Source organism: Falsibacillus pallidus (assembly GCF_003350505.1).
Classification (GTDB): Bacteria; Bacillota; Bacilli; order Bacillales; family DSM-25281; genus Falsibacillus; species Falsibacillus pallidus.
The window spans coordinates 1-55010 of record NZ_QQAY01000016.1 but is presented as its reverse complement, the minus strand read 5'-3'; the positions used below and the strand labels follow the sequence as shown (position 1 = coordinate 55010).

Sequence of the window (55010 nt, the reverse complement as noted above, 5' to 3'; positions counted from 1 at the left end):
TCGATGAAATCATTGTTTTCCACTCACTTGAAAAAGATCATCTGAAGCAAATCGTCACATTGATGGGTGACCAGCTGACAAACAGGCTGAAAGAGCAGGAAATAAATCTTGAACTTACAGATGCAGCCAAGCTGAAGATTGCTGACGAAGGATTTGATCCTGAGTACGGAGCACGTCCGCTACGCAGGGCCATTCAGAAGCATATCGAAGACAGACTTTCAGAAGAACTTTTGAAGGGTACTGTATTGACTGGCCAGCATGTGACCATCGATGTGAAAGATGGGGAATTTGTGGTCAAAACCAATGAGGCAACTGGAACATTATCATAAATAAAATGGGAGGTACACGAAATGCGTGTACCTCTTTGTACATATGGTTTATTTTTGTAGTATTTTCCAACTTTCATGCTTATAGGAAATATACCTACATACATATGTAGAGAGGAGTACAGGATGGCGAAGAAAAAGACGAAATTCATATGCCAATCATGCGGATATGAATCAGCCAAATGGATGGGGCGCTGCCCTGGGTGCGGAGAATGGAACCAGATGGTCGAAGAAGTAGAAGTGGTTTCAAAGGCTAAAGGAGTTTTTCAGCACTCTGCACCGGGAAAAGCAGCTAAAGCTTCACCGATTACATCGATTGAATCTGTGCAGGAACCGAGAATAACAACAGATATGAAAGAATTGAACCGGGTCCTCGGAGGCGGAGTCGTCCCCGGCTCGCTTGTTTTGATCGGCGGAGATCCCGGTATCGGCAAATCTACGCTTCTCCTTCAAGTTTCGGCGCAGCTTGCCAGGCTTGATCACCAAGTCCTTTATATTTCCGGTGAAGAATCTGTGAAACAGACAAAACTGAGGGCAGACCGGCTTGATGTCCTTTCACCGAATTTATTTGTTTATTCTGAGACGAATCTTGAATCCGTCCATCAATCGATAGAAGATGTGAAACCTGACTTTGTGATTGTGGACTCCATCCAGACCGTTTATCATCCAGAAGTGACATCGGCGCCGGGAAGTGTCTCCCAGGTGAGGGAGTGTACGGCTGAATTGATGAGAATTGCGAAAACTAAGGGTATTGCCATATTTATTGTCGGGCATGTTACAAAGGAAGGTTCGATTGCAGGTCCGCGGCTTCTTGAACATATGGTGGATACCGTCCTGTATTTTGAAGGGGAGCGCCATCATACATACAGGATTTTGAGGGCGGTTAAAAACCGCTTCGGCTCCACAAATGAGATGGGCATATTCGAGATGAAGGAAGCGGGTCTTGAAGAAGTGGAAAACCCTTCGGAAATCTTTTTGGAAGAACGTTCAAAAGGAGCTTCCGGATCAACTGTAGTAGCTTCCATGGAAGGGACCAGACCAGTTCTTGTGGAAATTCAGGCGTTGATCTCACCGATGAGTTTCGGGAATCCAAGGAGGATGGCTACAGGCATCGACCATAACCGGGTGTCTCTGTTGATGGCGGTGCTGGAGAAAAGGGTAGGCATGCTGCTTCAGAACCAGGATGCCTACTTAAAAGTAGCAGGCGGGGTGAAGATCGATGAACCTGCCATTGACTTAGCGATTGCTGTCAGCATTGCTTCAAGTTTCCGTGATCAGCCTACCCGCCCAACGGATTGTTTTATAGGAGAGATCGGGCTTACTGGGGAAGTAAGGCGTGTATCCCGTATTGAACAGAGGGTCCAGGAAGCAGCTAAGCTTGGGTTCGAACGCGTCATCCTTCCAACGAATAATATCGGAGGCTGGACCTTCCCGCCGAACATCAATGTGGTGGGTGTCTCTTCTGTAAGCGAAGCATTGCAATTTGCATTAGGAGGCTAACCTGTATGGATGATAAGAAGCAAGCGGATAAATCCATGTCTGACATCTTGCAATTCGTGGCGCCGGGTACTCCCATCCGGGAAGGCATTGAGAACGTGCTCCGTGCCAATACGGGTGGATTGATCGTGATGGGATACAATGAAAAAGTCCGTGCCATAGTGGATGGCGGTTTTCATATCAATTGCCCATTTTCTCCAAGCTATTTATATGAATTGGCTAAAATGGACGGTGCGATCATCCTCAATGAAATAGGGAGTAAAATTTTGATTGCCAATGCACAGCTGGCTCCTGATGCGGCCATCTCATCTACAGAAACAGGGATGAGGCACCGGACAGCAGAACGGGTTGCTAAGCAGACGAAAGCTCTCGTCCTGGCTATTTCCCAGCGCCGTAATGTCATTACACTGTATCAAGGGAATTTCCGCTATGCTTTAAAAGACATCGCAGTGATCTTAACGAAAGCGAACCAAGCCATCCAAACCCTCGAGAAATACAAAGTGGTATTGGATCAAAGCATTGCAAGCTTATCTGTCTTGGAATTCGAGGAATTGGGTACCTACAGCGACCTTCTTCAAGTTCTTCACCGGTTTGAGATGGTTCTAAGGATCAAGAATGAACTCCTCTCCTATTTAAACGAATTGGGGACAGAGGGGAGGCTCATCCGGCTGCAGATGAACGAACTGCTGGCAGACATCGAGGAAGAAGCGATGATGATCATCCGCGACTATGCAGCGGATCGTTCCATTAAGCCGTTTGAAATTTTATTTCGATTTCAGGAATTGGTCAGCACGGATGTTTTGGATGATGGAATGCTCTTGAAGCTTCTTGGCTATAACGGCTTTGTGCCGATGGAGGAAGGAATCTGTCCCCGTGGGTACCGGGTGCTGAGCAAAATCCCCCGCCTGCCAGTGGTAATCATGGAAAATTTGATCACGGAATTCGAAAAACTCCCCAACATTTTGAAGGCCAGCGTGGAAGCTCTGGATGATGTGGAAGGCATCGGAGAAGTGAGGGCGCGAAAGATCAAAGAGGGTCTGAAACTCATTAAAGACCAGACATTCGCAGACCGCCAATTATAAAATATTTTAGGGAGTCAATTGTGTCTAAATTGACACAGGAAGAAAATTGACACCCTTATACGTGCGGTGCTACTCTAAGACCAAGAAGTACTGACAAATCATTACAGTTATAACGAAATTATTATATTAATAAAACAAAACGGTGTCTTTTTTGTAACATAGTCAAAATTAAATACTTTCCTACGTTTCAAATTTAGGATTTTGTTTATAATGAGTAAAAGGAGGTGAAGGAATGTTAAAGCGTATAGTGCAAGCGTGTTTTATCATTTTAGGTGGAACGCTTGGGATTTTTCTCATTCCTGATTTATTAGAGTTTACTAACTTTTCTACACTGACTTTGATTAATAATCCATATGTAACTGCCATTTTAGGAGCCATTATATTTTATATTGTTGCTTTTTGGGCTGTGGATTACGTTGTTGATTTTGTGAAATGGTTTGAAGATTCTTTGGTCAAAGCGCCTGTAACAGATATATTATTCGGAAGCCTTGGATTGATTTTTGGATTGATTGTCGCATTTTTAGCAGGACTTCCGCTGAACACCATCCAGATTCCTATCGTCAATACAGTGGCACCGATCCTTTTGACGCTGCTTATTGGATACTTGGGATTTCAGGTGGGCTTCAAAAAGCGTGATGAACTAATTAATTTATTCTCTATTTCGAATCGATCAAATAAACGCAAACATCCAGAAGATGAATTGGAAAAGCCGGTAAAGACTTTGAAAATCTTGGATACCAGCGTGATTATAGATGGCCGCATTGCGGATATCTGTCAAACGGGATTTATCGAGGGAATCATTGTCATTCCTCAGTTCGTCCTTGAAGAGCTTCAGCATATCGCTGACTCTTCCGACGCATTGAAACGGAACCGCGGGCGCAGGGGTCTGGATATCCTGAACCGCATCCAGAAAGAGCTGGAGATTGAAGTCCAGATATACGAAGGGGACTTTGAAGAAATCCAGGAAGTGGACAGCAAGCTGGTAAAATTGGCAAAGCTCACGAACGGCATTGTCGTAACCAATGATTTTAACTTGAATAAAGTCTGCGAGTTTCAAAATGTACAAGTATTTAATATCAACGATCTGGCTAACGCCGTTAAGCCGGTTGTCCTTCCAGGGGAAGAGCTAAAGGTTCAGGTCATTAAAGACGGTAAAGAACAGAACCAAGGAATTGCGTACCTTGACGACGGGACCATGATTGTCGTTGAAGAAGGACGGAACTATATCGGCAAGTATATCGATGTACTGGTGACGAGTGTGCTCCAGACATCCGCAGGGCGCATGATCTTTGCTAAGCCCAAGCTATTAGAAAAAGCGCTATAATCAGAATGGAGTAGACAAGATGATGAATTATCAGGTGGTCATACCTGCTGCAGGGCAGGGAAAGAGAATGGGAGCAGGAAAGAATAAACTGCTTATCCCGTTGGATGGACTTCCGGTTATTTCTCATACTCTACAGGTTTTTCTTAGTGATCCAAACTGCTCGAGGATCATATTGGCCATCAATCCGGATGAAGAGAAGTTTTTCTCCTCCATGGTGAAGGATCTGCAAGCAGAAAAGCGGATAACTTTTGCAGCCGGAGGCACCGAGCGCCAATATTCCATTCATAACGCACTGAGAACAGCAGATCCAGAAGGCATCGTCCTGGTACATGACGGGGCGAGGCCGTTCATCCGCCGTGAGGTCATAGACCGCCTGGTTGTTCAAGCCGAGAAGATGGGAGCGGCAATCACGGCTGTTCCTGTGAAGGACACAATCAAAAAAGCGGTGAATATGGAAGTGTCAGAAACAATTGAACGATCAAGCTTGTGGTCTGTACAGACGCCACAAGCTTTTCGTATTTCTTTGTTGATGGAAGCCTATGAAACAGCTGAATCGGAAGGGTTCCTTGGAACAGATGATGCTTCTCTAGTGGAGAGGATCGGAGCACCTGTAAGTATTGTAGAAGGCCATTACGACAATATAAAATTGACGACGCCGGAGGATCTTTACTTTGCAGAAGCGATTTTAAAGAACAAAGGCTGATTGGGGGAAATAATATGTTTCGAATTGGACAAGGTTTTGATGTACATCAATTGACGGAAGGTCGTCCGCTGATTATTGGAGGAATTGAGATCCCTTATGAAAAAGGGCTGCTCGGGCATTCGGATGCAGATGTTCTGCTTCATACAGTGGCGGATGCGTGCCTGGGGGCAATCGGGGAAGGCGATATCGGCCGTCATTTTCCTGATACAGATCCTGAATTCAAGGATGCTGACTCTGCTAAACTTCTTTCACACGTTTGGGGAATTGTGAAAGAGAAGGGGTACAGCCTAGGCAATATCGACTGTACCATCATCGCACAGATGCCTAAAATGGCGCCTTATATCCCTGCGATGCGCGAGAGAATCGCGGAACTTCTTGAAGGAACTGTCGATCAGGTGAATGTGAAAGCGACCACAACAGAAAAGCTTGGCTTCCCTGGCCGCGGCGAAGGAATTGCTGCACAGGCAGCCGTTCTTTTGCAAAAAGGGTGAAGTTGGAGAAATACTTTATTACGAAACTTTAAAATGGTAAAATATTAGAATCAATTCCTGCCATATCGGCATTGACCATTTATTGAGGAGGCATTTTTATGTCAAATGAAATTCGCGTCCGGTATGCTCCGAGCCCCACTGGACATTTACATATCGGAAATGCGCGGACAGCGCTTTTTAATTATTTATTTGCTCGTCACCACAAAGGGAAATTCATCATCCGCATCGAGGATACAGATCAAAAGAGAAATATCGAGGGCGGAGAAGAGAGCCAGCTGAAATATTTGAAATGGCTGGGGATGAATTGGGATGAAAGCATTGATATGGGCGGTGCGTTCGGCCCTTACCGCCAATCAGAGAGAAACCATATTTATGAAGGATATTACAATGAGCTGTTGGAAAAAGGCTTGGCATACAAATGCTATTGTACGGAAGAAGAACTTGAAGCAGAACGCGAAGCACAGACTGCACGCAGTGAAATGCCGCGCTATTCCGGGAAATGCCGCCACCTGACAGAAGAAGACAGGAAGAAATTTGAGGAAGAAGGCCGCAAGCCAAGCATCCGCTTCAAAGTCCCTGCAGGCAAGGTTTATTCCTTCGATGACATGGTGAAGCATGAAGTATCTTTTGAATCCGACGGCATCGGGGATTTTGTCATCGTAAAAAAAGACGGCATTCCTACTTACAATTTTGCCGTGGCAGTAGATGACTATTTGATGAAAATTTCCCATGTTCTTCGCGGGGATGATCACATTTCCAATACTCCTAAGCAATTGATGATTTTTGAAGCATTAGGGTGGGAGCCGCCTACTTTCGGACACATGACATTGATTGTCAATGAAAGCCGTAAGAAATTGAGCAAACGCGATGAAAGCATCATCCAGTTCATCGAACAGTATGAAGCATTGGGCTATCTTCCTGAGGCGCTTTTCAACTTCATCGCTTTATTGGGATGGTCTCCAAAAGGGGAAGATGAGCTGTTCACGAAGGAAGAGTTTATCGACATTTTTGATGCAGACCGCCTTTCAAAGTCCCCTGCATTATTCGATACGCAAAAATTGACTTGGGTCAATAACCAGTATATGAAGAAGCTTGACTTGGAGAAAGTGGTTGAATTGTCCCTGCCTCACCTTGTGAAAGCAGGCAGAGTCAGTGAAAACTTGACGGACGATGAGTTAAAATGGGTCAAAGATGTAATTGCACTATATCAGGAACAAATGAGCTTCGGCGCAGAAATCGTCGAGTTGTCCACTCTATTCTTCGAAGATGAGCTGGAGTATGAAGCAGAAGCGAAAGAAGTTCTTGCTGATGAAGACGTCCCAGCGGTTCTTTCCGCGTTCCTTGAAGAAATCGATAAGCTTGAAGTATTTGATGCTGCTGGCATTAAAGCTTCTATCAAAGCTGTGCAAAAATCAACGGGCCAAAAGGGCAAGAAATTGTTTATGCCGATCCGTGCAGCGGCAACCGGCCAAACACATGGTCCTGAACTTCCGAATACAATTGAGCTTTTAGGGAAAGATAAAATAAAACAGCGCTTGCTGAGCATTATCGGTTAACATTTTTGCCTTTGTGTAATATAGTAAGGTTATATATGTGAAAGTGATGATGAGGAGAAGTAAAAAAGTGAAGCTTTTTAGAGAGAACCATCACCGGCTGAAAGTGGTTCAGGCCAATCATTTTTTGAAATGCACCTCAGAACCTTGATTCGAACGATTTGCATTCAGTAGAATCGAGCGGGAACCTGCCGTTACAAGGATAAGTTGGGATGCGTGCATTTATTGCAGCATTCAAACAGAGTGGAACCGCGCATAAGCGTCTCTGTCTTTTTGGCAGAGGCGCTTTTTTATTTTCACAGAAGAGAAGAAAAGGGGTGAGGGAGAATGTTTCGTTTGTTTAAGGAAGATATAGAGGCTGTATTTGAACAGGATCCGGCCGCAAGAAGCTACTTGGAAGTGGTATTGACGTATGCCGGCCTTCATGCCATATGGTCTCATCGTATTGCCCACGGACTTTTTAAACGTAGATTTTATTTTTTAGCCAGATTGATATCACAGATCAGCCGTTTTTTCACAGGGATTGAAATCCACCCAGGAGCCAAGATCGGAAGGCGGTTTTTCATCGACCACGGAATGGGAGTGGTCATCGGAGAAACGTGTGAAATCGGCGACAACGTCACCGTCTATCAGGGAGTGACATTAGGAGGAACCGGAAAGGAAAAAGGCAAGCGCCATCCGACCCTCCAGGATAACGTACTGGTAGCTACCGGGGCGAAAGTTTTAGGGTCCATCACAATTGGAGAGAATTCCAAGATAGGGGCAGGATCGGTTGTATTGAAGAATGTTCCGAAGAATTCAACTGTCGTTGGTATACCGGGAAGAGTCGTGATCCAGGATGGGGTCAAGATACCAAAAGATTTGAATCACAGCGACCTGCCAGATCCAGTGGATGACCGATGTCATGCCATGGAGATGAAACTGCAGCAGCTGAAGGATGAATTGAACGAATTGAAGAAGGGGGTCCACCAGTAATATGACTATTCAAATTTATAATACATTGTCCAGGAAAAAAGAGGATTTCATTCCGTTAGAAGAAGGAAAGGTCAAGATGTATGTCTGCGGACCGACCGTTTACAACTATATTCATATCGGGAACGCCCGCCCTGCGATCGTTTACGATACAGTCAGAAAATATTTGGAGTATAGAGGCTATGACGTAGATTTTGTCTCTAACTTTACAGATGTCGACGATAAATTGATCAAGGCAGCCAATGAACTTGGGGAAGACGTCCCAACCATTGCTGAACGTTTTATCGACGCTTACTTTGAGGATGTTTCCGCCCTTGGGTGCACAAAGGCGAACGTCCATCCACGTGTAACAGAGAATATCGATCTAATCATCGAATTTATCGAAACGCTCATTGAAAAAGGGTATGCTTATGAATCTGAAGGCGATGTCTATTACCGCACACGCAAGTTTGATGAGTACGGAAAGCTTTCCCATCAATCTATTGATGACTTAAAGCTCGGTTCGCGGATCGAAGTAGGGGAAAAGAAGGAAGATGCCCTTGATTTTGCCCTTTGGAAAGCAGCAAAAGATGGCGAGATTTCATGGGATAGCCCTTGGGGGCAAGGACGTCCCGGCTGGCATATCGAATGCTCTGCCATGGCCCGTAAATATTTGGGCGACACCATCGACATCCATGCAGGCGGTCAGGATTTGACTTTCCCTCATCACGAAAATGAAATTGCCCAGTCAGAAGCACTTACCGGCAAGACTTTTGCCCGCTACTGGATGCATAATGGCTATATTAATATCGATAACGAGAAAATGTCTAAATCTCTCGGGAATTTCGTCTTGGTGCATGATATCATTAAACATCACGATCCGGAAGTGCTTAGATTCTTCATGCTCTCCGTGCATTACCGCCATCCGATCAATTACAGCGAAGAGCTTTTGGATAATGCGAAATCAGCACTGGACCGCTTGAAGACTTCTTATCAAAATTTGAAGCACCGCAAAGGATCAAGCACCAATTTGGATGAAAATCAGCAAGAATGGCTTGAAAGAATCGAATCTGCACGCAGTCAGTTCGAAAAGGAAATGGATGATGATTTCAATACGGCAAATGGGATTTCTGTATTGTTCGAGCTGTCCAAACAAGCCAACTATTACTTGATGGAAAACAGTACATCTGAAGCGGTAATCGACCGATTCCTTTCTGTATTTGAATCCTTGGGTTCTGTGCTTGGATTGAAAATGGAGCAGCAGGAAGAGCTTCTTGATGAAGAAATCGACGCATTGATCCAAAAAAGGATCCAAGCGCGAAAAGACCGCGATTTCCAGCTGGCCGATCAAATCCGCGATCAGTTGAAGGATCTGAATATCATTCTTGAGGATACGCCTCAAGGTCCAAGATGGAGAAGAGGCTGATATGGATAATATGCAAGGGAATGAGAAAAGCAGTATAGTGCCCAAGCAGTTGAACAGCCTTGCCCTTGCCTATATGGGAGATGCCGTATATGAGGTATATATACGGCGCCATCTCCTTGAAAAAGGACAAGTGAAGCCGAACCAGCTCCATAAAGAAGCGACAAAATTCGTTTCAGCAAAGGCGCAGGCAAAGTTCCTCCACGATTTCTTCCAATCAGATTTTTTTACTGAAGAAGAACAAGCTGTCATTCGACGGGGAAGGAACGCGAAGTCGGGCAGCATCCCTAAAAATACGGATGTTCAGACATACCGATACAGCACGGCATTTGAAAGTCTGATCGGATACTTATACTTAACGGGGGACACAGAACGGATGGAAGAAATCATCCACATGATCCTTGCCGGAGAAACGGAAAAATTGAAAGGAGGACAAGCATGAGCCAGGAGTATATCATCGGGAAAAATCCCGTAATCGAGGCGCTTAAGTCAGAACGGGATATCAATAAGATATGGATTGCAGAAGGATCTCAAAAAGGACAGATGCAGCAGATCATCGGCATGGCCAAAGAAATGAAAGTATTTGTCCAATTTGTACCAAAGAAAAAAATCGATCAAATGGTCGAGGGGAATCACCAAGGGGTGGTTGCTCAAGTTGCGGCCTATGCCTATGCAGAGGTGGATGATTTATTTGCATTGGCAGAGAAGAGGGGAGAAGCTCCATTCTTCATGATATTGGACGAATTGGAGGATCCCCATAATCTTGGTTCGATCATGAGGACGGCAGATGCAGTGGGAGCCCACGGTATCATCATCCCAAAAAGAAGAGCGGTTGGATTGACTGCTTCGGTTGCCAAAGCATCGACTGGGGCCATTGAATATATTCCGGTTGCAAGGGTGACGAATATTGCGAGGACAATAGAAGAATTAAAGGAACGCGGCGTGTGGATCTTCGGGACGGATGCCAAGGGCAGCGGGGATTACCGCAGCATGGATGGAGCGATTCCTCTTGCATTAGTAATTGGCAGTGAAGGAAAAGGAATGGGAAGGCTCATCAAGGAAAAGTGCGATTTTCTGATTCATTTGCCGATGGCAGGAAAAGTCACTTCCCTCAATGCCTCTGTTGCCGCCAGTCTATTAATGTATGAGGTTTACCGCAAGAGAAATCCATTGGGAGAATAGCCGATGGATATTCTCCTTGTCGATGGCTATAACATCATTGGAGCCTGGCCGGAACTAAGGGAGCTGAAAAAGAAGGACTTATCTGCTGCGAGGGATCGGCTGATTGAACGGTTAGCAGATTATCAGGGATATACAGGGTATAAGGTGATCGTCATATTCGATGCTTACTATGTCAAAGGGATCGAAAGGAAGTATCGGAATTTCCGCGTCGATGTCCTTTTTACGCGGGAAAACGAGACAGCCGATGAACGGATTGAAAAATTGGCGATCGAAATGAACAACATCAAAACCCAGATCCATGTGGCTACATCGGATTATACAGAACAGTGGGCGATTTTCGGACAGGGAGCCCTGAGGAAGTCGGCGCGGGAATTGTTGAACGAAATAAATGCAATCGACCGGAAGATTGAGAAAAAACTGGAAAAAGACCAGCAGGTACGGCCTTCATCCAAGATTCCACTCTCTAAAGAAGTTGCAGAAATTTTCGAAAAATGGCGCCGGGGAGAAGGATGAGCGGTTGACGCCTTGAAAAACCGTGCTGTATAATATTTCTATCTATTGTTTTTGCGCGGTCAAGGGGGGACTTGTGTTGAGCTCAAACAAAGGAATAGGAATTATAGAAGATTACGAGCAGCTTGAAGATGAACACCTAGTAGATTTGGTCCACCAAGGCGAAAGCGAAGCCTTGGATTTCCTTATTCAAAAATATCGGAATTTTGTGAGAGCGAAAGCCAGGTCATATTTCTTGATAGGAGCGGATAAAGAAGACATCGTGCAAGAAGGCATGATCGGCTTGTATAAAGCGATCCGCGACTATAAAGAGGACAAGCTTACCTCTTTTAAAGCCTTTGCAGAATTATGCATCACAAGGCAGATCATCACAGCTATCAAGACAGCCACCAGGCAAAAGCATATCCCGCTGAATTCCTACGTTTCCCTCGATAAGCCCATCTATGATGAAGAGTCTGACAGGACCCTTATGGATGTCATTTCGGGGACGAAGGTCATGAATCCTGAAGAATTAATCATTAACCGCGAAGAATTCGACAATATCGAGGATAAAATGACTGAACTGCTCAGCGACCTTGAAAGAAAGGTCCTAGCCCTTTATCTGGACGGGCAGTCCTATCAGGAAATTTCAGAAGAACTCAATCGCCATGTGAAATCTATTGATAATGCCCTTCAAAGGGTGAAAAGAAAATTAGAACGGTATTTAGAAGTAAGGGAATTCAGTCTGTAAAAAAATGGGGTTCGTATTGACACACTCTCTATTGCATGTTATTGTTTTATGGATGAAAAGATGCAGTGAATTAGGTGGTAATTATGAGTAAAAAGGTCGTATTGGCATGTTCTGTTTGCAGTTCCCGCAACTATTCTACTAATCATAAAGCGCCAAGCGGAGATAGGTTGGAATTGAGGAAGTTTTGCAAAACCTGCAATGACCACACCATCCATAAGGAAACAAAGTAGGTCCCTTTGAGATAAATCGCCGATTTTACGAGTTGGAGGTCACACAAATGTCTAGCATAACGCAATTCTTCCGCAATGTTACATCCGAAATGAGAAAGGTCAGCTGGCCAAAAAGAAAAGAACTAACAGGCTATACGGTCACAGTGTTTGCAACTGTCATTTTTCTTACTTTATTCTTTGCTGTTGTAGATTTAGGAATTTCTAAGCTTGTCCGACTCATTTTAGAATAGTATCATAGTAGAGAAGAAATTTTTAAGGTTACTTTGAATAACTTCTATTCCCTCATGGTATAATGGGGGTAGATAAGAATTTTTCTTTCAAAAACCCGTCCTGCGGGTTTTTTAATTTTGGTTTAAAAACAGCAGCGGAATCCGCTGACTATATTTTTTTTAGGGAGGGAAGGACGCATAGTCCTGCAGAATGGAAAAGAATTGGTATGTTGTCCATACGTATTCAGGATACGAAAATAAAGTTAAAGCAAACCTGGAGAAGCGTGTCGAAACAATGGGGATGCAAGATAAGATTTTTCGTGTGATCGTACCTGAAGAGGAAGAAACTGATATCAAGAACGGAAAGAAAAAAGTGGTAAAAAGGAAAGTATTCCCTGGCTACGTGCTTGTAGAAATCATCATGACGGATGATTCATGGTATGTTGTACGGAACACGCCTGGTGTTACAGGATTCGTTGGTTCTTCCGGTTCCGGATCGAAGCCGACTCCGCTTCTTCCTGAGGAAGTTGTGACAATCCTTAAACATATGGGAATGGAAGAAAAGCGAGTGGATGTCTCCTACACATTGGGCGAGACTGTATCTGTCAAAGAAGGTCCATTTGCGAACTTCACAGGTACTGTCGAAGAGATCGACCGCGACAAAGGAAAAGTCAAAGTCATGGTCAATATGTTTGGCCGGGAAACGCCGGTTGAGCTTGATTTTATACAAGTTGATAAATTATAATGGAAAACAACTTGAAATATTTCTGGATAAATGATAATATTTCAAAGGTCAGTATGTCTCAATCTGAGAGACTGAACATATGTTGAAGTACTTTATAATCATAAAGACATCTATATGAGTGGGAGGGCCAGAGCCCTATTACCACATCACGGACTTAAGGAGGTGTGTCTCGTGGCTAAAAAAGTAATTAAACTTGTTAAATTGCAAATTCCTGCTGGTAAAGCGAACCCTGCACCACCTGTTGGACCTGCATTGGGTCAAGCTGGTGTTAACATCATGGGATTCTGTAAAGAATTCAACGCTCGTACAGCAGATCAAGCTGGCTTAATCATTCCAGTTGAAATCACGGTATTTGAAGACCGTTCATTTACATTCATTACGAAGACTCCGCCTGCAGCTGTTCTTTTAAAGAAAGCGGCTGGCATCGAGTCAGGTTCTGGAGAACCTAACCGTAAAAAGGTTGCAACAGTCAAACGTGACAAGGTACGTGAGATTGCTGAAACAAAAATGCCTGACCTGAATGCTGCAAGTGTTGAATCAGCAATGCGCATGGTCGAAGGTACTGCACGCAGCATGGGTATCGTCATCGAAGACTAATCCATGTAAATGAATTGTTTCAGTTGGACAAGGTTGCGAGGTTGAAAGCTCTTCACCCGCAACCTTTATTCGTGGGAGGTCATTCCGCTAAAACCACAATCAAGGAGGAAGTTTATCATGGCGAAAAAAGGTAAAAAATATCTTGAAGCTGTAAAATTAGTAGACCGTACAAAAGCTTATTCTGTTGAAGAAGCTATCGAGTTGGCTAAAAAAGCTAACTTCACTAAATTCGATGCATCTGTAGAAGTTGCATTCCGTCTTGGCGTAGATCCTAAGAAAGCTGACCAACAAATCCGTGGTGCAGTCGTTCTTCCGAACGGTACTGGTAAAACACAACGCGTATTGGTATTTGCTAAAGGTGAAAAAGCGAAAGAAGCAGAAGCTGCTGGAGCTGACTACGTAGGCGATGCTGATTACATCACTAAGATCCAACAAGGTTGGTTCGAGTTCGACGTAATCGTTGCAACTCCTGACATGATGGGTGAAGTTGGTAAAATCGGTCGCGTATTGGGACCAAAAGGTTTAATGCCAAACCCTAAAACTGGCACAGTTACTTTCGATGTAGAAAAAGCTGTCAACGAAATCAAAGCTGGTAAAGTAGAATACCGTGTTGATAAATCCGGTAACGTTCATGTTCCAATCGGTAAAGTGTCTTTCGAAGACAACAAGCTGGTTGAAAACTTTACAACAATCTTCGATACTATGCTTAAAGCTAAGCCATCTGCGGCTAAAGGTACTTACATGAAGAATCTTACTGTAACTACTACAATGGGCCCTGGTGTAAAAGTTGATCCTTCTTCTTTCGCAGCGAAGTAAAAAAAGAGTTGACTTTACAAAATGCATCTAGTAAAATGTGTTTTGTTGTATAAATAGAAAACATTTATACCGTAGACAGCAGGAGCTCTTAAAAGCTTAATTTCCTGCCGAGGTAATCGCGATATATATAACGTTTAGCGTTCGCTATTCGATATTGCGCCTCCATGTCTACTTTCAGATGTGGAGGCTTTATTATTGTCGGTATGAATGTTCATCTAGTAAGTAGAAGCAGATGCGGCATTTGCTGCAGCTGCTGACAAATCTACAGGAGGTGTAAGGATGAGCAGCGTTTTAGAACAAAAGAAACAACTAGTAAACGAAATCTCTGAGAAATTCAAATCCAGTGTGTCTACTATCGTAGTTGACTACCGTGGATTGAGCGTTGCAGAGGTGACAGAACTTCGTAAGCAGCTTCGTGAAGCTGGAATCGAGTTCAAAGTGTACAAAAACACGATGACTCGCCGTGCGGCTGATGCAGCAGAACTTAGTGGGTTGAATGACGCTCTTACAGGTCCTAACGCAATCGCGTTCAGTACTGAAGATGTCGTAGCTCCTGCGAAAGTTCTTAACGACTTTGCTAAAAAGCATGAAGCTTTGGAAATCAAAGCTGGTGTCATCGAAGGAAACATTGCAACTGTTGAAGAAATCAAAGCACTTGCAGAACTACCATCTCGCGAAGGCTTGCTTTCTATGTTGCTTAGCGTACTTCAAGCACCTATGCGCAACTTTGCCCTTGCTGCTAAAGCAGTGGCAGAACAAAAAGAAGAACAAGGCGCTTAATACAGCGTTCGCCTGATTACAGGCAAAAAAACAATACTATTAATGTAAAAATTAAGGAGGAAATATATCATGACTAAAGAACAAATCATCGAAGCGATCAAAGAAATGACAGTTCTTGATCTTAACGATCTTGTAAAAGCAATTGAAGAAGAATTTGGTGTAACTGCTGCTGCTCCTGTAGCAATGATGGGTGGAGCTGCTGGTGGAGACGCTGCAGCTGAAAAAACTGAATTTGATGTTGTACTAACTGAAGCTGGTGCACAAAAAATCAAAGTTATCAAAGTTGTTCGCGAAATCACAGGCCTTGGTCTTAAAGAAGCGAAAGAACTTGTTGATAACACTCCTAAAGCTCTTAAAGAAGGCATCGCTAAAGAAGAAGCTGAAGAACTTAAAGGCAAGCTTGAAGAAGTTGGAGCCGTTGTTGAAGTTAAGTAATCTTCTTGTAAATGAAAAGCTCGCTTGCTAAGCGGGCTTTTTTCTTCTTTAAAATAAATCCTCAACTTTTCTCTGCTGACAGTCTCCTTTAGGAGGTGATTTGAATGTCAAATCATTATTATTCCCGAACACCTGAAGTAAAAAGTGAACCTCAGTATTGGGAGTTTCGGTTGAAAAATCACACGTTCCGCTTTAAGACCGATACCGGAGTCTTTTCGAAAAGCGAAGTGGACTTTGGTTCAAGGCTTTTGATAGAAACGTTTGAAACTCCGGACACGAAAGGTCCTATCCTTGATGTCGGCTGCGGTTATGGTCCCATCGGGCTGAGTATTGCAAAAAGCGAGCCGGAGCGGACAGTTCATATGATAGATGTTAACCAGCGTGCACTCTCTCTTGCAGAGGAAAATGCGAAAGCGAATCACGTTGAGAATGTTCGGATCTATGAAAGTGATCGTCTGATAGGCGTGAAGGAATCAGGGTTCGCTGCAGTCATCACCAATCCCCCTATCCGTGCCGGAAAAACAGTGGTGCACGATATTTTTGAGCAGAGCCATAAGGTTTTAGCTGACAATGGAGAGCTTTGGGTGGTCATCCAAAAAAAGCAGGGGGCGCCAAGTGCAAAGGCGAAATTAGAAGGATTATTTACCGAAGTAGATATTGTAGAAAAAAGCAAGGGTTATTTTATCATTAGAGCAAAAAAATATTGACTGCTAATTTAGGCTATGTTAGCATTATAAAATGCCAATATATTATTTTCCGGAATTCTATCTATTTCATACATAGATTGTATAAAATTTGGATAGATTGGAAAGTATTATAAAATAATAGCTCGTCATGTGAAAATGTGGTTTTTAATAAAAAACCCTTTTTCTTTTTGTCTGTTGAGGAAGGGCTTTTCCTTGTCAATAGGCATTATAGACGCAATCAAAACGCTTGATTTGAGGGGTGAATCAGTTGACAGGTCAACTTGTTCAGTATGGACGACACCGCCAACGCAGAAGTTTTGCGCGTATCAGTGAGGTTTTGGAGCTTCCAAACCTTATTGAAATCCAAACATCTTCCTATCAATGGTTTCTAGATGAGGGATTGAAAGAAATGTTCCACGACATTTCTCCTATCGAAGATTTCACAGGGAACCTATCCTTGGAATTCATCGACTATTCCCTTGGAGAGCCAAAGTATTCAGTTGAAGAATCAAAGGAAAGAGATGTTACATTCTCCGCGCCTCTTCGAGTGAAGGTACGTTTGGTTAACAAAGAAACAGGTGAAGTAAAAGATCAAGATGTATTTATGGGTGACTTCCCGCTGATGACTGAAACAGGTACTTTTGTCATCAATGGGGCAGAACGCGTAATTGTATCACAGCTCGTTCGTTCTCCGAGTGTGTATTACAGCGGTAAATTGGATAAGAACGGTAAAAAAGGATTCACTGCGACTGTTATTCCGAACCGCGGTGCTTGGCTTGAGTACGAAACAGATGCGAAGGATGTCGTATACGTACGCATCGACCGCACGCGCAAATTGCCGGTAACGGTTCTATTGCGTGCACTTGGATTCGGCTCCGACCAGGAAATCATCGATTTAGTTGGTGATAATGAATATATTCGCAACACGCTGGAAAAAGACAATACGGAAAGCACTGAAAAAGCGCTTCTCGAAATCTATGAGCGTTTGCGCCCGGGCGAACCGCCTACAGTTGAAAATGCGAAGAGCCTATTGGTTTCCCGCTTTTTCGATCCGAAACGCTATGATCTAGCGAATGTTGGTCGCTATAAAATCAATAAAAAGCTTCATATCAAAAATCGTCTGTTCAATCAGAAGCTTGCTGAAACATTGGCAGATCCTGAAACAGGCGAGATCATTGCAGAAAAAGGAACTCTTCTTGACCGCCGTACCCTGGATAAAATCCTTCCTCAGCTTGAAAGCGGAGTTGGATTTAAGACTTTCCGCCAAAACGGTGGAGTGGTAGAAGAGGATATTGTCCTGCAATCTATTAAAATTTTCGCACCGAATGAGGAAGGCGAAAAGGACATCAACGTCATTGCCAACGCTTTTGTAGAAGAAGCAATCAAAAACATCACTCCTGCAGATATCATTTCTTCTATCAGCTACTTCTTCAACTTGCTTCATGAAGTAGGGGATACAGATGATATCGACCATCTAGGAAACAGACGTCTTCGTTCTGTCGGTGAGTTGCTTCAGAATCAATTCCGTATCGGTTTATCCCGTATGGAGCGTGTGGTACGCGAAAGAATGTCCATTCAAGATACCAACACAATCACGCCTCAGCAGCTGATCAACATCAGACCTGTGATTGCGTCAATTAAAGAATTCTTCGGAAGTTCCCAGTTGTCGCAGTTCATGGATCAAACCAACCCTCTTGCTGAATTGACGCATAAACGTCGTCTATCTGCATTGGGACCAGGCGGTTTGACTCGTGAGCGTGCTGGATTCGAAGTGCGTGACGTCCATTACTCCCATTATGGCCGCATGTGTCCGATTGAAACTCCAGAGGGTCCGAACATCGGATTGATCAACTCGCTTTCATCATTTGCGAAAGTCAACCGCTTCGGATTTATCGAAACGCCATATCGCCGCGTCGATCCTGAAACAGGGGACGTGACTAACCATATTGATTACTTGACTGCAGATGAGGAAGATAACTATGTTGTGGCACAGGCGAATGCTCGCTTGGGCGACAACGGGCAATTCCTTGATGAAGAAGTAATCGCTCGTTTCAGAGGGGAAAACACAGTTATCAAGAGAGAGCGCATCGACTACATGGATGTATCTCCTAAGCAGGTAGTATCTGCTGCGACTGCATGTATCCCGTTCTTAGAAAATGATGACTCCAACCGTGCATTGATGGGAGCGAACATGCAGCGCCAAGCTGTACCTCTCATGCAGCCTGAATCACCAATCGTCGGTACAGGTATGGAATATGTATCTGCAAAAGACTCCGGTGCAGCAGTAATCTGCAAACACGAAGGAATCGTTGAACATGTTGAATCCCGTGAAGTTTGGGTTCGCCGCATCAAAGAAGTAGATGGCCAGGAAGTAAAAGGCGATCTTGATAAATACCGTATGCAAAAATTCATCCGTTCCAATCAGGGTACTTGCTACAACCAGCGTCCAATCGTTGCTGTAGGAAACCGTGTGACAAAAGGTGAAATCCTTGCTGACGGTCCATCCATGGAAAAAGGTGAATTGGCTCTAGGCCGCAACGTTATGGTCGGATTCATGACTTGGGATGGATACAACTATGAAGATGCCATCATCATGAGCGAACGTCTTGTGAAAGATGATGTCTACACATCCATCCACATTGAAGAATACGAGTCAGAATCACGCGATACCAAACTTGGACCTGAAGAAATCACTCGCGATATTCCTAACGTCGGGGAAGACGCATTGCGCAACCTTGACGAACGCGGAATCATCCGGGTCGGTGCAGAAGTAAAAGACGGAGACCTGCTTGTTGGAAAAGTAACACCTAAGGGCGTAACTGAATTGACAGCAGAAGAACGTTTATTGCATGCGATCTTTGGTGAGAAAGCACGTGAAGTACGCGATACTTCTTTACGTGTACCTCACGGTGGTGAAGGAATCATCCTTGACGTAAAAGTATTCAACCGTGAAGACGGAGATGAGCTTCCTCCAGGTGTTAACCAGCTGGTTCGTGTCTATATCGTTCAGAAGCGTAAGATTTCTGAAGGAGATAAGATGGCCGGACGACATGGTAACAAAGGGGTTATCTCAAGAATCCTTCCGGAAGAAGATATGCCGTACTTGCCGGACGGCACACCGATCGATATCATGCTTAACCCATTAGGGGTTCCATCACGTATGAATATCGGACAGGTGCTTGAGCTTCACCTTGGAATGGCTGCCAGAACGTTGGGAATTCATGTCGCATCTCCAGTATTTGATGGTGCGCGTGAGGAAGATGTCTGGTCTACCATTGAAGAAGCTGGCATGGCACGTGATGCAAAAACCATCCTTTACGATGGAAGAACAGGCGAGCCGTTCGATAACCGTGTATCTGTCGGTATCATGTATATGATCAAACTGGCTCACATGGTCGACGATAAGCTTCATGCACGTTCTACTGGACCATACTCTCTAGTTACGCAGCAGCCGTTGGGCGGTAAAGCTCAATTCGGTGGTCAGCGTTTCGGTGAGATGGAGGTTTGGGCGCTTGAAGCATATGGGGCAGCTTATACGCTTCAAGAAATTCTTACAGTTAAATCCGATGACGTTGTAGGCCGTGTGAAAACATACGAAGCCATCGTCAAAGGAGAAAACGTTCCGGAACCTGGTGTTCCAGAATCATTTAAAGTATTGATCAAAGAACTTCAAAGTTTGGGTATGGATGTTAAGATCCTTTCCGGCGATGAAGAAGAAATAGAAATGCGCGATATGGAAGATGAAGAAGAACAGCAGCAAGCTGATACTCTTAACATCGCGCCTGATTCTAAAAAAGAAGAATCAGAAATTGTTGGCAGTAAGGAATAATCTCTTGTGAAGCAATAAGGGTAGAACCTGTAGATTAAAAGGGAGGTAGGCCCCTTGCTAGACGTTAATAATTTTGAGTATATGAAAATCGGTTTAGCTTCACCTGATAAAATCAGATCATGGTCATTCGGGGAAGTCAAAAAACCAGAAACTATCAACTATCGTACTTTAAAACCTGAAAAAGACGGTTTGTTCTGTGAGCGCATTTTCGGTCCGACAAAGGACTGGGAATGCCATTGCGGAAAGTACAAACGCGTACGCTATAAAGGCGTCGTTTGTGATCGATGCGGGGTAGAAGTAACAAGGGCAAAAGTTCGCCGTGAGCGCATGGGCCACATCGAACTTGCTGCACCTGTTTCCCACATCTGGTACTTCAAAGGAATCCCTAGCCGCATGGGCCTTGTTCTTGACATGTCCCCGCGTGCTTTGGAGGAAGTCATTTACTTCGCTTCTTATGTTGTAACAGAGCCGGCTGATACAGCCTTAGAAAAGAAACAGCTTCTTTCCGAAAAGGAATATCGAGCATACCGTGAAAAGTACGGAAACAAATTCCAAGCTGCAATGGGTGCAGAAGCGATCAAAAAACTTCTTCAAGACATCGATTTGGACAAAGAAGTCGATTATCTTAAAGAAGATCTTAAAACTGCACAAGGCCAACGCCGTACACGTGCAATCAAACGCCTTGAAGTACTTGAAGCATTCCGCAACTCTGGAAATGATCCTGATTGGATGATTCTTGATGTACTTCCTGTCATCCCTCCTGAACTTCGTCCGATGGTTCAGTTGGATGGAGGACGTTTTGCGACATCTGATTTGAATGATCTTTACCGCCGTGTCATCAACCGCAACAACCGTCTTAAGCGTCTATTGGACCTTGGTGCTCCAAGCATCATCGTTCAAAACGAGAAGCGTATGCTTCAAGAGGCTGTAGATGCGTTGATCGATAACGGACGCCGCGGCCGTCCAGTTACAGGACCGGGCAACCGTCCATTAAAATCCCTTTCCCATATGCTGAAAGGGAAGCAAGGGCGCTTCCGCCAAAACTTGCTTGGTAAACGTGTTGACTACTCCGGACGTTCTGTAATCGTCGTTGGTCCTAACTTAAAAATGTACCAATGCGGACTTCCGAAAGAAATGGCTCTTGAATTGTTTAAGCCATTCGTCATGAAAGAGCTTGTCGAAAAAGGCTTGGCGCATAATATCAAGAGTGCAAAAAGAAAAATCGAACGTGTTCAGCCTGAAGTATGGGATGTCCTTGAATCGGTCATTAAAGAACATCCAGTTCTCTTAAACCGTGCTCCTACTCTTCACAGACTTGGAATCCAGGCGTTCGAACCAACATTGGTTGAAGGACGCGCAATCCGTCTTCACCCGCTCGTATGTACTGCATATAACGCGGACTTTGATGGTGACCAAATGGCCGTCCATGTACCTTTATCATCTGAAGCTCAAGCAGAAGCAAGACTGTTGATGCTTGCAGCTCAAAATATCTTGAATCCAAAAGATGGCAAGCCGGTTGTTACTCCTTCCCAGGATATGGTATTAGGAAACTATTACTTGACGATGGAAAGAGAAGGTGGTGTCGGTGAAGGCAGTATCTTCAAGGATACGAACGAAGCCTTGATCGCTTATCAAAACGGATATGTGCATCTGCACACAAGAATTGCCGTTCATGCCAGTTCAATAGTGAACCAAACATTCACTGAAGAACAAAGGAAAATGCTTTTGATTACGACAGTCGGAAAACTCGTATTCAACGAGATCCTGCCTGATTCGTTCCCTTACATCAACGAACCTACACAAACGAACCTGGAAGTTCGCACTCCAGAGAAGTATTTTGTAGATCCGACAACCAACGTTAAGGAACATATCCAAAAGCAGCCTGGTATTGATCCATTCAAGAAGAAAATCCTTGGAAACATCATCGCGGAAGTATTCAAGCGATTCAAAATCACTGAAACGTCTAAAATGCTTGACCGCATGAAAAACCTCGGATTCAAATATTCTACAAAAGCCGGCATCACTGTCGGTGTAGCGGATATCGTCGTATTGGCTGAAAAAGAAGAAATTCTGAAGGAAGCTCAAACGAAGGTAGACAACGTATTGAAGCAGTTCCGCCGTGGTCTTATCACGGAAGAAGAACGCTATGACCGCGTCATCTCCATCTGGAGTGGTGCGAAAGATACAATCCAAGGCAAGCTGATGGCATCCCTTGACAAACGCAACCCAATCTTCATGATGAGTGACTCTGGTGCCCGTGGTAACGCATCTAACTTTACACAGTTAGCTGGTATGCGCGGATTGATGGCCAACCCGGCCGGACGCATCATCGAGTTGCCGATCAAATCTTCATTCCGTGAAGGTCTGACGGTACTCGAATACTTCATCTCGACGCATGGTGCGCGTAAAGGTCTTGCGGATACAGCCTTGAAAACAGCTGACTCAGGATATCTTACACGCCGTCTTGTTGATGTTGCACAGGATGTTATCGTCCGTGAAGATGACTGCGGAACAGACCGTGGTCTTCATATCAGCTCCATCAAAGAAGGCACAGAAATCATCGAGCCGTTGGAAGAGCGCTTGATTGGCCGTTATGCAAGAAAAGCCATCAAGAACCCTGAAACAGGCGAAGTGATGGTGGATGAAAACGAATTGATCGATGAGGATCTGTCAAAAGCTATCGTCAGCGCAGGCGTGGAATCTGTTTCCATCCGTTCTGCATTCACTTGCAACACACGCCATGGCGTATGTAAGAAGTGCTACGGCCGCAACTTGGCAACTGGCCAGCAGGTTGAAGTGGGAGAAGCAGTCGGTATTATCGCTGCCCAATCAATCGGTGAACCAGGTACACAGCTTACAATGCGTACGTTCCATACAGGTGGGGTTGCAGGGGACGATATCACACAAGGTCTTCCTCGTATCCAAGAGTTGTTTGAGGCTCGTAACCCTAAAGGGCAAGCAATCATTTCCGAAATTACTGGTGTTGTCACTGCCATCAATGAAGGCCGCGACCGCCAGCAGGAAATCGTCGTCCAAGGTGAAGTCGAAACACGCTCTTACAACGCACCATATACAGCACGCTTGAAAGTGGCTGTAAATGATAAAGTTGGCCGCGGCCAAGTAATGACAGAAGGATCCATCGATCCGAAAGAATTGCTTAAGGTCCGTGATGTCAATGCGGTGCAGGAATACCTGCTTCGCGAAGTTCAAAAAGTTTACCGTATGCAGGGTGTTGAAATCGGTGATAAGCACGTTGAAGTAATGGTTCGCCAAATGCTTCGCAAAGTACGTGTCATTGATGCCGGCGACACAGAAGTTCTTCCAGGATCTCTTCTTGATATCCATCAATTTACGGATGCCAACGAAAAAGCAATCCTTGGAGGCGGAGTGCCTGCAACAGGACGTCCAGTCTTGCTCGGTATTACAAAAGCATCACTTGAAACGGATTCCTTCTTGTCTGCAGCATCCTTCCAGGAAACAACTCGTGTCCTTACAGATGCAGCAATCAAAGGAAAACGCGACGAGCTTCTCGGCTTGAAAGAAAATGTCATCATCGGTAAATTGGTGCCGGCAGGAACAGGCATGCAGCGCTATCGCAGGGCTGAAGCTGAACTGATCGGTTCTGAAGAGCCAGTGACAGTAGAATAATAAAAATAAGCCGGCGCAAAAGGAGAGCATTTCATTCTTTTGCGTCCGGCTCCATTTTTGAAAATTATCATGAATATCCTGTTGACATTAAAATAGGTAGATGATAATATATTCAAGGTTGCTCTTATTCTTTATCCAGCTGCTTTGGAGGATATGCAAATGTCTTATGAAAAAGTATCGCAGGCTAAAAGTTTTATAGCAGGAACTAAACAGACAGTTAAAGCTCTAAAAGATAGAAATGTCAAAGAAGTCATCATTGCCGATGATGCCGATCCAATGTTGACGGCGAAGGTAATTGAAACGGCTGAGAACATGAATGTCACAATTACTCATGTAGATTCTATGCGAAAGCTCGGAAGAACATGCGGTATTGATGTCGGAGCAGCAGCTGTCGCACTATTTTATTAACATGTTTTTGCAGCATTGGTGAACTGCAAAGACTTTGTTTTTGCTTAAAAATGAACCACCTGGATGTGTGGGCTTAAACAAACTTGAAGGGAGGAAATACACATGCCAACTATTAACCAATTAGTGCGTAAACCACGTCAATCAAAATCGACTAAATCTAAATCTCCAGCACTTAACAAAGGTTATAACAGCTTCAAAAAAGCTAACACAAACGTATCATCTCCACAAAAACGCGGAGTATGTACTCGTGTTGGTACAATGACACCGAAGAAACCGAACTCCGCATTGCGTAAATATGCTCGTGTTCGTTTGACTAACGGTATCGAGGTAACTGCTTATATTCCTGGTATTGGTCATAACTTGCAAGAGCACAGCGTCGTACTTATCCGCGGCGGACGTGTAAAAGATTTACCAGGGGTACGTTATCACATCGTTCGTGGTGCTTTGGATACTGCAGGTGTTGACAGCCGCAGACAAGGCCGTTCTAAATACGGTACTAAGCGCCCTAAACCAGCTAAAAAATAATTCAATTAAGAAAGTAAGCTTTTGCTGAAAGGAGGAAATACACATGCCACGTAAAGGTCCTGTTTCTAAAAGAGATGTATTGCCAGATCCGCTTTACAATTCTAAACTAGTGACTCGCTTAATCAATAAAATGATGGTTGATGGCAAGAAAGGTACTTCTCAAAAAATTCTTTATTCATCTTTTGATATCATCAAAGATCGCACAGGTAAAGATGCAATGGAAGTATTCGATCAAGCTTTGAAAAACATCATGCCAGTATTGGAAGTAAGAGCTCGTCGTGTTGGTGGTGCAAACTACCAAGTACCAGTTGAGGTTCGCCCTGAACGCCGTACGACTCTTGGTCTTCGCTGGTTAGTAAACTACGCTCGTCTTCGCGGTGAAAAAACCATGGAAGAGCGTTTAGCTAACGAAATCCTTGATGCAGCCAACAACACTGGTGCAGCAGTCAAGAAACGTGAAGATACACACAAAATGGCGGAAGCAAACAAAGCGTTTGCTCACTACCGCTGGTAATTTGATCTTTAAACCTAAAAAATTATTCATATAGGAAGGAGAAATAACAGCATGGCAAGAGAGTTCTCCTTAGATAACACTCGTAATATCGGTATCATGGCTCACATCGATGCTGGTAAAACAACAACTACTGAACGTGTTCTTTACTACACTGGACGTATCCATAAGATTGGTGAAACACACGAAGGTGCTTCCCAAATGGACTGGATGGAACAGGAGCAAGAGCGCGGTATCACGATCACTTCCGCTGCAACTACTGCATCTTGGAAAGGTCACCGCGTAAACATCATCGATACTCCGGGACACGTAGACTTCACAGTAGAAGTTGAACGTTCTCTTCGTGTACTTGACGGTGCAGTTGCTGTTCTTGATGCTCAATCTGGTGTTGAGCCTCAAACAGAAACTGTTTGGCGCCAAGCTACAACTTACGGAGTACCGCGTGTCGTTTTCGTCAACAAAATGGACAAAATCGGTGCAGACTTCTTGTACTCTGTAAAAACTCTTCATGACCGTCTTCAAGCGAATGCTCATCCAATTCAGATCCCTATCGGAGCTGAAGATGAGTTTGAAGCGATCATCGACTTAGTCGAAATGAGAGCAGTATTCTATGGCAACGACCTGGGTACTGAAATCGAGGTTCGCGACATTCCTGAGTCTCACCAAGAGCTTGCAGAAGAATGGCGTGAAAAATTAATCGAAGCAGTTGCAGAACTTGATGAAGAATTAATGGAAAAATACCTTGGTGGAGAAGAAATCTCTACTGATGAATTGAAAGCAGCTATCCGTAAAGGTACTGTTAACGTTGAATTCTATCCTGTAATCTGTGGATCTGCCTTTAAAAACAAAGGTGTTCAGCTTATGTTGGATACAGTAATCGACTATCTACCATCTCCATTGGATGTTCCTGCAATCAAAGGAACTGTTCCTGATTCAGATGAAGAGATTACTCGCCCATCAAGCGACGAAGAGCCATTCTCTGCTCTAGCGTTTAAAGTAATGACTGACCCTTATGTCGGTAAATTGACATTCTTCCGTGTGTATTCCGGTACATTAAGCTCCGGTTCATACGTACAAAACTCTACAAAGGGCAAACGTGAACGCGTAGGTCGTATCCTGCAAATGCACGCTAACTCCCGTGAAGAGATCTCTCAAGTGTATGCAGGTGATATCGCAGCTGCTGTAGGTCTTAAAGACACTACTACAGGCGACACTCTATGTGATGAAAAGAGTCTAGTAATTCTTGAGTCTATGGAATTCCCTGAGCCGGTTATCTCTGTTGCAATTGAACCTAAATCTAAAGCTGACCAAGATAAAATGACTACAGCTTTACAAAAGCTTCAAGAAGAGGATCCTACGTTCCGTGCGCACACTGACCAGGAAACTGGACAAGTTATCATTGCTGGTATGGGTGAACTTCACCTTGATATCATCGTTGACCGTATGAAGCGTGAATTCAAAGTTGAAGCAAATGTTGGTGCACCTCAAGTTTCTTACCGTGAAACTTTCCGTGCTTCTGCTCAAGTCGAAGGTAAATTCGTTCGACAATCCGGTGGACGCGGACAATACGGTCACGTTTGGATCGAATTCTCTCCTAACGAAGAAGGAAAAGGATTCGAATTCGAAAACGGAATCGTCGGTGGTGTAGTACCTCGTGAATACGTACCTGCTATCCAATCCGGATTAGAAGATGCGCTTGACAACGGTGTACTTGCGGGCTATCCGCTAATCGACATCAAAGCTCGTTTGTTTGACGGTTCTTACCATGATGTTGACTCCTCTGAGATGGCATACAAAATTGCGGCATCTATGGCGCTTAAAAATGCTGTTTCAAAATGTAACCCAGTAATTCTTGAGCCTATCATGAAGGTTGAGATTGTTATCCCTGAAGAATATTTAGGAGATATCATGGGTGACGTTACTTCTCGTCGTGGACGAGTTGAAGGAATGGAAGCTCGTGGTAATGCGCAAGTTGTTAAATCATTCGTTCCACTTTCTGAAATGTTTGGTTACGCAACTTCCCTTCGTTCTAATACGCAAGGACGTGGAGTATTCTCCATGCACTTCGATCATTACGAAGAAGTACCAAAATCAATCAGCGAACAAATCATCAAAAAAAATAAAGGCGAGTAATTGATTTCTCACCTTTAATGAAGTATAACTACTAGTGTAGAACGTGGTAATAAGAAGATGGTACACCATCTTCTTTGAATCATAATAAAACAACAAATAATTTCTTTTAAAATTAAAGGAGGATTTCCAAATGGGTAAAGAGAAATTCGATCGTTCCAAAACACATGCGAACATTGGTACAATTGGTCACGTTGACCATGGTAAAACTACTTTGACAGCAGCTATCACTACTGTTCTTGCAAAGCGCAGCGGTAAAGGTGCAGCTATGGCATACGACATGATCGATGCTGCTCCAGAAGAGCGCGAGCGTGGAATCACAATCTCAACAGCACACGTTGAGTACGAAACTGATACTCGCCACTATGCACACGTTGACTGCCCAGGACATGCTGACTACGTTAAAAACATGATCACTGGTGCTGCACAAATGGACGGCGGAATCCTAGTTGTTTCTGCTGCTGACGGCCCAATGCCACAAACTCGTGAGCACATCTTGCTATCTCGCCAAGTTGGTGTTCCTTACCTAGTTGTATTCATGAACAAATGTGACATGGTAGACGACGAAGAATTGCTTGAATTAGTTGAAATGGAAGTTCGTGACCTTCTTTCTGAGTACGATTTCCCAGGCGACGACATTCCAGTAATCAAAGGTTCTGCTCTTAAAGCTCTTGAAGGAGAAGCTGAGTGGGAAGAAAAAATCGTTGAACTTATGAACGCAGTTGATGAGTATATCCCAACTCCAGAACGTGACACTGAAAAGCCATTCATGATGCCAGTTGAGGATGTATTCTCTATCACTGGTCGTGGAACAGTTGCTACAGGACGTGTTGAGCGTGGACAAGTTAAAGTTGGTGACACTATCGACATCATCGGTTTAACTGAAGAGCCAAAATCAACTACTGTAACAGGTGTTGAAATGTTCCGTAAGCTTCTTGACTATGCAGAAGCTGGAGACAACATCGGTGCACTTCTTCGTGGGGTTGCTCGTGACGATGTACAACGTGGACAAGTACTTGCTAAACCAGGTACAATCACTCCACACACTAAATTCAAATCAGAAGTTTACGTTCTTTCTAAAGAAGAAGGTGGACGTCATACTCCATTCTTCTCAAACTACCGCCCTCAGTTCTACTTCCGTACAACTGACGTAACTGGCATCATTCAACTTCCAGAAGGCGTTGAAATGGTAATGCCTGGCGATAACATTGAAATGACTGTTGAACTTATCGCTCCAATCGCGATTGAAGAAGGTACTAAATTCTCAATCCGTGAAGGCGGACGTACTGTAGGCGCTGGTGTAGTAGCAACTATCACTGAGTAATCCTGCTTAGTTCGATATCAAAAAGCAGATGGCTGATCACCATCTGCTTTTTTTTATTGCCAAAAAAGCAAGGAATCCTATCTATTGTTCTATTCCGTTTTGTTTGAAGGATAGAACGAAACCTTAGGGAAGCAAGCTGGATTAATTATTCCTTCTATTATATATAGAAGAAAATGTGAATCCCAATGAGTGGTTGAAAACTTTATTCAAACTATGTATAATAGTAAAAGTGTGTGAGGCACAAAGAATTTCAATCTTTGTATTGCATATTCTCTGGGCTTTTAGTATAATAGACAATGTTGGTCTTTGACTGCGATGAAGTGGAAGGTTGCTGACACACCCGGCCGCTTTGCCATGGCGGATGTGTGGGAAATTTCCATGGAGAATGTCTATAGTTAAATAGGCGAAAAGGAGGGAAAATGATGGCAAAACAAAAAATTCGAATTCGATTAAAAGCATATGATCACAGAATTCTTGATCAATCTGCTGAGAAAATCGTTGAAACAGCTAAACGTTCAGGTGCTGCGGTATCAGGTCCGATTCCATTGCCGACTGAGAAATCTGTTTACACGATACTTCGTGCGGTGCATAAGTACAAAGATTCTCGTGAGCAATTTGAAATGCGTACACATAAACGCTTAATCGATATCGTAAACCCAACACCACAAACAGTTGATTCATTAATGCGTTTGGATTTACCATCTGGTGTTGACATCGAAATTAAACTTTAATAAATAAACAATCATTTAACAGGAGGTGTGACTCATGACCAAAGGAATCTTAGGAAGAAAAATCGGTATGACTCAAGTTTTCGCTGAAAACGGTGAGCTTATCCCTGTAACTGTTATCGAAGCAGCTAACAACGTTGTTCTTCAAAAGAAATCAGTTGAAGGCGATGGCTACGAAGCTATCCAAGTAGGTTTTGAAGATAAGCGCGCTAAGCTTTCTAACAAACCGGAAAAAGGACATGCTGATAAAGCGAATACTGCTCCTAAGCGCTTCGTTCGCGAATTCCGCGCAGCAAACTTAGATGAGTATGAAGTTGGTCAAGCAGTCAAAGTAGATATTTTCGCAGAAGGCGATGTAATTGATGTAACAGGTATCTCGAAAGGTAAAGGTTTCCAAGGCTCTATCAAGCGCCATAACCAATCTCGTGGACCAATGTCCCACGGATCTCGTTACCACCGTCGTCCTGGTTCAATGGGTCCTGTAGCGCCTAACCGCGTTTTCAAGAACAAATTGCTACCTGGCCGCATGGGCGGAGAACAAGTTACTATCCAAAACCTAGTTGTTGTCAAAGTTGACGCTGAGCGTAACTTGCTATTGGTAAAAGGCAACGTACCAGGTCCTAAAAAAGCTTTGCTTAAAGTCAAAACTGCAGTAAAGTCTAAATAATCGACATCGCAGGAAAGGAGGAAATAGGAATGCCGAAAGTAGCACTCTTTAACCAATCGGGTTCTAAAGTCGGTGATATCGACTTAAAAGATTCTGTATTTGGTATTGAACCTAACAAACACGTGTTGTTTGAAGCAGTAATCATGCAAAGAGCTTCCTTGCGTCAAGGAACTCATAAAGTAAAAGGCCGTTCTGAAGTTGCAGGCGGTGGACGCAAACCATGGCGCCAAAAAGGTACTGGCCGTGCGCGTCAAGGATCTATCCGTTCTCCACAATGGCGCGGTGGTGGTACTGTATTTGGACCAGTTCCACGCAGCTACAGCTACAAACTTCCTAAAAAAGTTCGTCGCTTAGCGATCAAATCTGCGTTATCTTCTAAAGTAATGGAAGAAAACATCGTTGTACTAGAAGCGTTAGCTTTCAATGCACCTAAAACAAAAGAATTTGCAGCTGTTCTTAAAAGCCTATCTGTGAACACTAAAGCATTGGTAATCACTGATGGTCTTGATGAGAATGTTGCTCTATCTGCTCGCAACCTTCAAGGTATCACAGTAGTAGAAGCAAACAGCGTAAATGTTTTAGACGTGCTTGCTCATGACAAAGTTATCATGACGAAAGCTGCGGTTGAAAAAGTAGAGGAGGTGCTTGGATAATGGATGTACGTGATATCATTAAGCGCCCCGTTATCACTGAGCGTTCTACTGACTTAATGGCAGAGAAAAAGTACACGTTTGAAGTAAACGTGAAAGCTAATAAAACTCAAGTTAAAGATGCAGTAGAAGAAATCTTTGACGTTAAAGTAGAAAAAGTCAACATCATGAACTATAAAGGCAAGTTCAAACGCATGGGTCGTCATGCTGGCTATACTAACAAACGTCGTAAAGCTATTGTTAAATTAACTGCAGACAGCAAAGAAATCGAATTCTTTGAAGTCTAAGTAACTTAATCAGAAGAGGAGGGAAACGAAATGGCGATCAAAAAATACAAACCTACCTCCAACGGTCGTCGCGGCATGACAGTTTCTGATTTTGCTGAAATCACTACTGATAAACCAGAAAAATCATTGCTAGCGCCTTTGAAAAGAAAAGGTGGCCGCAACAACCAAGGTAAGTTAACCGTTCGTCATCAAGGTGGCGGCCATAAGCGTCAATATCGTATCATCGATTTCAAACGTGTAAAAGATGGTATACCAGGACGCGTTGCCACTATTGAGTATGATCCAAACCGTTCAGCAAACATTGCATTAATCAACTATGCTGATGGTCAAAAAGCTTATATCCTAGCACCTAAAAACCTTACAGTTGGTACAGAAATTATGTCTGGACCTGAAGCAGATATCAAAGTGGGTAATGCACTTCCACTTATCAACATTCCTGTTGGTACAGTAATCCACAATATCGAGCTTAAACCTGGTAAAGGTGGACAATTAGTACGTTCTGCAGGTACTTCTGCACAAGTTCTTGGTAAAGAGGGCAAATACGTACTAGTTCGTTTAAACTCTGGTGAAGTTCGCATGATCTTATCTGCTTGCCGCGCAACAGTTGGTCAAGTTGGTAACGAACAGCACGAACTTATCAACATCGGTAAAGCAGGTCGTTCACGCTGGTTAGGCAAGCGCCCAACAGTTCGTGGATCTGTAATGAACCCTAACGACCATCCACACGGTGGTGGTGAAGGACGCTCCCCTATCGGACGTAAATCACCAATGTCACCTTGGGGCAAACCGACTCTTGGATTCAAGACTCGTAAGAAAAAAGCTAAATCTAATAAATTTATCGTTCGTAACCGCAAAAAATAACGCGATTGAGCTACGGTTCGTCGAGAGAACCGTAGGACAATCACGAAGGGAGGTTCAACCATGGGTCGCAGCTTAAAAAAAGGACCTTTTGTTGATGAACATTTGATTAGCAAGATCGATAAGCTTAACGAAACTGAGGGAAAACAAGTTGTTAAAACTTGGTCCCGCCGTTCAACGATCTTCCCAGCATTCATTGGTCATACTGTAGCTGTATACGATGGTCGTAAACACGTGCCAGTATACATCACTGAAGATATGGTAGGTCATAAACTTGGCGAATTCGCGCCGACACGTACTTATAAAGGTCACGGTAGTGACGATAAGAAAACAAGACGTTAATGAGAGGAGGGCATCCTGATGCAAGCTAAAGCTGTTGCTAGAACAGTTCGTATTGCTCCTCGTAAAGTTCGCTTAGTTGTTGATTTAATTCGAGGAAAGCAAATCGGCGAAGCAGTTGCAATTTTACGTCATACACCAAAAGCTGCTTCTCCAGTAGTTGAGAAAGTTTTGAAATCTGCGGTAGCAAATGCAGAGCATAACTATGAGCTAGACGTAAACAACTTGGTTATCACTGAGGCGTTCGTTGACGAAGGCCCAACATTGAAACGTTTCCGCCCACGTGCGATGGGTCGTGCAAGCGCAATTAACAAACGCACAAGCCACATCACAATCGTGGTATCTGAAAAGAAGGAGGGATAAGTAATGGGTCAAAAAGTACATCCAGTCGGATTGCGTATCGGAATCATTCGTGATTGGGAATCCAAATGGTACGCTGGCAAAGATTATGCAGACCTTTTACACGAAGACCTTAGAGTTCGTGAATACATCGCGAAACGCTTATCAGACGCTTCTGTTTCTAAGGTAGAAATCGAGCGTGCTGCTAACCGCATCAATATTACAATCCACACTGCTAAACCAGGTATGGTTATTGGTAAAGGTGGTACAGAAGTCGAAGCACTTCGTAAAGCTCTTAATGAGTTGACAAGTAAACGAGTTCACATCAATATCGTTGAGATCAAGAGAGCAGATCTTGATGCAAAATTGGTTGCTGAAAACATTGCTCGACAACTAGAAAACCGTGTTTCATTCCGCCGTGCTCAAAAGCAAGTTATCCAACGTGCTATGAGAGCTGGAGCAAAAGGAATTAAAACAATGGTATCTGGACGTCTTGGCGGTGCTGATATCGCCCGTGCTGAACATTACAGTGAAGGAACTGTTCCACTTCATACTCTTCGTGCTGACATCGACTATGCTCATGCAGAAGCGGACACAACTTACGGAAAGCTTGGAGTAAAAGTTTGGATCTACCGCGGAGAAGTCCTTCCTGCTAAGAAGAAAACTGAGGAAGGAGGAAAATAATCATGTTAATGCCTAAACGCGTTAAATATCGTCGTGAACATCGTGGAAAAATGCGCGGTCGCACTAAAGGTGGCGCAGAAGTAGCTTTCGGTGAATTCGGTTTGCAAGCTCTTGAAGCTTCTTGGATCACTAACCGCCAAATCGAAGCAGCTCGTATTGCGATGACTCGTTACATGAAACGTGGCGGTAAAGTTTGGATTAAAATCTTCCCTCACAAGCCATATACAGCAAAACCTCTAGAAGTCCGCATGGGTTCCGGTAAGGGGGCACCAGAAGGATGGGTAGCTGTTGTAAAACCAGGCAAGATCATGTTCGAAATTGCCGGCGTTTCTGAAGAAGTAGCTCGCGAAGCACTTCGTCTTGCATCACACAAGCTTCCAATTAAATGTAAGTTTGTAAAACGAGAAGAAATTGGTGGTGAATCAAATGAAAGCTAATGAAATCCGTGACCTTACCACTGCCGAAATAGAACAAAAAGTAAAATCTTTAAAAGAAGAGCTTTTCAACCTTCGCTTTCAATTAGCGACAGGACAACTTGAAAACACTGCTCGTATTCGCGAAGTTCGCAAAGCGATTGCTCGTATGAAAACCGTTATCCGCCAAAGGGAGATCGGTGTTAACAATCGATAATTGAGAGGAGGTTTGCAGAATGAGTGAACGCAACCAACGCAAAGTTTATACTGGACGTGTTGTTTCTGACAAAATGGATAAAACAATCACTGTAACAGTAGAAACTTATAAAAAACATTCACTTTACGGCAAACGCGTAAAATACTCTAAAAAGTTCAAAGCTCATGATGAGCAAAACGAAGCTAAGACTGGTGACGTAGTGCGTATTATGGAAACTCGTCCATTATCCGCAACAAAACGTTTCCGTCTAGTAGAAGTAGTAGAAAAAGCAGTTATTATCTAATTTATTAGTTCGGATTGATGTTTATTCCGAAGGGAGGTAACATAGATGATTCAACAAGAATCACGCTTAAAAGTTGCTGACAACTCTGGCGCACGTGAAGTTTTAACAATTAAAGTTCTTGGTGGTTCTGGCCGCAAGACAGCTAACATTGGTGATGTTATCGTTTGTACAGTAAAACAAGCAACACCAGGTGGCGTTGTTAAAAAAGGTGATGTTGTAAAAGCTGTTGTAGTACGCACAAAGAGTGGAGTACGTCGTAACGATGGATCTTACATTCGCTTTGATGAAAATGCTTGTGTAATCATTCGTGATGACAAAGGCCCACGTGGAACACGTATTTTCGGACCTGTTGCTCGCGAACTACGCGACAACAACTTTATGAAAATCGTATCTTTAGCTCCAGAAGTACTTTAATAAATATTTGATTCGGCCAGTCAAGGAGGTGCGATTGAAATGCATGTTAAAAAAGGCGATAAAGTAATGGTCATCACAGGTAAAGACAAAGGGAAAACTGGCACAGTACTTGCTGCATTCCCTAAGAAAGACCGAGTACTTGTTGAAGGTATCAACATCGTGAAAAAACACTCAAAACCTTCTCAAGCTAACCCTCAAGGTGGGATCATCAGTCAAGAGGCTGCTATTCACGTATCTAACGTGATGCCGGTTGACCCTAAGACTAACGAACCTACTCGTGTTGGATATAAAGTAGAAGACGGTAAAAAAGTACGTGTAACTAAAAAATCCGGTGAAGTTTTAGATAAATAGTTCTCATGAAGAAGGGAGGTACACGACATGAACCGCCTAAAAGAAAAATTCCAAAAGGAAATTTCTCCTGCTCTAATGAGCAAGTTCAATTACGAATCAGTAATGCAAGTACCAAAAGTTGAAAAAATCATCATTAACATGGGTGTTGGTGATGCTGTTCAAAATACAAAAGCACTTGATACTGCAGTTGAGGAATTAACTCTTATCGCTGGTCAAAAACCAGTTGTAACAAGAGCTAAGAAATCTATCGCAGGCTTCCGTCTTCGTGAAGGTATGCCAATCGGTGCAAAAGTTACATTACGCGGAGAGCGTATGTATGATTTCCTTGATAAATTAGTTTCTGTATCACTACCACGCGTACGTGACTTCCGCGGCGTTTCTAAAAAGGCATTCGACGGCCGTGGAAACTATACTCTAGGGGTTAAAGAACAGCTGATCTTCCCTGAAATTGATTATGATAAAGTATCAAAAGTACGTGGTATGGACATCGTTATCGTTACTACTGCGAACACAGATGAAGAATCTCGTGAACTTTTAACACAATTAGGAATGCCGTTCCAAAAGTAATCGCTAAAGGGAGGCGAAAACGTGGCTAAAAAATCAATGATAGTGAAACAAAAACGCACACCGAAACATGCGGTTCAAGCGTATACTCGCTGCGAACGCTGCGGACGTCCACATTCAGTCATCCGCAAGTTTAAATTGTGCCGTATTTGTTTCCGCGAACTCGCATACAAGGGTCAGATTCCTGGCGTTAAAAAAGCTAGCTGGTAAACCCCGAATTTGGGAAGGAGGTTAATTTAAATGGTTATGACAGATCCAATTGCAGATTTGCTTACTCGTATCAGAAACGCGAATATGGTTCGTCACGAGAAATTAGAAGTTCCTGCTTCTAACATCAAGAAAGAAGTTGCTGAAATTCTAAAACGTGAAGGTTTCGTTCGCGATGTAGAATACATCGAAGACAACAAGCAAGGAATCATCCGTATTTTCCTTAAGTACGGTTCAAATAACGAACGTGTTATCACTGGCTTGAAGCGCATCAGTAAACCAGGTTTACGTGTATATGCTAAAGCTAACGAAGTACCTAAAGTATTGAACGGTCTTGGTATCGCAATCGTGTCTACTTCTACCGGAGTATTATCCGATAAAGAAGCACGTGCGAAACAAGTCGGCGGCGAAGTACTAGCGTACGTTTGGTAATAAATCGACAGTGAATGGAGGTGCAACAGAATGTCCCGCGTAGGAAAAAAACCTATTGAAATTCCTTCTGGAGTAACAGTTACTCTAGACGGTAGTACTGTTACAGTTAAAGGACCTAAGGGAGAACTTTCCCGTACATTTAATCCTGAAATCACAATCAGCATCGAGGAGAATGTTGTTAACATTTCTCGTCCATCTGATGCGAAAGACCACCGCGCATTGCACGGTACGACTCGCGCTTTGATCGCTAACATGGTTGAAGGTGTATCTCAAGGATTCGAAAGAAAACTAGAACTTATCGGTGTAGGTTACCGTGCTCAAAAACAAGGTACGAAACTTGTATTGAACGTTGGATACTCTCATCCGGTAGAAATCGAGCCAGAAGCAGGAATCGAAATTGAAGTTCCTTCAAATACAAAGATTACTGTAAAAGGCACGAACAAAGAGCGCGTTGGTGCATTGGCTGCCAACATCCGCGACGTACGTCCACCAGAGCCGTATAAAGGCAAAGGTATTCGTTACGAAGGCGAAATGGTTCGCCGCAAAGAAGGTAAAACAGGTAAATAAGCCTCATAGGTAGAAGAAAGGAGTGACCTCAATGATTACTAAGCCAGATAAAAATATGACGCGTAAAAAGAGACATGCTCGTGTACGTGCTAAACTTAGCGGTACTGAGTCTCGTCCACGTTTAAACGTGTTCCGTTCTAACAAACATATCTATGCACAATTGATCGACGATCTTAATGGTGTAACGCTTGCTAGTGCATCTACGAAAGAAAATGACCTTGGACTAGAAGGTACAGCTAACCTAGAAGCAGCTAAAAAAATCGGCGAACTAGTAGCGAAACGTGCAGTTGAAAAAGGCGTAAAGTCCGTAGTATTCGACCGTGGTGGTTACCTTTATCATGGGCGTGTAAAAGCACTTGCTGATGCAGCTCGTGAAAACGGCTTAGAATTTTAATAGTAAAAGGAGGGACATATCAGATGCTTCGCATTGATGCTAACAAACTTGAATTAGAAGAACGCGTTGTAACCGTAAATCGTGTTGCGAAAGTTGTTAAAGGTGGACGTCGTTTCCGCTTTACTGCACTAGTTGTTGTCGGTGACAAGAACGGCCATGTTGGTTTTGGTACAGGTAAAGCACAAGAGGTGCCAGATGCAATCCGCAAAGCGATTGAAGACGCTAAGAAAAATTTGATCGAAGTGCCTACTGTCGGCGCTACAATCCCTCATGAAGTTGTTGGACGCTTCGGCGCTGGCCAAATCTTCATGAAACCTGCTTCTGCCGGTACAGGAGTTATCGCTGGTGGACCAGTTCGTGCGGTACTTGAATTAGCAGGTATCCACGACATTCTTTCTAAATCTTTAGGATCTAACACACCAATCAACATGGTGCGTGCGACTCTTAATGGATTGACTCAATTAAAACGTGCTGAAGAAGTAGCTAAACTTCGTGGTAAATCAGTAGAAGAACTGTTAGGATAAGGAGGGATTTAAGTGGCGGAAAAATTAACGATTACCCTCACTCGCAGCTTGATCGGTCGTCCGAATGATCAGCGTGAAACAGTTAAAGCCCTTGGGCTTCGTAAAGTTAATCAAACTGTTGAGCATCAAGACAATCCTGCTATCCGCGGTATGATCACTAAAGTTGCTCATCTTGTGACGGTTAAAGAACAATAATTTGATTCTTTTAAAACAAGGAGGTGCCAACAATGAAACTACATGAATTAAAACCTGCAGAAGGTTCTCGCAAAGAACGTAATCGTGTTGGTCGTGGTATCGGTTCTGGAAACGGAAAAACTTCCGGCCGAGGCCAAAAAGGTCAAAACTCCCGTTCAGGCGGTGGGGTTCGTCCTGGCTTCGAAGGTGGTCAAACACCTTTATTCCAACGTTTGCCTAAACGTGGATTCACGAACATCAACCGTAAAGATTACGCAATCGTAAACCTTGACACGTTAAACCGTTTTGAAGAAGGTACAGAAGTAACACCTGAGCTTCTTATCGAAACTGGTGTCGTGAGCAATGCAAAAGCAGGAATCAAAATTCTTGCTAATGGTAAAGTTGAGAAAAAGCTTACAGTAAAAGCTAACAAATTCTCCTCTGCTGCAAAAGAAGCTATTGAAGCTGCTGGCGGTCAAACTGAGGTGATTTAATGTTTCAGACAATCTCCAATTTTATGCGCGTGGGTGATATAAGACGAAAGATTATATTCACTCTTTTAATGTTGATTGTTTTCCGTATCGGGGTATTCATCCCGGTGCCATTTGTGAATGCCGAAGTACTAAAAATGCAAGATCAAGCTGGGCTCTTCGGCTTTCTAAACACCTTTGGCGGCGGTGCGTTAAAGAATTTCTCCATCTTCGCAATGGGGATTATGCCTTATATCACAGCATCGATCATCGTTCAGCTATTACAAATGGACGTTGTCCCTAAGTTTACTGAATGGTCCAAACAAGGCGAGGTCGGACGTCGCAAGTTAGCTCAGTTTACCCGCTATTTCACTATCATACTTGGTTTCATTGAAGCACTTGGAATGTCATATGGATTCAACAATATGGCAGGCGGTATGCTTATCGAAAGTTCTGGATTAGGAACGTACCTGTTAATCGCCTTGGTGTTGACAGCTGGTACATCCTTTTTAATGTGGCTTGGTGAGCAAATTACCTCTAAAGGTGTGGGCAACGGAATTTCTATCCTTATCTTTGCCGGGATCGTGGCTAGAATTCCAACTGCTGTAAACCAAATCTATGCACAGCAAATAGAGGGGGCAGGAGAGCAGCTTTTCCTAAAGATCGTTGTTCTTCTACTAATTGTTCTTGCTGTTATTGCGATTGTAGTCGGAGTTATCTTTGTACAGCAGGCGCTGCGCAAGATTCCGATTCAATATGCAAAACGTATAGTAGGCCGCAGTCCGGTTGGCGGACAATCAACACATTTACCTCTTAAAGTAAATGCTGCTGGGGTAATCCCAGTTATCTTTGCTGTTTCGTTCATCGTTACACCAAGGACCATCGCGACGTTCTTCGGCCAAAATGATGTAACATCAGCAATAGAGTATATTTTTGATTATACAAAGCCAGTGGGTATGCTAATTTATGTGGCTTTGATCATTGCTTTCTCTTATTTCTATGCATTCATTCAGGTTAATCCTGAACAGGTTGCAGAGAATCTGAAAAAACAGGGTGGGTATATCCCGGGAATTCGTCCTGGCAAAAACACACAAGACTATTTGACTCGTGTGCTTTACCGTTTGACTTTCTGCGGATCTATTTTCCTGGCGCTCATCGCCATCCTTCCAGTATTGTTCGTTAATTTTGCTGGACTACCATCTTCAGCACAAATCGGCGGAACAAGCTTACTGATCGTTGTCGGTGTTGCTCTGGAAACAATGAAACAATTAGAATCACAATTAGTAAAACGCCATTATAAAGGCTTTATTAAATAAGATTTAAGGTTTTAGGAACACGCTGCTGTTCCTGAAACCGGATTTAGATACTGAGGGGGAAATACGAGTGAACTTGGTACTAATGGGGCTTCCGGGTGCTGGTAAAGGTACTCAAGCCGACAAAATCGTAGCGAAATATGAAATCCCTCATATCTCAACCGGAGATATGTTTCGTGCTGCTATCAAGGGAGGCACGGAACTAGGATTACAAGCAAAATCTTTCATGGATAAAGGTGAATTGGTTCCGGATGAAGTAACTATCGGAATCGTTCGCGAACGTCTTAGCAAGGATGACTGCGTAAGAGGCTTCCTATTGGATGGCTTCCCAAGAACAGTTGCTCAAGCTGATGCGTTAGAAGGCATCCTGAAAGAGCTCGACAAACAAATGGATTTTGTCATCAATATCGAAGTCGATAAAGAGATATTGATGGAGCGCCTGACTGGCCGCCGCATTTGCAAGGACTGCGGTGCAACTTATCACCTCGTTTTCAATCCGCCTGCTGAAGAAGGCGTGTGCGACCGCTGCGGCGGGGAGTTATACCAGCGAGCAGATGATAATGCTGAAACGGTTCAAAATCGTCTGGATGTCAACATGAAACAAACGAAGCCTCTTCTGGACTTCTACAATGAGAAAGGCTACTTGCGAAATATCAATGGGCAGCAGGATATCAACGTAGTATTCGGTGAAATAGACGAATTACTCGGAGGCCTGTCCTAATGATCATTTGCAAGACCCCTCGTGAAATAGAGATCATGAAGGAAGCAGGTCGCATCGTTGCGGTAACTCACAAAGAATTGCAGAAGCATATTGTTCCAGGCATTACAACTGGTCAGCTGGATGTAATTGCTGAAAAAATAATAAGCGAACATGATGCAATTCCATCCTTTAAGGGGTATAATGGGTTTCGTGGCAGCATCTGTGCTTCGGTCAATGACGAATTAGTCCACGGGATTCCTGGGGATCGCGCCCTGAAAGATGGAGATATCATCAGCATTGATATCGGTGCAAAGTATAAAGGCTATCATGGTGATTCTGCTTGGACGTATCCTGTTGGTAAAATAAATGAAGAAACCCAAAGGCTGCTAGATGTTACAGAAGAGTCTCTCTATCTGGGCTTGAAAGAAGCTAAGCCAGGCGAACGTCTCTCGAACATCTCCCATGCGATCCAAACCTATGTGGAAGCAAACGGTTTTTCTATCGTTCGTGAGTATGTCGGACACGGTGTTGGTCAAGACTTACATGAGGAGCCTCAAATTCCTCATTATGGACCTCCAAACAAAGGTCCACGCCTGAAACCTGGCATGGTACTTGCAATTGAACCGATGGTGAATGCAGGCAGCAGATATGTGAAAACATTGGCTGATAACTGGACTGTTGTGACTGTTGATGGAAAGATGTGTGCTCATTTTGAACATACAATCGCCATTACGGAAACAGGCTATGAAATCCTGACTAAAGCCTGATTAAGGGTGATGATGTTGAAGAAGTCTGATTCGACTCCTGTATTAGGGCAGGCTGCCTTCATACGCAATGGAAGAGATGCAGGGCAAGCTGTGATTATAATTGATCACATGGATGACCGGTTTGTTTTGGTGGCTGATGGCCACAAATGCAAATTCGATTCTCCAAAAAAGAAAAACATTCACCATCTTGAATTGTATGGCTATGTTTCTCCAGAAGTTCAAAGAAGTATTCAGCAAACAGGACAGGTCACGAATGGCAAGCTTAGGCATGCTGTTGCGAAAGTATTGGAAAAGGTCCTGGAAGATGGAAAGAAGGGAGTAGAGTTCCATGGCGAAAGACGATGTAATTGAAGTAGAGGGCACAGTGGTTGAGACTTTGCCAAACGCGATGTTTAAGGTAGAATTAGAGAATGGCCATACTGTACTGGCTCACGTATCTGGTAAAATCCGTATGCATTTCATCCGCATTTTACCTGGTGATAAAGTAACGGTTGAGCTTTCTCCATACGACCTTACTCGTGGCAGAATTACGTATCGATATAAATAATCTTATGCACTCCGTACTATTAAGGAGGTTAGAACAAGATGAAAGTAAGACCATCCGTTAAGCCGATCTGCGAAAAATGCAAAGTTATCCGCAGAAAAGGTAAAGTAATGGTTATCTGTGAAAATCCTAAACATAAACAAAAACAAGGTTAATATTTGAAGGAGGTGCGCTTGTACAATGGCACGTATTGCTGGTGTGGATATTCCACGTGATAAACGTATTGTCATTTCATTGACTTACATTTTCGGTATTGGGAAAAATACAGCTCAAAAAGTTCTTGCGGAAGCTGGTGTATCTGAAGATACTCGCGTTCGTGATTTAACTGATGAAGAATTAGGTAAAATCCGTGATATCATCGACAAATTGAAAGTTGAAGGGGATCTTCGTCGTGAAACTTCCCTAAACATCAAACGTCTAATGGAAATCGGAAGCTACCGTGGCCTTCGCCACCGTCGTGGATTGCCTGTTCGCGGACAAAACACAAAAAACAACGCTCGTACTCGTAAAGGTCCTCGTAAGACTGTAGCGAACAAGAAAAAATAATTAGTAAAGGAGGTTCCTTCTTAAATGGCACGTAAAACAAATACTCGTAAACGTCGTGTGAAAAAGAATATCGAAGCTGGTATTGCACACATTCGTTCTACTTTCAACAATACAATCGTAACAATCACTGATGTTCACGGAAATGCAATTTCCTGGTCTTCTGCTGGTGCGCTTGGATTCAGAGGTTCTCGTAAATCTACTCCATTCGCAGCTCAAATGGCAGCTGAAACTGCAGCTAAAACTTCCATCGAACATGGTTTGAAAACTCTAGAAGTAACAGTTAAAGGTCCTGGTGCAGGTCGTGAAGCTGCTATCCGTGCTCTTCAAGCTGCAGGTCTTGATGTAACTGCAATCAAAGACGTAACTCCAGTACCTCATAACGGATGCCGTCCGCCAAAACGTCGCCGTGTTTAATTTTTCTGTATATTTTTTGTATCCTTGTCAATAATGGGATATGATATGATGTTTCGTTCATACAGAAATGATGAATCCAGTTGTTGTGCACAATCGGGAACGTAAACATGGGGGAATTTCGGTAAGATCATTCGAACCGGGATTTCGACGTTTTGAAGGAGGGTATATTTGAATGATCGAAATTGAAAAACCAAAAATTGAAACGGTTGAGATCAGCGATGATGCCAATTTTGGGAAGTTTGTCGTAGAACCACTTGAGCGTGGATATGGTACAACTTTGGGTAACTCCTTACGTCGTATCCTATTATCTTCACTCCCTGGTGCTGCTGTCACATCTATTCAAATAGATGGCGTACTGCATGAATTTTCAACAATTGAAGGCGTCGTTGAAGATGTAACATCCATCATCTTAAATATCAAAAAGCTTGCTCTGAAGATCTATTCAGATGAAGAAAAGACGCTTGAAATTGATGTACAGGGTGAGGGAGTTGTAACAGCAGCTGATATTACCCATGATAGTGATGTAGAAATCTTAAACCCTGGATTGCACATCGCGACTCTTGGTAAAAATGCTAACTTCCGTATGCGTCTTAATGCAAAACGCGGTCGTGGTTATACACCAGCCGATCAAAATAAACGTGAGGATCTTCCTATCGGTGTGATTCCTATCGACTCCATTTATACACCAGTATCTCGTGTAAACTATCAAATTGAGAATACTCGTGTTGGACAGATGACGAATTATGATAAACTTTCGCTTGATGTCTGGACAGATGGAAGCATCGGCCCTAAAGAAGCTATTTCCTTAGGTGCAAAGATCTTAACAGAGCATTTGAATATCTTTGTTGGTTTGACTGACGAAGCTCAAAACGCGGAAATCATGGTTGAAAAAGAAGAAGATCAGAAGGAAAAAGTCCTTGAGATGACGATTGAGGAATTGGATCTTTCCGTTCGTTCTTACAACTGCTTGAAACGTGCTGGCATTAATACTGTCCAGGAGCTTGCTAACAAAACAGAAGAAGATATGATGAAAGTGCGTAATTTGGGTCGCAAGTCTTTAGAGGAAGTCAAAGCTAAGTTAGAAGAACTTGGATTAGGCTTACGCAAAGACGATTGATTCTATCAATAAATGAAAATCCTTATAGATAACTTCAACAAAGGAGGGAAACTTCATGGCTTACAGAAAGTTAGGTCGTACAAGCGCTCAACGTAAAGCAATGCTTCGTGATTTAGCAACTGATCTTATCATCAGTGAGCGTATCGAAACTACTGAAACTCGCGCGAAAGAATTGCGTTCAGTTGTTGAAAAAATGATTACTCTTGGTAAACGCGGTGATTTGCATGCGCGTCGTCAAGCTGGGGCATTCATCCGTAAAGAGATTGCTAACGCTGAAACAAACCAAGATGCACTTCAAAAACTTTTCGCTGACATCGCTCCTCGCTATGCTGAGCGTCAAGGTGGATACACTCGTATCATGAAAATGGGTCCTCGCCGCGGCGACGGTGCACCAATGGTGATCATCGAGTTAGTTTAATAGTAAAACACAACTAGGGCAGGACAGTTAGTGGATTTAACTGCTTTCTTGCCCTTTTTGTTTAAATGCATAACGATAGAAGTTCTAAAGCTTAACGAGCGTTATGATGAGCGCTTCTTTTTGAGATCCATTACAGATCTCCCAAGTGTCTCGTTTAGCTCATGCGCCTCCTTCCTCCTCCAATGAGAGGAGTTCTTGAACAGGACAGGGAAAGTATATCTTTTTCTGGATGGGGGTGCAGGCTTTTTTCTATTTGGAGAACTTTTTTTAAATGCGATTTTGTCATATAAGAGATTGAGATAAGCTGAGATTAGGGGAGGAAAGAAAATTGGGCAATAAGCTGATTGAAATCAAGAATGTTTCTTTCCGTTATTATGAACAGGAGCAATATGCATTGAATGATATTTCATTCGATGTTTATGAAGGAGAATGGCTGGCTGTTGTGGGTCATAATGGTTCAGGCAAATCTACTTTGGCTAAAATGCTCAATGGACTTCATTTTCCGGAAAAGGGAAAGGTCATGGTCAATGGAATGATTTTATCTGAAGAAACTGTTTGGGATATCCGCAGGGAAATCGGTATGGTCTTCCAAAACCCTGATAACCAGTTTGTTGGAACAACAGTGCAAGATGATGTGGCTTTTGGCTTAGAAAACAATGGAATCGAAAGAGATCTTATGGTCAAAAGAGTCTCCGATGCACTTGTAAAAGTCGGAATGGTTGATTTTCTTGATCAAGAGCCGCACCATCTTTCAGGCGGCCAGAAGCAGCGTGTGGCCATAGCAGGCATTCTAGCATTGCAGCCGGGCGTCATCATCCTCGATGAAGCCACGTCCATGCTGGACCCGCGCGGCCGCGAAGAGGTTCTTTCCACCATCCGCGACTTGAAGAATGAAACCAATATGACGGTCATTTCGATCACCCATGACTTGGAAGAGGCAGCTAAAGCCGACCGGATCATCGTCATGAATCATGGACAAGTATTCAAAGAAGGACATCCTTCAGATATTTTTAAATTAGAAGAGGAATTGATCGCTCTTGGCCTCGATATTCCATTCCCTATCAAATTGCAGAGGGCATTGGAAAGAAACGGGGTCCAACTGGAGGATCAATACTTAACAGAAGAAGAGTTGGTGAATTCATTATGGACATCTCGTTAAATCATGTAGAGTACCGCTATCAAGCCGGCACTCCTTTTGAGAGGCTTGCTGTGCATGATGTGAATTTTTCCATTCCTTCTGGCACATTCATGGCAATCATCGGACATACCGGTTCAGGAAAGTCGACTATCCTTCAGCACTTGAATGCCCTTCTAAAACCGACAAAAGGGAATGTGGCCATCGGCGAACGTGTTATATCTTCTGATAAAAAAGAAAAGCATTTGCGCCCCATCCGCCAAAAAGTCGGGATTGTCTTTCAGTTTCCAGAACATCAGCTCTTTGAGGAAACAGTGGAAAAGGATATCTGTTTTGGTCCAATGAACTTTGGCGTTTCTGAACAGGAAGCGAAGGAGAGAGCAAGTGAGCTCATTCAGCTTGTTGACCTTCCTTTGGAAATCCTTAAAAGATCTCCGTTCGATCTTTCCGGCGGACAAATGCGGCGGGTTGCGATTGCGGGCGTTTTGGCCATGAATCCGGAAGTCCTCGTTTTGGACGAGCCGACTGCAGGACTCGACCCTAGAGGACGTAAGGAGATTATGGATATGTTCTATCGGATCCATAAAGAAAAGGGCCTCTCGACTGTATTGGTGACCCACAGCATGGAAGATGCCGCATCTTACGCCGATCAGATTATCATCATGCATAAGGGGCAGGTCAAAAGGCAAGGAAGTCCCCGTGAGATCTTTTCCAATCCGGAAGAGTTGTTGAACCTCGGTCTGGATGTACCGGATGTGGTGAAATTCCAGCATACCTTTGAACAGAAAATTGGCGCCAAGATAGGCGATATTTGTCTGACGGTTGAGGAATTGTCTGCAGCCATTGCCAGCTGGCAAAGGAAACGGGGTGAGGGCTTATGATGGAGAAAATGATTTTCGGGCGTTATGTACCCGTAGAGTCCCTGATCCATCGACTCGATCCGCGTGCCAAGCTCTTATTTGTATTTGCTTATATCTGCATCGTTTTCTTGGCCAATAATACTGCGACCTATGCCGTCTTGTTGGTTTTCACAATGGCTCTCATCTTAATATCAAGGATTCCCATCATATTCTTGATCAATGGATTAAAGCCGATATTCCTGCTCATCATCTTTACCTTTTCACTGCATCTGTTCTTTACAGAGGGTGGGAAACTTTTGTTCCAATTCAGCTTCATTCACATTTATGAAGAAGGGCTCAGGCAGGGGATATTCATTTCACTGAGATTCATGCTCTTGATTTTCGTAACCTCTCTCCTGACCCTTACGACTTCTCCAATCGCCATCACGGATGGACTGGAGAGTATCTTGAATCCATTTAAACGGATCAAGTTCCCGGTTCATGAATTGGCCCTGATGATGTCGATCTCGCTTCGTTTCATTCCGACGCTGATGGATGAGACAGACAAAATCATGAAGGCTCAGACAGCAAGGGGCGTCGATTTTTCAAGCGGCCCCATTAAGGACAGAATTAAAGCAGTTGTTCCATTGTTGATCCCGTTGTTTGTCAGCTCTTTCAAACGTGCCGAGGAACTGGCGATTGCCATGGAAGCCCGTGGATATCGGGGCGGCGAGGGGCGGACGAAATACAGGCTCCTCAAATGGTCCGGAGCTGATACAGGTGTATTCGTCTTTCTAGCCATCTTAGTGGCCTTGCTCGTCTACTTAAGGTCTTAACGGAGGTTTTTGGCCATGCAGCGCTATAAATGCATCATCGCTTACGATGGAACCAACTTCTCAGGCTATCAGATTCAGCCGGAGGGGCGTACAGTCCAAGGCGAGCTGGAAAAGGCATTAGGGAAGCTTCATAAACAGCAGGCAGTCAAAGTCACCGGCTCCGGCCGGACGGATGCAGGAGTGCATGCAAAAGGTCAGGTCATCCATTTTGACTCGCCGTTGAATATTCCCGAAGACCGGTGGGTGAAGGCACTCAACAGCATGCTGCCGGACGATGCAGGCATTCTTTCTGTGGAGAAGGCATCACCGGACTTCCATGCCAGGTTCTCAGCTGTCGGCAAGGAATACCGATATAAAATTAGTCTCGGACGCACCAAAGATCCGTTTAACCGCAACTATGTTTGTCCATTTCCTTTTGCGCTTGACTGGAAGGCGATGGAGGAGGCTGCATCCCATTTAATCGGGACGCACGACTTTACAAGCTTCTGCTCCGCCAAATCGGAAGTAGAGGATAAAGTGAGGACCATCCACTCCATCAAGCTTTTTGAAAGCGGGGAAGATGAAATAACATTTCAATTCATCGGCAATGGATTTCTATATAATATGGTTCGGATTTTGACCGGAACGATACTTGAAGCAGGCTCTGGAAAAATAAATCCAAATGATCTTCCAAAAATTTTAAATTCCAAAAATCGCGATATGGCAGGCAAAACCGCGCCAGCAAAGGGACTTTATTTGTGGAAAGTTTTCTATGACAACTAAACCAGGTGTAACATCCTGTTGACATTAGGTTTTAAACAGGTTAATATATCATATGGTATGTATTTAACCCCACGGTGAGCCCCGGAAGACTTATTCGTGATTAAAATAAATACAGCATTATTTAGGAGGTAACACTTATGCGTACTACGTATATGGCAAAAGCAACTGAAGTAGAACGTAAATGGTATGTTATTGACGCTGAAGGTAAAACTTTAGGACGTCTTGCAAGCGAAGTAGCATCTATCTTACGCGGTAAAAACAAACCAACATTTACACCACATGTTGATACAGGTGACCACGTGATCATCGTAAATGCATCTAAAATCGAATTGACTGGTAAGAAATTAACTGACAAGATCTACTACCGTCACAGTAATTTCCCAGGTGGATTAAAGACTCGTACAGCTCTTGAAATGCGTACGAACTACTCCGAAAGAATGCTTGAGCTTGCTATCAAAGGCATGCTTCCAAAAGGTTCTTTAGGCCGTCAAATGATCAAGAAATTGCATGTATATGCTGGTGCAGAACATAATCAACAAGCTCAAAAACCAGAAGTTTACGAACTTCGCGGATAATTAATAAGGGAGGGAAATATCTTGGCACAAGTTCAATATATCGGCACAGGTCGTCGTAAAAGTTCTGTAGCGCGTGTACGTCTAGTACCGGGCGAAGGAAAAATCGTCATCAATGATCGTGAAGTAGAAAACTACATCCCATTCGCGACTCTTCGCGAAGTAATCAAACAACCTCTAGTAGCTACTGAAACACTAGGAAGCTACGATGTTCATGTTAACGTTAACGGTGGTGGATTCACTGGTCAAGCTGGAGCAATCCGTCACGGAATCGCTCGTGCGCTTCTTCAAGTAGATCCAGAATTCCGCGGAAATCTTAAGCGCGCTGGACTATTAACTCGTGATGCACGTATGAAAGAGCGTAAAAAATACGGTCTTAAAGGTGCTCGTCGTGCGCCTCAGTTCTCAAAACGTTAATTTTTCGTACAACCTTTTGTACATCCAAAACCTCGTCCGAATCCTCGGCCGGGGTTTTTTGCTGTTTAATGGGGAATTGACAAAAATCGGGGAGTGCCTGTGCTCTCCGATTTTTATTTGAGCGGCAAGCGGCAGCTGCTGAGGGCGATTTGCTCCGTACTTTGCGGCGGCACCGGAGCACTTTTGCAGTTAACCGCTCAACTTTTGGAGCTGACCGAGGCACTTTCGAGGTTAACCCCTCAACTTTTGGCCCTAACCGCTCAACTATCCATATTTGTGAGGAAACTAATGTGGTTTACAGGCAGGATGCCGCTTTGGCCGGGAGTGCTGCGAGGCTGTGAGCAGTTTGCTCCCCACTTTGCGGCGGAACCGGCCCACTTTTGGGATTTATCTCGCAACTTTTGGCCTTGACCAACGCACTTTCGCAGCTAACCGCTCAACTTTCGGCCATAACCGCCCCACTATCCTTTTTCTGGGATTTGAACTTTTGATTTTGCATCTGACTACCACTATTCCTGATCCAGCTCCGCCTCCTAGAGGCTGGGAGACTTCGCTCAGCACACTTACGATAAGTCATCATCGATTCGCAAAGCTCATCGTGATTCCTTTATCTCGTGGTGCTGCGCTCCAGTCTCTACGCCTCTAATACTTTTTCGCTGGCGAAAAAGTACTCGATCAGTCGGCTCCGCTTTTCTTTGTCCAGCTCCAGCGCCTAGCCCCTCGAGTCATAAGCCGCACCTCTACGGAAATCAGGATTTCCTTCGAGTTCCGTCTTATGCTGGTCGGGGCTGATCAAGGCGCTTCCGCTTTTCTTACTTGGTAATGATTGATAGTCCATTTTCTGTATCATTCCTTTTCGTTCGTTGAAAAATACGTGAAAGGGGTTGAGTTAGGATGAACGTGATCACTACGTTTAATTCGAAGAGAAGAGAAAAACAAATCAAGCATGAGCGGAGCCTTTTAAAGGAGCTTTCTATACAGTTGTTATCGAAGAGTGTGCAGAAATATTTTGGCGGCATACGCATGCAGGGAGGCGTGTTCCTTCAGCAGGGGCTGGAAGAGGGCTGCTATGATGTGGCTATTGAAGCCTATTTATTAGGCGCCCAGTTCAGCCGTTTTGCCGGGCTTTATGAAGAAAAAAGGCAAATTCAAGCGCGCTGTGAAAAGGAAATGAAGCATTTAATTGATACACTTTTTAATTTTTGGCTTTACTGGGGGAAGATCGGGGAAGAAATTGTGTTTAATGATTCTCTGTATTTTTCCTGTGAAGGCTTTATTGAATATTGGTGGAATGAAGGGTTCACAAAGGCAGATAAACGGAGAAAAATGAGATTGCATTAGGTCCAGGTTCTAATTTCCGTTCTTGTCCCATATGTTTTTCATAGGGAATCGAGGAAGGGATGGAACGGGATGAAGAGAAAGTTGAAGATTGGCGCCTTCGTTGCCGGTGCAATCATCTTGATTTTACTTTTCCAGTACAAAGTCATGGAAAACCATTCGTGGAAATCATGGAATTTGCCCCTCTCCGGTAAAATCATCTACTTGGATGCAGGGCATGGGGGTCCGGATGGCGGTGCAGGAGATCAAGATGCGCTGGAGAAAGATATTGCTTTGAAGATCACATTGAAGGTTAGGGATTACTTGCAGCAGCAGGGAGCAATGGTCATTTTGACCAGGGAAGAAGATGTGGATTTAGCCGATAAGGGAACAAAAGGCTATAGCAGAAGAAAAACAGAGGATCTGAAGAAGCGTTTGGCCCTTATCAACAGCTCGGAAGCGGATTTATTCATCAGCATCCATCTGAATTCAATTCCTGCGCCTCAATGGAGCGGTGCACAGACGTTCTTTGCTCCGCAGTATGAAGAAAATAAAAGGGCTGCGAAGTTCATTCAGGATGAGTTTGTTAAGAATCTGAAGAATACAAATCGAGAAGCGAAGGCGATCAACAGCGTTTATATATTAAAATATGCTAAAAAACCTGGCGCCCTTGTAGAAGTAGGCTTCTTATCCAATCCTGCAGAAAGAACCAATCTCAAGAAAGACGGCTATCAGGAAAAATTGGCCGTATCTATTTATAACGGAATCATGAGATATTTTACAAAGGAATCTGACTTGAAATAACCAGCCATGAACAGCTGGTTATTTATTTTGCAAAATCATGAAGTGTTCAGACAATCGTTATTAGGATTCGTATGTTATACTGTAAGAGAATTGTAAACGAATACAAGGAAGGTGTCTGCTGTGTTAACGGAACAAACCATTTATGATTTGCTTAAGGATTTGCAAGATCCTTTTTTACATAAGAGCTTCGGTGAACTCGAATCGATTGAAGAAATTAAAGTTAAAGAAGAGAAAAAGCATGTCAGTGTTAAAGTGCTTTTGGCGAAAACTGGCACAGGCGAACAGCTTCAGCTCCAAGGGAAGATTGTTGAGCTTATTAAAAATGCAGGGGCTGAAACAGTCGGAATCCGCTTCGGTGAACTTCCTGAATCCGTGCTTGCGCGCTATCGCGAAAGCCTCGCAGCTAACGGAAATGATGGCGGTCTATTATCACCTGCCAGCAAAACCACTTTCATAGCTATTGCAAGTGGAAAAGGCGGCGTCGGTAAATCTACTGTCTCCGTCAACCTGGCTGTATCATTGGCGCGCCAAGGCAAGAAAGTTGGACTAGTCGATGCTGACATTTATGGATTCAGTGTTCCGGATATGATGGGAATCATGAAACGCCCAGTCGTTCGCGGAGAGAAGATCATCCCTGTTGAACGCTTTGGGGTAAAAGTTATTTCCATGGGCTTCTTCGTTGAAGATAATGCTCCTGTCATCTGGAGGGGGCCGATGCTCGGCAAAATGCTCAACAACTTCTTTACGGATGTTGAATGGGGAGAACTGGACTACTTATTGCTTGATCTGCCTCCTGGAACAGGGGATGTAGCATTGGATCTGCATACAATGCTCCCTCACTGTAAAGAGATCATCGTAACGACTCCGCATCCAACAGCTGCGTTTGTTGCTGCAAGAGCGGGTGCGATGGCGCTTCGTACTGAACATGAAATCATCGGTGTGGTAGAAAATATGTCCTTCTTTGAGAGCCAGCTGACTGGGGAAAGAGAATACGTATTTGGTGAAGGCGGAGGCAAGAAGCTTGCTGAAGAGCTTCGCACGGAACTGCTTGGCCAGCTTCCACTGCAGCAGCCTGATTGGAATGAAGAAGATTTTGCACCATCCGTTTATGCGGAAGACCATAAACTCGGTAAAATTTATCATGACATCGCAGGAAAAGTCATCGATATCTTAACTAAATAAAAGGAAGAGGCAGCCGAACGATTAGGCTGCCTCTTTCTATTTTTCAAAGCATCTGAAACAAGGACGCTTCCGCTTTTCTAATTAAGAAGACGATTGTCCCTGTTGACCTTGCTGGCCTTGCTGTCCTTGTTGTCCCTGGCCGCCTCCCTGGCTTTGCTGCTGACCTTGCTGATTTTGGCCGCCGCTCTTCATATCCTGCGACGCTTTCATCAATAAGGCTTGTATCTTTGTCTTAAAGAGCGGGTTATCGACGGTTTCCAGGATGACTGTCTGGAGGTGCTCGCGGTATTCCTTGCTTTTCAAGGTTTGAAGAACTTCCTTCTGATAATCCGGGTCTTTCATTAAATCAAGCATGAGTCCTTGATATTCCGGGTCTTTCATTAGATCCTTCAATAATTTCTCATCTTGCTTCTTCATGCTTTTTGCCATGGCTTCCGTAAATTTAGGATCTTCGAAAGCTTTTTTCCAGAATTCTGCTCCCTTATCAGAAGTCAGTGTTTTCTCAATGGTATCCGTAACGACACTTTGGTCCATTATGAGTTCCTGCTTCATTTTCTCATCAGACATGACGTCTTGAATGGCTTTTTTTCCATCGTCCGTCTTGAGTATATCAACGATCATTTTCTTTGTTTGGTCATAATCCATCTGTCCGCTGCTGCCTGTATCGCTGCCTCCGGAACAGGAAGATAATAAAAATAAAGAAGATGCGAGGAGCAGAAGGTACATTTTTTTCATAAAAAAGCTCCTTTCTAATCAGCTATCCATACTGTTAATATGGGATTTTGTGAAATATTTATGCACAACTATTGCAAGTCCTAGATTTTTCAAACTCTGGTTGGTACAATCTAATAAGTGAATTTTTTATTAACTATTGGGGGACAAATATTGTGACCATCCGAAATTGGATCAGACTGTTTTTTTCAACATTATTTGTTGGGGGAGTCACAGCTGGAATTATAGGATTTATCGTAAGATGGAATGAATTTGCGCCGCTTTTTAAAAATGGCGAAATCGGCCAAATATTTTCAGTCTTAGTATGGTTGATAGGCATCGGTTTTACATTCAGTGTCATAAGCCAGATGGGATTTTTCGCTTATTTAACGATTCATCAATTTGGATTAAGGATGTTCAGGTCCTTATGGAACCCGGTTCAGCTTCTTGTGATCGCACTTGTCATATTCGATTTGGTGTATTTCCGCTTCCAGGCTTTCGCCAAGAACGGAGAAAGCATCCTTCCTTATATTTTGCTTGCCGTGTTAATCATTGTTGTTGCAATTGCAACGTCATGGATAAAATCCAAGCAAACGAATAAAAACACATTCATTTCTGCCATGTTCTTTATGATCGTTGTAACGGTCCTTGAATGGCTTCCGGTATTGACAGTAAATGAAAAAAGCTGGCTTTATCTCATGCTTTTCCCGCTGTTGGCATGCAACGCCTATCAGATCCTGGTATTGCCGAAATATAACCAACTGTCCCAAGAGCAGATGGAGAAGAAGAGAAATGCGGTGTCTAAATAACAAAAAAGAGAATCCAACAGGTTTTCCTGTGGATTCTCTTTTTTATGGCTAAATGCATTAGCAATTTTACGAAAAAGACTTTGTTATTGGATTAGTGTGGTTTTAACCTTTCCGTTTGAAAGCATATCCGAAACAGAAACGAGCTCACCTTTTTTCTTGAGCTGCGAAATAATATTCGGCAGTGCCACTGCAGTCTGTTTAGCGGAGTCGGATGCGTGGAATAATAGAATGTCCCCTTGGTCAGCTCCTTGAACATTTTGAATGATTTTCTCTACCCCAGGGCTTTTCCAGTCGTTTGAATTGATGCTCCAGTGGACAACTGTAAACCCGACCGAATCGGCTGCTTTTAACGTTTTCTTATCAAAATGGCCGGTTGGAGAGCGTAATAGTTTTACTTTTTTGAGGTTCAGCTTTTGAAATACCTCTTGTGAACGCATCATATCCCTGCGGATTTCCGGTTCATCCATTTCTGTATATTCTTTATAGGCATATCCAAGGCTGCCGATTTCATAGCCCTGCTTCACAATCCTCTGAACGAGATCCGGATGGCGTTCAGCCCAAGCACCCGACAGAAAAAAGGTCGCTGACTTCACCTTGCTCTTTTCAAGAGTATCAAGAATTGGAGCGGCCTGGACATCGCCCCATCCGATATTAAATGTTAAAGCAATACCCTTCTCGCCTTGATACACCGCTTTAGGTCCTGCCGACGTTGAGAAAACAGGATAATATCCAGCACTTTCACTATAAAGAAATAAGGCCGTAAAAAACGAAATCATGACTACCAGCAAAGTGGTCTTTACTTTGCGGGCATTTAATATAACAAAGAAATTCATACTACTCCTCCTGTCAGACTCATCCTATTACATCCTATGACATGTCCTAAATAAAATATGACCATACATATTTTCTTTCATTAATGGAAAAAACTACAAATACTTCAAACAAGGGGTGAAAGCAGTTGTTAGGATTACTGATACAAGAAAAAGAAAGACAAGAAATTCAATACCTGTTGAAAAGAGAAATGGATGAAATCCTTTTTGATCTGAAGGACTCGAGAATCGATCATATTGTAAAAAGGGCAATGGAGGAAAGATATAAGATATTGTTCAACCTTTTTACAAGGGTGGCGCCGCATACAGAGTGCGTGAAATACATCCTTGCCAGCAATACTAAGAAAAAGGAAATGTAGAATCACGAGGATGAGACCGTTGTGGTTTAGGGCAAAAAACTTTGTCAGCGAAAAACTTTTTTAAAAAGTGAAAGAAAGTTATTGACGGTGAAACATTATCTTGGTATATTAATAAACGTCGCTGATGACGAAACACTTTTGAAAAACAAATGAAAAAAACTTGTTAAAAAAGTTGTTGACTTCACAAACGACGCATGGTAAATTAATAAAGTCGCTTCTGAGAGACGAAAGCGAAATTGATCTTTGAAAACTGAACAAAACAAAACGTCAACGTTAATCTATTTTTTAAAAAATCGAGCTAATCAAGCTTGAAACTTTGTGGCTTTGAGCCAACAATTTTTCGGAGAGTTTGATCCTGGCTCAGGACGAACGCTGGCGGCGTGCCTAATACATGCAAGTCGAGCGGATTGA

At 43.5% G+C, this 55010-nt stretch carries 73 protein-coding genes, 1 rRNA gene and 2 other annotated features (1 of these 76 running past the window's edge); of the genes, 71 read left to right on the top strand and 3 right to left on the bottom strand.

Features of this window, described 5'->3' with window-relative positions:
- The 65 genes from clpC to rpsI all read left to right on the top strand — a co-directional run.
- Positions 1-329, top strand: the end of a protein-coding gene (gene clpC / locus DFR59_RS17055) for an ATP-dependent protease ATP-binding subunit ClpC (RefSeq protein WP_114746877.1). 2113 nt of this gene lie to the left of the window's left edge; 329 of the gene's 2442 nt are visible here — the last part of the coding sequence; its start codon lies beyond the left edge, outside the window; its stop codon occupies positions 327-329.
- 123 nt (positions 330-452) lie between these two features.
- Positions 453-1826, top strand: coding sequence for a DNA repair protein RadA (gene radA / locus DFR59_RS17050; protein WP_114746876.1), 1374 nt, complete (start codon positions 453-455; stop codon positions 1824-1826).
- A 5-nt stretch (positions 1827-1831) separates the two neighbouring features.
- Complete coding sequence (gene disA / locus DFR59_RS17045; RefSeq protein ID WP_114746875.1) at positions 1832-2905, top strand: DNA integrity scanning diadenylate cyclase DisA; 1074 nt, start codon at positions 1832-1834, stop codon at positions 2903-2905.
- A gap of 232 nt (positions 2906-3137) precedes the next feature.
- Positions 3138-4229 carry a PIN/TRAM domain-containing protein gene (locus DFR59_RS17040; protein ID WP_114746874.1) on the top strand — a complete coding sequence of 364 codons (1092 nt, stop codon included), beginning with the start codon at positions 3138-3140 and terminating at the stop codon, positions 4227-4229.
- A 22-nt stretch (positions 4230-4251) separates the two neighbouring features.
- On the top strand, positions 4252-4932 hold the full coding sequence (ispD, locus tag DFR59_RS17035) for a 2-C-methyl-D-erythritol 4-phosphate cytidylyltransferase (protein WP_114746884.1): 681 nt from the start codon (positions 4252-4254) through the stop codon (positions 4930-4932).
- A gap of 14 nt (positions 4933-4946) precedes the next feature.
- Complete coding sequence (ispF, locus tag DFR59_RS17030) at positions 4947-5423, top strand: 2-C-methyl-D-erythritol 2,4-cyclodiphosphate synthase (RefSeq protein WP_114746873.1); 477 nt, start codon at positions 4947-4949, stop codon at positions 5421-5423.
- A 98-nt stretch (positions 5424-5521) separates the two neighbouring features.
- On the top strand, positions 5522-6979 hold the full coding sequence (gene gltX / locus DFR59_RS17025; RefSeq protein WP_114746872.1) for a glutamate--tRNA ligase: 1458 nt from the start codon (positions 5522-5524) through the stop codon (positions 6977-6979).
- A gap of 37 nt (positions 6980-7016) precedes the next feature.
- Positions 7017-7246 (top strand) — a binding site (T-box leader).
- 57 nt (positions 7247-7303) lie between these two features.
- Complete coding sequence (gene cysE / locus DFR59_RS17020) at positions 7304-7951, top strand: serine O-acetyltransferase (RefSeq protein ID WP_114746871.1); 648 nt, start codon at positions 7304-7306, stop codon at positions 7949-7951.
- Position 7952: 1 nt separating this feature from the next.
- Entirely contained in the window at positions 7953-9353 is a 1401-nt protein-coding gene (cysS, locus tag DFR59_RS17015; RefSeq protein ID WP_114746870.1) for a cysteine--tRNA ligase, read from the top strand.
- Positions 9354-9363: 10 nt separating this feature from the next.
- A complete protein-coding gene (locus DFR59_RS17010) occupies positions 9364-9792 on the top strand; it encodes a Mini-ribonuclease 3 (RefSeq protein WP_114746883.1) in 429 nt (142 codons plus the stop codon).
- Entirely contained in the window at positions 9789-10532 is a 744-nt protein-coding gene (rlmB, locus tag DFR59_RS17005; RefSeq protein WP_114746869.1) for a 23S rRNA (guanosine(2251)-2'-O)-methyltransferase RlmB, read from the top strand. The genes DFR59_RS17010 and rlmB overlap by 4 nt, the downstream gene beginning before the upstream one ends.
- 3 nt (positions 10533-10535) lie before the next feature.
- Positions 10536-11045, top strand: coding sequence for an NYN domain-containing protein (locus DFR59_RS17000; RefSeq protein WP_114746868.1), 510 nt, complete (start codon positions 10536-10538; stop codon positions 11043-11045).
- A 76-nt stretch (positions 11046-11121) separates the two neighbouring features.
- Positions 11122-11772 (top strand): RNA polymerase sporulation sigma factor SigH, encoded by a 651-nt coding sequence (sigH, locus tag DFR59_RS16995; RefSeq protein WP_114746867.1) that lies wholly within the window; start codon positions 11122-11124, stop codon positions 11770-11772.
- Positions 11773-11855: 83 nt separating this feature from the next.
- On the top strand, positions 11856-12002 hold the full coding sequence (gene rpmG / locus DFR59_RS16990; protein WP_114746866.1) for a 50S ribosomal protein L33: 147 nt from the start codon (positions 11856-11858) through the stop codon (positions 12000-12002).
- 47 nt (positions 12003-12049) lie between these two features.
- The gene (gene secE / locus DFR59_RS16985) at positions 12050-12232 is read left to right on the top strand and encodes a preprotein translocase subunit SecE (RefSeq protein WP_114746865.1); all 183 of its coding nucleotides are present in this window, start codon (positions 12050-12052) and stop codon (positions 12230-12232) included.
- 190 nt (positions 12233-12422) lie between these two features.
- A complete protein-coding gene (gene nusG, locus DFR59_RS16980; protein ID WP_114746864.1) occupies positions 12423-12956 on the top strand; it encodes a transcription termination/antitermination protein NusG in 534 nt (177 codons plus the stop codon).
- Positions 12957-13127: 171 nt separating this feature from the next.
- On the top strand, positions 13128-13553 hold the full coding sequence (gene rplK / locus DFR59_RS16975; RefSeq protein ID WP_147278280.1) for a 50S ribosomal protein L11: 426 nt from the start codon (positions 13128-13130) through the stop codon (positions 13551-13553).
- Positions 13554-13670: 117 nt separating this feature from the next.
- On the top strand, positions 13671-14369 hold the full coding sequence (gene rplA, locus DFR59_RS16970) for a 50S ribosomal protein L1 (RefSeq protein WP_114746862.1): 699 nt from the start codon (positions 13671-13673) through the stop codon (positions 14367-14369).
- A gap of 51 nt (positions 14370-14420) precedes the next feature.
- Positions 14421-14571 (top strand) — a sequence feature (ribosomal protein L10 leader region).
- A gap of 77 nt (positions 14572-14648) precedes the next feature.
- Positions 14649-15149 (top strand): 50S ribosomal protein L10, encoded by a 501-nt coding sequence (gene rplJ / locus DFR59_RS16965; protein ID WP_114746861.1) that lies wholly within the window; start codon positions 14649-14651, stop codon positions 15147-15149.
- A 69-nt stretch (positions 15150-15218) separates the two neighbouring features.
- Positions 15219-15584, top strand: a complete 366-nt coding sequence (gene rplL / locus DFR59_RS16960; RefSeq protein WP_114746860.1) for a 50S ribosomal protein L7/L12 — start codon at positions 15219-15221, stop codon at positions 15582-15584.
- A 104-nt stretch (positions 15585-15688) separates the two neighbouring features.
- Entirely contained in the window at positions 15689-16291 is a 603-nt protein-coding gene (locus DFR59_RS16955; RefSeq protein ID WP_114746859.1) for a class I SAM-dependent methyltransferase, read from the top strand.
- A 247-nt stretch (positions 16292-16538) separates the two neighbouring features.
- Complete coding sequence (gene rpoB / locus DFR59_RS16950) at positions 16539-20099, top strand: DNA-directed RNA polymerase subunit beta (RefSeq protein WP_114746858.1); 3561 nt, start codon at positions 16539-16541, stop codon at positions 20097-20099.
- Positions 20100-20153: 54 nt separating this feature from the next.
- Positions 20154-23747, top strand: a complete 3594-nt coding sequence (gene rpoC, locus DFR59_RS16945; protein WP_114746857.1) for a DNA-directed RNA polymerase subunit beta' — start codon at positions 20154-20156, stop codon at positions 23745-23747.
- Positions 23748-23906: 159 nt separating this feature from the next.
- Positions 23907-24155: a 50S ribosomal protein L7ae-like protein gene (locus DFR59_RS16940; protein WP_114746856.1), complete on the top strand. Its 249-nt coding sequence runs from the start codon at positions 23907-23909 to the stop codon at positions 24153-24155.
- Between the two features lie 102 nt (positions 24156-24257).
- Positions 24258-24680 (top strand): 30S ribosomal protein S12, encoded by a 423-nt coding sequence (gene rpsL / locus DFR59_RS16935; protein ID WP_114746855.1) that lies wholly within the window; start codon positions 24258-24260, stop codon positions 24678-24680.
- 43 nt (positions 24681-24723) lie between these two features.
- Positions 24724-25194, top strand: coding sequence for a 30S ribosomal protein S7 (gene rpsG / locus DFR59_RS16930; RefSeq protein ID WP_114746854.1), 471 nt, complete (start codon positions 24724-24726; stop codon positions 25192-25194).
- Between the two features lie 51 nt (positions 25195-25245).
- The gene (gene fusA / locus DFR59_RS16925) at positions 25246-27324 is read left to right on the top strand and encodes an elongation factor G (RefSeq protein ID WP_114746853.1); all 2079 of its coding nucleotides are present in this window, start codon (positions 25246-25248) and stop codon (positions 27322-27324) included.
- 130 nt (positions 27325-27454) lie between these two features.
- A complete protein-coding gene (gene tuf / locus DFR59_RS16920; protein WP_114746852.1) occupies positions 27455-28645 on the top strand; it encodes an elongation factor Tu in 1191 nt (396 codons plus the stop codon).
- Positions 28646-29067: 422 nt separating this feature from the next.
- Positions 29068-29376, top strand: a complete 309-nt coding sequence (gene rpsJ, locus DFR59_RS16915) for a 30S ribosomal protein S10 (protein WP_003354783.1) — start codon at positions 29068-29070, stop codon at positions 29374-29376.
- A gap of 34 nt (positions 29377-29410) precedes the next feature.
- A complete protein-coding gene (gene rplC, locus DFR59_RS16910; protein ID WP_114746851.1) occupies positions 29411-30040 on the top strand; it encodes a 50S ribosomal protein L3 in 630 nt (209 codons plus the stop codon).
- Positions 30041-30069: 29 nt separating this feature from the next.
- Positions 30070-30693, top strand: coding sequence for a 50S ribosomal protein L4 (rplD, locus tag DFR59_RS16905; protein WP_114746850.1), 624 nt, complete (start codon positions 30070-30072; stop codon positions 30691-30693).
- The gene (gene rplW / locus DFR59_RS16900; protein ID WP_114746849.1) at positions 30693-30977 is read left to right on the top strand and encodes a 50S ribosomal protein L23; all 285 of its coding nucleotides are present in this window, start codon (positions 30693-30695) and stop codon (positions 30975-30977) included. Before rplD ends, rplW begins: the two co-directional genes overlap by 1 nt.
- Positions 30978-31007: 30 nt before the next feature.
- Positions 31008-31838, top strand: a complete 831-nt coding sequence (gene rplB / locus DFR59_RS16895) for a 50S ribosomal protein L2 (protein ID WP_114746848.1) — start codon at positions 31008-31010, stop codon at positions 31836-31838.
- 60 nt (positions 31839-31898) lie between these two features.
- Positions 31899-32177 (top strand): 30S ribosomal protein S19, encoded by a 279-nt coding sequence (gene rpsS / locus DFR59_RS16890; protein ID WP_114746847.1) that lies wholly within the window; start codon positions 31899-31901, stop codon positions 32175-32177.
- Between the two features lie 18 nt (positions 32178-32195).
- Entirely contained in the window at positions 32196-32537 is a 342-nt protein-coding gene (gene rplV / locus DFR59_RS16885; RefSeq protein WP_114746846.1) for a 50S ribosomal protein L22, read from the top strand.
- 3 nt (positions 32538-32540) lie between these two features.
- Entirely contained in the window at positions 32541-33197 is a 657-nt protein-coding gene (gene rpsC / locus DFR59_RS16880) for a 30S ribosomal protein S3 (protein WP_114746845.1), read from the top strand.
- A gap of 2 nt (positions 33198-33199) precedes the next feature.
- Positions 33200-33634 (top strand): 50S ribosomal protein L16, encoded by a 435-nt coding sequence (gene rplP, locus DFR59_RS16875; protein ID WP_114746844.1) that lies wholly within the window; start codon positions 33200-33202, stop codon positions 33632-33634.
- Positions 33624-33827 (top strand): 50S ribosomal protein L29, encoded by a 204-nt coding sequence (rpmC, locus tag DFR59_RS16870; RefSeq protein ID WP_114746843.1) that lies wholly within the window; start codon positions 33624-33626, stop codon positions 33825-33827. The genes rplP and rpmC overlap by 11 nt, the downstream gene beginning before the upstream one ends.
- Positions 33828-33846: 19 nt before the next feature.
- Positions 33847-34110: a 30S ribosomal protein S17 gene (gene rpsQ / locus DFR59_RS16865; RefSeq protein ID WP_114746842.1), complete on the top strand. Its 264-nt coding sequence runs from the start codon at positions 33847-33849 to the stop codon at positions 34108-34110.
- A 45-nt stretch (positions 34111-34155) separates the two neighbouring features.
- Complete coding sequence (gene rplN, locus DFR59_RS16860; RefSeq protein ID WP_114746841.1) at positions 34156-34524, top strand: 50S ribosomal protein L14; 369 nt, start codon at positions 34156-34158, stop codon at positions 34522-34524.
- A 39-nt stretch (positions 34525-34563) separates the two neighbouring features.
- Positions 34564-34875: a 50S ribosomal protein L24 gene (gene rplX / locus DFR59_RS16855; RefSeq protein WP_114746840.1), complete on the top strand. Its 312-nt coding sequence runs from the start codon at positions 34564-34566 to the stop codon at positions 34873-34875.
- 27 nt (positions 34876-34902) lie between these two features.
- The gene (gene rplE, locus DFR59_RS16850) at positions 34903-35442 is read left to right on the top strand and encodes a 50S ribosomal protein L5 (RefSeq protein ID WP_114746839.1); all 540 of its coding nucleotides are present in this window, start codon (positions 34903-34905) and stop codon (positions 35440-35442) included.
- A gap of 21 nt (positions 35443-35463) precedes the next feature.
- The gene (locus DFR59_RS16845) at positions 35464-35649 is read left to right on the top strand and encodes a type Z 30S ribosomal protein S14 (RefSeq protein ID WP_114746838.1); all 186 of its coding nucleotides are present in this window, start codon (positions 35464-35466) and stop codon (positions 35647-35649) included.
- Positions 35650-35679: 30 nt separating this feature from the next.
- Positions 35680-36078 (top strand): 30S ribosomal protein S8, encoded by a 399-nt coding sequence (gene rpsH / locus DFR59_RS16840; RefSeq protein WP_114746837.1) that lies wholly within the window; start codon positions 35680-35682, stop codon positions 36076-36078.
- A gap of 30 nt (positions 36079-36108) precedes the next feature.
- Entirely contained in the window at positions 36109-36645 is a 537-nt protein-coding gene (gene rplF, locus DFR59_RS16835) for a 50S ribosomal protein L6 (protein ID WP_114746836.1), read from the top strand.
- 31 nt (positions 36646-36676) lie between these two features.
- A complete protein-coding gene (gene rplR, locus DFR59_RS16830) occupies positions 36677-37039 on the top strand; it encodes a 50S ribosomal protein L18 (protein WP_114746835.1) in 363 nt (120 codons plus the stop codon).
- A gap of 23 nt (positions 37040-37062) precedes the next feature.
- The gene (gene rpsE / locus DFR59_RS16825) at positions 37063-37563 is read left to right on the top strand and encodes a 30S ribosomal protein S5 (protein ID WP_114746834.1); all 501 of its coding nucleotides are present in this window, start codon (positions 37063-37065) and stop codon (positions 37561-37563) included.
- A 12-nt stretch (positions 37564-37575) separates the two neighbouring features.
- Complete coding sequence (gene rpmD / locus DFR59_RS16820; RefSeq protein WP_114746833.1) at positions 37576-37758, top strand: 50S ribosomal protein L30; 183 nt, start codon at positions 37576-37578, stop codon at positions 37756-37758.
- A 32-nt stretch (positions 37759-37790) separates the two neighbouring features.
- On the top strand, positions 37791-38231 hold the full coding sequence (rplO, locus tag DFR59_RS16815; RefSeq protein WP_114746832.1) for a 50S ribosomal protein L15: 441 nt from the start codon (positions 37791-37793) through the stop codon (positions 38229-38231).
- Positions 38231-39523, top strand: a complete 1293-nt coding sequence (gene secY, locus DFR59_RS16810) for a preprotein translocase subunit SecY (RefSeq protein ID WP_114746831.1) — start codon at positions 38231-38233, stop codon at positions 39521-39523. Before rplO ends, secY begins: the two co-directional genes overlap by 1 nt.
- Before the next feature lie 67 nt (positions 39524-39590).
- Entirely contained in the window at positions 39591-40241 is a 651-nt protein-coding gene (locus tag DFR59_RS16805) for an adenylate kinase (RefSeq protein WP_114746830.1), read from the top strand.
- The gene (gene map / locus DFR59_RS16800; RefSeq protein WP_114746829.1) at positions 40241-40987 is read left to right on the top strand and encodes a type I methionyl aminopeptidase; all 747 of its coding nucleotides are present in this window, start codon (positions 40241-40243) and stop codon (positions 40985-40987) included. Before DFR59_RS16805 ends, map begins: the two co-directional genes overlap by 1 nt.
- A gap of 15 nt (positions 40988-41002) precedes the next feature.
- Positions 41003-41338, top strand: a complete 336-nt coding sequence (locus tag DFR59_RS16795; RefSeq protein WP_114746828.1) for a KOW domain-containing RNA-binding protein — start codon at positions 41003-41005, stop codon at positions 41336-41338.
- Complete coding sequence (infA, locus tag DFR59_RS16790) at positions 41316-41534, top strand: translation initiation factor IF-1 (RefSeq protein WP_003178377.1); 219 nt, start codon at positions 41316-41318, stop codon at positions 41532-41534. The genes DFR59_RS16795 and infA overlap by 23 nt, the downstream gene beginning before the upstream one ends.
- Positions 41535-41572: 38 nt before the next feature.
- Positions 41573-41686, top strand: a complete 114-nt coding sequence (gene rpmJ / locus DFR59_RS16785; protein ID WP_003156543.1) for a 50S ribosomal protein L36 — start codon at positions 41573-41575, stop codon at positions 41684-41686.
- Between the two features lie 25 nt (positions 41687-41711).
- A complete protein-coding gene (rpsM, locus tag DFR59_RS16780; RefSeq protein WP_114746827.1) occupies positions 41712-42077 on the top strand; it encodes a 30S ribosomal protein S13 in 366 nt (121 codons plus the stop codon).
- 24 nt (positions 42078-42101) lie between these two features.
- A complete protein-coding gene (gene rpsK, locus DFR59_RS16775; RefSeq protein WP_114746826.1) occupies positions 42102-42491 on the top strand; it encodes a 30S ribosomal protein S11 in 390 nt (129 codons plus the stop codon).
- A gap of 172 nt (positions 42492-42663) precedes the next feature.
- A complete protein-coding gene (locus DFR59_RS16770) occupies positions 42664-43608 on the top strand; it encodes a DNA-directed RNA polymerase subunit alpha (RefSeq protein ID WP_114746825.1) in 945 nt (314 codons plus the stop codon).
- 55 nt (positions 43609-43663) lie between these two features.
- A complete protein-coding gene (rplQ, locus tag DFR59_RS16765; protein ID WP_114746824.1) occupies positions 43664-44026 on the top strand; it encodes a 50S ribosomal protein L17 in 363 nt (120 codons plus the stop codon).
- Between the two features lie 328 nt (positions 44027-44354).
- The gene (locus tag DFR59_RS16760; RefSeq protein WP_114746823.1) at positions 44355-45185 is read left to right on the top strand and encodes an energy-coupling factor ABC transporter ATP-binding protein; all 831 of its coding nucleotides are present in this window, start codon (positions 44355-44357) and stop codon (positions 45183-45185) included.
- Entirely contained in the window at positions 45170-46042 is an 873-nt protein-coding gene (locus DFR59_RS16755) for an energy-coupling factor ABC transporter ATP-binding protein (protein WP_114746822.1), read from the top strand. The genes DFR59_RS16760 and DFR59_RS16755 overlap by 16 nt, the downstream gene beginning before the upstream one ends.
- On the top strand, positions 46039-46836 hold the full coding sequence (locus DFR59_RS16750; RefSeq protein WP_114746821.1) for an energy-coupling factor transporter transmembrane component T family protein: 798 nt from the start codon (positions 46039-46041) through the stop codon (positions 46834-46836). Before DFR59_RS16755 ends, DFR59_RS16750 begins: the two co-directional genes overlap by 4 nt.
- Before the next feature lie 15 nt (positions 46837-46851).
- Complete coding sequence (gene truA, locus DFR59_RS16745; RefSeq protein ID WP_114746820.1) at positions 46852-47598, top strand: tRNA pseudouridine(38-40) synthase TruA; 747 nt, start codon at positions 46852-46854, stop codon at positions 47596-47598.
- Between the two features lie 137 nt (positions 47599-47735).
- Positions 47736-48173 (top strand): 50S ribosomal protein L13, encoded by a 438-nt coding sequence (gene rplM, locus DFR59_RS16740; protein ID WP_114746819.1) that lies wholly within the window; start codon positions 47736-47738, stop codon positions 48171-48173.
- Between the two features lie 21 nt (positions 48174-48194).
- A complete protein-coding gene (rpsI, locus tag DFR59_RS16735; protein WP_114746818.1) occupies positions 48195-48587 on the top strand; it encodes a 30S ribosomal protein S9 in 393 nt (130 codons plus the stop codon).
- 712 nt (positions 48588-49299) lie between these two features.
- Here the strand turns inward: rpsI and DFR59_RS20540 are convergent.
- Positions 49300-49425: a hypothetical protein gene (locus DFR59_RS20540; protein ID WP_281269371.1), complete on the bottom strand. Its 126-nt coding sequence runs from the start codon at positions 49423-49425 to the stop codon at positions 49300-49302.
- 56 nt (positions 49426-49481) lie between these two features.
- Between DFR59_RS20540 and DFR59_RS16725 the strand changes: the two genes are divergently transcribed.
- The 3 genes from DFR59_RS16725 to DFR59_RS16715 all read left to right on the top strand — a co-directional run bounded on the left by DFR59_RS16725 (position 49482) and on the right by DFR59_RS16715 (position 51890).
- Positions 49482-49928 carry a DUF2521 family protein gene (locus tag DFR59_RS16725; protein WP_114746816.1) on the top strand — a complete coding sequence of 149 codons (447 nt, stop codon included), beginning with the start codon at positions 49482-49484 and terminating at the stop codon, positions 49926-49928.
- A gap of 69 nt (positions 49929-49997) precedes the next feature.
- On the top strand, positions 49998-50708 hold the full coding sequence (gene cwlD, locus DFR59_RS16720; RefSeq protein WP_114746815.1) for an N-acetylmuramoyl-L-alanine amidase CwlD: 711 nt from the start codon (positions 49998-50000) through the stop codon (positions 50706-50708).
- 120 nt (positions 50709-50828) lie between these two features.
- On the top strand, positions 50829-51890 hold the full coding sequence (locus DFR59_RS16715; RefSeq protein WP_114746814.1) for an Mrp/NBP35 family ATP-binding protein: 1062 nt from the start codon (positions 50829-50831) through the stop codon (positions 51888-51890).
- 81 nt (positions 51891-51971) lie between these two features.
- Here DFR59_RS16715 and gerD read toward each other — a convergent pair whose 3' ends face one another.
- A complete protein-coding gene (gene gerD / locus DFR59_RS16710; RefSeq protein WP_114746813.1) occupies positions 51972-52625 on the bottom strand; it encodes a spore germination lipoprotein GerD in 654 nt (217 codons plus the stop codon).
- Positions 52626-52777: 152 nt separating this feature from the next.
- Here gerD and DFR59_RS16705 point away from each other — a divergent pair, with 152 nt between their 5' ends.
- Positions 52778-53410 (top strand): KinB-signaling pathway activation protein, encoded by a 633-nt coding sequence (locus DFR59_RS16705; RefSeq protein ID WP_114746812.1) that lies wholly within the window; start codon positions 52778-52780, stop codon positions 53408-53410.
- Between the two features lie 83 nt (positions 53411-53493).
- Here DFR59_RS16705 and pdaB read toward each other — a convergent pair whose 3' ends face one another.
- Entirely contained in the window at positions 53494-54243 is a 750-nt protein-coding gene (gene pdaB, locus DFR59_RS16700; protein WP_114746811.1) for a polysaccharide deacetylase family sporulation protein PdaB, read from the bottom strand.
- Between the two features lie 125 nt (positions 54244-54368).
- Here pdaB and DFR59_RS16695 point away from each other — a divergent pair, with 125 nt between their 5' ends.
- On the top strand, positions 54369-54599 hold the full coding sequence (locus DFR59_RS16695; protein WP_114746810.1) for a hypothetical protein: 231 nt from the start codon (positions 54369-54371) through the stop codon (positions 54597-54599).
- 337 nt (positions 54600-54936) lie between these two features.
- Positions 54937-55010: ribosomal RNA gene (locus DFR59_RS16690) — 16S ribosomal RNA — on the top strand; the annotation flags it as partial.

Bases quoted from the DNA above. Each gene is read 5' to 3' on its own strand.
- radA (WP_114746876.1), top strand. From the start codon at position 453: ATGGCGAAGAAAAAGACGAAATTCATATGCCAATCATGCGGATATGAA.
- disA (WP_114746875.1), top strand. From the start codon at position 1,832: ATGGATGATAAGAAGCAAGCGGATAAATCCATGTCTGACATCTTGCAA.
- DFR59_RS17040 (WP_114746874.1), top strand. From the start codon at position 3,138: ATGTTAAAGCGTATAGTGCAAGCGTGTTTTATCATTTTAGGTGGAACG.
- ispD (WP_114746884.1), top strand. From the start codon at position 4,252: ATGAATTATCAGGTGGTCATACCTGCTGCAGGGCAGGGAAAGAGAATG.
- ispF (WP_114746873.1), top strand. From the start codon at position 4,947: ATGTTTCGAATTGGACAAGGTTTTGATGTACATCAATTGACGGAAGGT.
- gltX (WP_114746872.1), top strand. From the start codon at position 5,522: ATGTCAAATGAAATTCGCGTCCGGTATGCTCCGAGCCCCACTGGACAT.
- cysE (WP_114746871.1), top strand. From the start codon at position 7,304: ATGTTTCGTTTGTTTAAGGAAGATATAGAGGCTGTATTTGAACAGGAT.
- cysS (WP_114746870.1), top strand. From the start codon at position 7,953: ATGACTATTCAAATTTATAATACATTGTCCAGGAAAAAAGAGGATTTC.
- DFR59_RS17010 (WP_114746883.1), top strand. From the start codon at position 9,364: ATGCAAGGGAATGAGAAAAGCAGTATAGTGCCCAAGCAGTTGAACAGC.
- rlmB (WP_114746869.1), top strand. From the start codon at position 9,789: ATGAGCCAGGAGTATATCATCGGGAAAAATCCCGTAATCGAGGCGCTT.
- DFR59_RS17000 (WP_114746868.1), top strand. From the start codon at position 10,536: ATGGATATTCTCCTTGTCGATGGCTATAACATCATTGGAGCCTGGCCG.
- rpmG (WP_114746866.1), top strand. From the start codon at position 11,856: ATGAGTAAAAAGGTCGTATTGGCATGTTCTGTTTGCAGTTCCCGCAAC.
- secE (WP_114746865.1), top strand. From the start codon at position 12,050: ATGTCTAGCATAACGCAATTCTTCCGCAATGTTACATCCGAAATGAGA.
- nusG (WP_114746864.1), top strand. From the start codon at position 12,423: ATGGAAAAGAATTGGTATGTTGTCCATACGTATTCAGGATACGAAAAT.
- rplA (WP_114746862.1), top strand. From the start codon at position 13,671: ATGGCGAAAAAAGGTAAAAAATATCTTGAAGCTGTAAAATTAGTAGAC.
- rplJ (WP_114746861.1), top strand. From the start codon at position 14,649: ATGAGCAGCGTTTTAGAACAAAAGAAACAACTAGTAAACGAAATCTCT.
- rplL (WP_114746860.1), top strand. From the start codon at position 15,219: ATGACTAAAGAACAAATCATCGAAGCGATCAAAGAAATGACAGTTCTT.
- DFR59_RS16955 (WP_114746859.1), top strand. From the start codon at position 15,689: ATGTCAAATCATTATTATTCCCGAACACCTGAAGTAAAAAGTGAACCT.
- DFR59_RS16940 (WP_114746856.1), top strand. From the start codon at position 23,907: ATGTCTTATGAAAAAGTATCGCAGGCTAAAAGTTTTATAGCAGGAACT.
- rpsL (WP_114746855.1), top strand. From the start codon at position 24,258: ATGCCAACTATTAACCAATTAGTGCGTAAACCACGTCAATCAAAATCG.
- rpsG (WP_114746854.1), top strand. From the start codon at position 24,724: ATGCCACGTAAAGGTCCTGTTTCTAAAAGAGATGTATTGCCAGATCCG.
- fusA (WP_114746853.1), top strand. From the start codon at position 25,246: ATGGCAAGAGAGTTCTCCTTAGATAACACTCGTAATATCGGTATCATG.
- tuf (WP_114746852.1), top strand. From the start codon at position 27,455: ATGGGTAAAGAGAAATTCGATCGTTCCAAAACACATGCGAACATTGGT.
- rpsJ (WP_003354783.1), top strand. From the start codon at position 29,068: ATGGCAAAACAAAAAATTCGAATTCGATTAAAAGCATATGATCACAGA.
- rplC (WP_114746851.1), top strand. From the start codon at position 29,411: ATGACCAAAGGAATCTTAGGAAGAAAAATCGGTATGACTCAAGTTTTC.
- rplD (WP_114746850.1), top strand. From the start codon at position 30,070: ATGCCGAAAGTAGCACTCTTTAACCAATCGGGTTCTAAAGTCGGTGAT.
- rplW (WP_114746849.1), top strand. From the start codon at position 30,693: ATGGATGTACGTGATATCATTAAGCGCCCCGTTATCACTGAGCGTTCT.
- rplB (WP_114746848.1), top strand. From the start codon at position 31,008: ATGGCGATCAAAAAATACAAACCTACCTCCAACGGTCGTCGCGGCATG.
- rpsS (WP_114746847.1), top strand. From the start codon at position 31,899: ATGGGTCGCAGCTTAAAAAAAGGACCTTTTGTTGATGAACATTTGATT.
- rplV (WP_114746846.1), top strand. From the start codon at position 32,196: ATGCAAGCTAAAGCTGTTGCTAGAACAGTTCGTATTGCTCCTCGTAAA.
- rpsC (WP_114746845.1), top strand. From the start codon at position 32,541: ATGGGTCAAAAAGTACATCCAGTCGGATTGCGTATCGGAATCATTCGT.
- rplP (WP_114746844.1), top strand. From the start codon at position 33,200: ATGTTAATGCCTAAACGCGTTAAATATCGTCGTGAACATCGTGGAAAA.
- rpmC (WP_114746843.1), top strand. From the start codon at position 33,624: ATGAAAGCTAATGAAATCCGTGACCTTACCACTGCCGAAATAGAACAA.
- rpsQ (WP_114746842.1), top strand. From the start codon at position 33,847: ATGAGTGAACGCAACCAACGCAAAGTTTATACTGGACGTGTTGTTTCT.
- rplN (WP_114746841.1), top strand. From the start codon at position 34,156: ATGATTCAACAAGAATCACGCTTAAAAGTTGCTGACAACTCTGGCGCA.
- rplX (WP_114746840.1), top strand. From the start codon at position 34,564: ATGCATGTTAAAAAAGGCGATAAAGTAATGGTCATCACAGGTAAAGAC.
- rplE (WP_114746839.1), top strand. From the start codon at position 34,903: ATGAACCGCCTAAAAGAAAAATTCCAAAAGGAAATTTCTCCTGCTCTA.
- rpsH (WP_114746837.1), top strand. From the start codon at position 35,680: ATGGTTATGACAGATCCAATTGCAGATTTGCTTACTCGTATCAGAAAC.
- rplF (WP_114746836.1), top strand. From the start codon at position 36,109: ATGTCCCGCGTAGGAAAAAAACCTATTGAAATTCCTTCTGGAGTAACA.
- rplR (WP_114746835.1), top strand. From the start codon at position 36,677: ATGATTACTAAGCCAGATAAAAATATGACGCGTAAAAAGAGACATGCT.
- rpsE (WP_114746834.1), top strand. From the start codon at position 37,063: ATGCTTCGCATTGATGCTAACAAACTTGAATTAGAAGAACGCGTTGTA.
- rplO (WP_114746832.1), top strand. From the start codon at position 37,791: ATGAAACTACATGAATTAAAACCTGCAGAAGGTTCTCGCAAAGAACGT.
- secY (WP_114746831.1), top strand. From the start codon at position 38,231: ATGTTTCAGACAATCTCCAATTTTATGCGCGTGGGTGATATAAGACGA.
- map (WP_114746829.1), top strand. From the start codon at position 40,241: ATGATCATTTGCAAGACCCCTCGTGAAATAGAGATCATGAAGGAAGCA.
- infA (WP_003178377.1), top strand. From the start codon at position 41,316: ATGGCGAAAGACGATGTAATTGAAGTAGAGGGCACAGTGGTTGAGACT.
- rpmJ (WP_003156543.1), top strand. From the start codon at position 41,573: ATGAAAGTAAGACCATCCGTTAAGCCGATCTGCGAAAAATGCAAAGTT.
- rpsM (WP_114746827.1), top strand. From the start codon at position 41,712: ATGGCACGTATTGCTGGTGTGGATATTCCACGTGATAAACGTATTGTC.
- rpsK (WP_114746826.1), top strand. From the start codon at position 42,102: ATGGCACGTAAAACAAATACTCGTAAACGTCGTGTGAAAAAGAATATC.
- DFR59_RS16770 (WP_114746825.1), top strand. From the start codon at position 42,664: ATGATCGAAATTGAAAAACCAAAAATTGAAACGGTTGAGATCAGCGAT.
- rplQ (WP_114746824.1), top strand. From the start codon at position 43,664: ATGGCTTACAGAAAGTTAGGTCGTACAAGCGCTCAACGTAAAGCAATG.
- DFR59_RS16755 (WP_114746822.1), top strand. From the start codon at position 45,170: ATGGACATCTCGTTAAATCATGTAGAGTACCGCTATCAAGCCGGCACT.
- DFR59_RS16750 (WP_114746821.1), top strand. From the start codon at position 46,039: ATGATGGAGAAAATGATTTTCGGGCGTTATGTACCCGTAGAGTCCCTG.
- truA (WP_114746820.1), top strand. From the start codon at position 46,852: ATGCAGCGCTATAAATGCATCATCGCTTACGATGGAACCAACTTCTCA.
- rplM (WP_114746819.1), top strand. From the start codon at position 47,736: ATGCGTACTACGTATATGGCAAAAGCAACTGAAGTAGAACGTAAATGG.
- DFR59_RS20540 (WP_281269371.1), bottom strand. From the start codon at position 49,425: ATGGACTATCAATCATTACCAAGTAAGAAAAGCGGAAGCGCCTTGATC.
- DFR59_RS16725 (WP_114746816.1), top strand. From the start codon at position 49,482: ATGAACGTGATCACTACGTTTAATTCGAAGAGAAGAGAAAAACAAATC.
- cwlD (WP_114746815.1), top strand. From the start codon at position 49,998: ATGAAGAGAAAGTTGAAGATTGGCGCCTTCGTTGCCGGTGCAATCATC.
- gerD (WP_114746813.1), bottom strand. From the start codon at position 52,625: ATGAAAAAAATGTACCTTCTGCTCCTCGCATCTTCTTTATTTTTATTA.
- pdaB (WP_114746811.1), bottom strand. From the start codon at position 54,243: ATGAATTTCTTTGTTATATTAAATGCCCGCAAAGTAAAGACCACTTTG.